Source organism: Marinobacter salarius, assembly GCF_032922745.1.
Classification (GTDB): Bacteria; Pseudomonadota; Gammaproteobacteria; order Pseudomonadales; family Oleiphilaceae; genus Marinobacter.
Map to the genome: position 1 here is coordinate 748,787 of NZ_CP136693.1, position 57,671 is coordinate 806,457.

51 protein-coding genes (2 of these 51 running past the window's edge) are annotated in these 57,671 nt (G+C 58.7%); 20 read left to right on the forward strand and 31 right to left on the reverse strand.

Going from position 1 to position 57,671, the window contains the following annotated elements:
* The 3 genes in view from fdhF to R1T46_RS03485 are tightly spaced (at most 24 nt apart) and all read right to left on the reverse strand, a layout consistent with a single transcriptional unit that may run on beyond the window.
* On the reverse strand, positions 1-1,677 hold the 5' portion of the coding sequence (gene fdhF, locus R1T46_RS03475) for a formate dehydrogenase subunit alpha (RefSeq protein ID WP_317307355.1). 1,254 nt of this gene lie to the left of the window's left edge; 1,677 of the gene's 2,931 nt are visible here — the first part of the coding sequence; it begins with the start codon at positions 1,675-1,677; its stop codon lies off the left edge, out of view.
* Positions 1,678-1,701: 24 nt separating this feature from the next.
* On the reverse strand, positions 1,702-3,240 hold the full coding sequence (locus tag R1T46_RS03480) for a formate dehydrogenase beta subunit (RefSeq protein ID WP_317307356.1): 1,539 nt from the start codon (positions 3,238-3,240) through the stop codon (positions 1,702-1,704).
* Positions 3,241-3,257: 17 nt separating this feature from the next.
* Positions 3,258-3,788: a formate dehydrogenase subunit gamma gene (locus R1T46_RS03485; RefSeq protein WP_317307357.1), complete on the reverse strand. Its 531-nt coding sequence runs from the start codon at positions 3,786-3,788 to the stop codon at positions 3,258-3,260.
* A 93-nt stretch (positions 3,789-3,881) separates the two neighbouring features.
* Between R1T46_RS03485 and R1T46_RS03490 the strand changes: the two genes are divergently transcribed.
* Complete coding sequence (locus R1T46_RS03490; RefSeq protein ID WP_317307358.1) at positions 3,882-4,958, forward strand: substrate-binding domain-containing protein; 1,077 nt, start codon at positions 3,882-3,884, stop codon at positions 4,956-4,958.
* A gap of 11 nt (positions 4,959-4,969) precedes the next feature.
* On the opposite strand, the gene R1T46_RS03495 is transcribed toward R1T46_RS03490, so the two are convergent.
* Positions 4,970-5,599, reverse strand: coding sequence for a YbhB/YbcL family Raf kinase inhibitor-like protein (locus R1T46_RS03495; protein WP_317307359.1), 630 nt, complete (start codon positions 5,597-5,599; stop codon positions 4,970-4,972).
* Between the two features lie 165 nt (positions 5,600-5,764).
* Here R1T46_RS03495 and R1T46_RS03500 point away from each other — a divergent pair, with 165 nt between their 5' ends.
* Positions 5,765-6,295 carry an ankyrin repeat domain-containing protein gene (locus tag R1T46_RS03500; protein WP_317307360.1) on the forward strand — a complete coding sequence of 177 codons (531 nt, stop codon included), beginning with the start codon at positions 5,765-5,767 and terminating at the stop codon, positions 6,293-6,295.
* On the opposite strand, the gene R1T46_RS03505 is transcribed toward R1T46_RS03500, so the two are convergent.
* The gene (locus R1T46_RS03505) at positions 6,273-7,139 is read right to left on the reverse strand and encodes a putative RNA methyltransferase (protein WP_317307361.1); all 867 of its coding nucleotides are present in this window, start codon (positions 7,137-7,139) and stop codon (positions 6,273-6,275) included. The two genes, R1T46_RS03500 and R1T46_RS03505, sit on opposite strands and share 23 nt — an antisense overlap.
* Positions 7,140-7,231: 92 nt before the next feature.
* Between R1T46_RS03505 and R1T46_RS03510 the strand changes: the two genes are divergently transcribed.
* Both R1T46_RS03510 and R1T46_RS03515 read left to right on the forward strand, forming a co-directional pair.
* Positions 7,232-7,969 carry a methyltransferase domain-containing protein gene (locus tag R1T46_RS03510; protein ID WP_036207631.1) on the forward strand — a complete coding sequence of 246 codons (738 nt, stop codon included), beginning with the start codon at positions 7,232-7,234 and terminating at the stop codon, positions 7,967-7,969.
* A gap of 137 nt (positions 7,970-8,106) precedes the next feature.
* Positions 8,107-10,209, forward strand: coding sequence for a 4Fe-4S binding protein (locus R1T46_RS03515; RefSeq protein WP_317307362.1), 2,103 nt, complete (start codon positions 8,107-8,109; stop codon positions 10,207-10,209).
* Positions 10,210-10,240: 31 nt separating this feature from the next.
* Here R1T46_RS03515 and R1T46_RS03520 read toward each other — a convergent pair whose 3' ends face one another.
* The gene (locus R1T46_RS03520) at positions 10,241-10,795 is read right to left on the reverse strand and encodes a carboxymuconolactone decarboxylase family protein (RefSeq protein ID WP_317307363.1); all 555 of its coding nucleotides are present in this window, start codon (positions 10,793-10,795) and stop codon (positions 10,241-10,243) included.
* A 122-nt stretch (positions 10,796-10,917) separates the two neighbouring features.
* Here R1T46_RS03520 and R1T46_RS03525 point away from each other — a divergent pair, with 122 nt between their 5' ends.
* From R1T46_RS03525 to R1T46_RS03545, 5 genes are all read left to right on the forward strand, one after another.
* The gene (locus R1T46_RS03525; protein ID WP_317307364.1) at positions 10,918-11,523 is read left to right on the forward strand and encodes a TetR/AcrR family transcriptional regulator; all 606 of its coding nucleotides are present in this window, start codon (positions 10,918-10,920) and stop codon (positions 11,521-11,523) included.
* Between the two features lie 168 nt (positions 11,524-11,691).
* Positions 11,692-13,002, forward strand: a complete 1,311-nt coding sequence (locus R1T46_RS03530; protein WP_317307365.1) for an NAD(P)/FAD-dependent oxidoreductase — start codon at positions 11,692-11,694, stop codon at positions 13,000-13,002.
* Between the two features lie 51 nt (positions 13,003-13,053).
* Complete coding sequence (locus R1T46_RS03535) at positions 13,054-14,769, forward strand: potassium/proton antiporter (RefSeq protein WP_317307366.1); 1,716 nt, start codon at positions 13,054-13,056, stop codon at positions 14,767-14,769.
* A 217-nt stretch (positions 14,770-14,986) separates the two neighbouring features.
* Positions 14,987-15,433, forward strand: coding sequence for a murein L,D-transpeptidase family protein (locus tag R1T46_RS03540; RefSeq protein WP_317307367.1), 447 nt, complete (start codon positions 14,987-14,989; stop codon positions 15,431-15,433).
* A gap of 223 nt (positions 15,434-15,656) precedes the next feature.
* Positions 15,657-15,938: an Lpp/OprI family alanine-zipper lipoprotein gene (locus R1T46_RS03545; RefSeq protein WP_036207649.1), complete on the forward strand. Its 282-nt coding sequence runs from the start codon at positions 15,657-15,659 to the stop codon at positions 15,936-15,938.
* Between the two features lie 66 nt (positions 15,939-16,004).
* Here the strand turns inward: R1T46_RS03545 and R1T46_RS03550 are convergent, their stop codons facing one another.
* From R1T46_RS03550 to R1T46_RS03580, 7 genes are all read right to left on the reverse strand, one after another.
* Entirely contained in the window at positions 16,005-16,799 is a 795-nt protein-coding gene (locus tag R1T46_RS03550) for a slipin family protein (RefSeq protein WP_036207651.1), read from the reverse strand.
* A gap of 58 nt (positions 16,800-16,857) precedes the next feature.
* On the reverse strand, positions 16,858-18,330 hold the full coding sequence (locus tag R1T46_RS03555; RefSeq protein WP_317307368.1) for a nodulation protein NfeD: 1,473 nt from the start codon (positions 18,328-18,330) through the stop codon (positions 16,858-16,860).
* Between the two features lie 42 nt (positions 18,331-18,372).
* On the reverse strand, positions 18,373-19,440 hold the full coding sequence (locus tag R1T46_RS03560) for a L,D-transpeptidase family protein (RefSeq protein ID WP_317307369.1): 1,068 nt from the start codon (positions 19,438-19,440) through the stop codon (positions 18,373-18,375).
* Between the two features lie 44 nt (positions 19,441-19,484).
* Positions 19,485-20,054, reverse strand: coding sequence for a TMEM165/GDT1 family protein (locus R1T46_RS03565; RefSeq protein WP_127402058.1), 570 nt, complete (start codon positions 20,052-20,054; stop codon positions 19,485-19,487).
* A 230-nt stretch (positions 20,055-20,284) separates the two neighbouring features.
* A complete protein-coding gene (locus R1T46_RS03570) occupies positions 20,285-21,676 on the reverse strand; it encodes a DHA2 family efflux MFS transporter permease subunit (RefSeq protein ID WP_036207660.1) in 1,392 nt (463 codons plus the stop codon).
* 39 nt (positions 21,677-21,715) lie between these two features.
* Positions 21,716-22,141, reverse strand: a complete 426-nt coding sequence (locus tag R1T46_RS03575) for a MarR family transcriptional regulator (RefSeq protein WP_036207661.1) — start codon at positions 22,139-22,141, stop codon at positions 21,716-21,718.
* A 190-nt stretch (positions 22,142-22,331) separates the two neighbouring features.
* Complete coding sequence (locus tag R1T46_RS03580; RefSeq protein ID WP_075196356.1) at positions 22,332-23,615, reverse strand: MFS transporter; 1,284 nt, start codon at positions 23,613-23,615, stop codon at positions 22,332-22,334.
* 307 nt (positions 23,616-23,922) lie between these two features.
* Between R1T46_RS03580 and R1T46_RS03585 the strand changes: the two genes are divergently transcribed.
* From R1T46_RS03585 to R1T46_RS03600, 4 genes are all read left to right on the forward strand, one after another.
* The gene (locus R1T46_RS03585) at positions 23,923-24,828 is read left to right on the forward strand and encodes a WYL domain-containing protein (RefSeq protein WP_036207665.1); all 906 of its coding nucleotides are present in this window, start codon (positions 23,923-23,925) and stop codon (positions 24,826-24,828) included.
* A 9-nt stretch (positions 24,829-24,837) separates the two neighbouring features.
* The gene (locus tag R1T46_RS03590) at positions 24,838-26,604 is read left to right on the forward strand and encodes an ExeM/NucH family extracellular endonuclease (RefSeq protein WP_317307370.1); all 1,767 of its coding nucleotides are present in this window, start codon (positions 24,838-24,840) and stop codon (positions 26,602-26,604) included.
* A 102-nt stretch (positions 26,605-26,706) separates the two neighbouring features.
* Positions 26,707-27,609 (forward strand): alpha/beta fold hydrolase, encoded by a 903-nt coding sequence (locus R1T46_RS03595; RefSeq protein ID WP_036207669.1) that lies wholly within the window; start codon positions 26,707-26,709, stop codon positions 27,607-27,609.
* 121 nt (positions 27,610-27,730) lie between these two features.
* Complete coding sequence (locus R1T46_RS03600; RefSeq protein ID WP_036207671.1) at positions 27,731-28,804, forward strand: AraC family transcriptional regulator; 1,074 nt, start codon at positions 27,731-27,733, stop codon at positions 28,802-28,804.
* A 5-nt stretch (positions 28,805-28,809) separates the two neighbouring features.
* On the opposite strand, the gene queE is transcribed toward R1T46_RS03600, so the two are convergent.
* Positions 28,810-29,466: a 7-carboxy-7-deazaguanine synthase gene (gene queE, locus R1T46_RS03605; RefSeq protein WP_317307371.1), complete on the reverse strand. Its 657-nt coding sequence runs from the start codon at positions 29,464-29,466 to the stop codon at positions 28,810-28,812.
* Positions 29,466-30,131 carry a 7-cyano-7-deazaguanine synthase QueC gene (queC, locus tag R1T46_RS03610; protein ID WP_036207677.1) on the reverse strand — a complete coding sequence of 222 codons (666 nt, stop codon included), beginning with the start codon at positions 30,129-30,131 and terminating at the stop codon, positions 29,466-29,468. The genes queE and queC overlap by 1 nt, the downstream gene beginning before the upstream one ends.
* A gap of 165 nt (positions 30,132-30,296) precedes the next feature.
* On the opposite strand from queC, the gene R1T46_RS03615 reads away from it, so the two are divergent.
* Entirely contained in the window at positions 30,297-30,833 is a 537-nt protein-coding gene (locus R1T46_RS03615; protein WP_036207679.1) for a hypothetical protein, read from the forward strand.
* Between the two features lie 50 nt (positions 30,834-30,883).
* Here the strand turns inward: R1T46_RS03615 and R1T46_RS03620 are convergent, their stop codons facing one another.
* Positions 30,884-31,150 carry a hypothetical protein gene (locus R1T46_RS03620; RefSeq protein WP_288352118.1) on the reverse strand — a complete coding sequence of 89 codons (267 nt, stop codon included), beginning with the start codon at positions 31,148-31,150 and terminating at the stop codon, positions 30,884-30,886.
* Positions 31,151-31,741: 591 nt separating this feature from the next.
* Here R1T46_RS03620 and R1T46_RS03625 point away from each other — a divergent pair.
* On the forward strand, positions 31,742-32,011 hold the full coding sequence (locus tag R1T46_RS03625) for a hypothetical protein (RefSeq protein WP_036207831.1): 270 nt from the start codon (positions 31,742-31,744) through the stop codon (positions 32,009-32,011).
* A 24-nt stretch (positions 32,012-32,035) separates the two neighbouring features.
* Here R1T46_RS03625 and R1T46_RS03630 read toward each other — a convergent pair whose 3' ends face one another.
* The 3 genes from R1T46_RS03630 to R1T46_RS03640 are packed head-to-tail and all read right to left on the reverse strand — an operon-like array spanning position 32,036 to position 36,620.
* On the reverse strand, positions 32,036-32,449 hold the full coding sequence (locus R1T46_RS03630; protein ID WP_036207689.1) for a response regulator: 414 nt from the start codon (positions 32,447-32,449) through the stop codon (positions 32,036-32,038).
* Between the two features lie 45 nt (positions 32,450-32,494).
* The gene (locus R1T46_RS03635; RefSeq protein ID WP_036207692.1) at positions 32,495-33,055 is read right to left on the reverse strand and encodes a hypothetical protein; all 561 of its coding nucleotides are present in this window, start codon (positions 33,053-33,055) and stop codon (positions 32,495-32,497) included.
* 43 nt (positions 33,056-33,098) lie between these two features.
* Positions 33,099-36,620, reverse strand: a complete 3,522-nt coding sequence (locus R1T46_RS03640; protein WP_317307372.1) for a response regulator — start codon at positions 36,618-36,620, stop codon at positions 33,099-33,101.
* A gap of 138 nt (positions 36,621-36,758) precedes the next feature.
* Between R1T46_RS03640 and R1T46_RS03645 the strand changes: the two genes are divergently transcribed.
* Positions 36,759-37,763 carry a hypothetical protein gene (locus R1T46_RS03645; RefSeq protein WP_317307373.1) on the forward strand — a complete coding sequence of 335 codons (1,005 nt, stop codon included), beginning with the start codon at positions 36,759-36,761 and terminating at the stop codon, positions 37,761-37,763.
* Here the strand turns inward: R1T46_RS03645 and R1T46_RS03650 are convergent.
* Positions 37,757-38,011 (reverse strand): hypothetical protein, encoded by a 255-nt coding sequence (locus R1T46_RS03650; RefSeq protein WP_286810531.1) that lies wholly within the window; start codon positions 38,009-38,011, stop codon positions 37,757-37,759. The two genes, R1T46_RS03645 and R1T46_RS03650, sit on opposite strands and share 7 nt — an antisense overlap.
* Before the next feature lie 364 nt (positions 38,012-38,375).
* On the opposite strand from R1T46_RS03650, the gene R1T46_RS03655 reads away from it, so the two are divergent.
* The gene (locus R1T46_RS03655) at positions 38,376-38,720 is read left to right on the forward strand and encodes a hypothetical protein (protein ID WP_292047902.1); all 345 of its coding nucleotides are present in this window, start codon (positions 38,376-38,378) and stop codon (positions 38,718-38,720) included.
* A gap of 8 nt (positions 38,721-38,728) precedes the next feature.
* Here R1T46_RS03655 and R1T46_RS03660 read toward each other — a convergent pair whose 3' ends face one another.
* The 10 genes from R1T46_RS03660 to R1T46_RS03705 all read right to left on the reverse strand — a co-directional run bounded on the left by R1T46_RS03660 (position 38,729) and on the right by R1T46_RS03705 (position 54,499).
* Entirely contained in the window at positions 38,729-40,015 is a 1,287-nt protein-coding gene (locus R1T46_RS03660; protein ID WP_317307374.1) for a serine hydrolase domain-containing protein, read from the reverse strand.
* Positions 40,016-40,130: 115 nt separating this feature from the next.
* Positions 40,131-41,705 (reverse strand): diguanylate cyclase, encoded by a 1,575-nt coding sequence (locus R1T46_RS03665; RefSeq protein WP_317307375.1) that lies wholly within the window; start codon positions 41,703-41,705, stop codon positions 40,131-40,133.
* Between the two features lie 184 nt (positions 41,706-41,889).
* Positions 41,890-44,133, reverse strand: coding sequence for an NADP-dependent isocitrate dehydrogenase (locus R1T46_RS03670; protein ID WP_317307376.1), 2,244 nt, complete (start codon positions 44,131-44,133; stop codon positions 41,890-41,892).
* Between the two features lie 391 nt (positions 44,134-44,524).
* Positions 44,525-46,516 (reverse strand): acetoacetate--CoA ligase, encoded by a 1,992-nt coding sequence (locus R1T46_RS03675; RefSeq protein ID WP_317307377.1) that lies wholly within the window; start codon positions 46,514-46,516, stop codon positions 44,525-44,527.
* 16 nt (positions 46,517-46,532) lie between these two features.
* Complete coding sequence (locus R1T46_RS03680; RefSeq protein ID WP_317307378.1) at positions 46,533-47,312, reverse strand: 3-hydroxybutyrate dehydrogenase; 780 nt, start codon at positions 47,310-47,312, stop codon at positions 46,533-46,535.
* A gap of 13 nt (positions 47,313-47,325) precedes the next feature.
* A complete protein-coding gene (locus R1T46_RS03685; protein WP_317307379.1) occupies positions 47,326-48,690 on the reverse strand; it encodes a TRAP transporter large permease subunit in 1,365 nt (454 codons plus the stop codon).
* A complete protein-coding gene (locus R1T46_RS03690) occupies positions 48,690-49,328 on the reverse strand; it encodes a TRAP transporter small permease subunit (RefSeq protein WP_317307380.1) in 639 nt (212 codons plus the stop codon). Before R1T46_RS03690 ends, R1T46_RS03685 begins: the two co-directional genes overlap by 1 nt.
* 117 nt (positions 49,329-49,445) lie before the next feature.
* Positions 49,446-50,498, reverse strand: coding sequence for a TRAP transporter substrate-binding protein (locus R1T46_RS03695; RefSeq protein ID WP_317307381.1), 1,053 nt, complete (start codon positions 50,496-50,498; stop codon positions 49,446-49,448).
* Positions 50,499-50,824: 326 nt separating this feature from the next.
* Positions 50,825-52,270: a sigma-54 interaction domain-containing protein gene (locus R1T46_RS03700; RefSeq protein ID WP_227662330.1), complete on the reverse strand. Its 1,446-nt coding sequence runs from the start codon at positions 52,268-52,270 to the stop codon at positions 50,825-50,827.
* Positions 52,271-52,384: 114 nt separating this feature from the next.
* The gene (locus tag R1T46_RS03705) at positions 52,385-54,499 is read right to left on the reverse strand and encodes a 3-hydroxybutyrate oligomer hydrolase family protein (protein WP_317307382.1); all 2,115 of its coding nucleotides are present in this window, start codon (positions 54,497-54,499) and stop codon (positions 52,385-52,387) included.
* Positions 54,500-54,843: 344 nt separating this feature from the next.
* Here R1T46_RS03705 and R1T46_RS03710 point away from each other — a divergent pair, with 344 nt between their 5' ends.
* Entirely contained in the window at positions 54,844-55,731 is an 888-nt protein-coding gene (locus R1T46_RS03710) for an alpha/beta hydrolase (RefSeq protein WP_081899282.1), read from the forward strand.
* On the opposite strand, the gene R1T46_RS03715 is transcribed toward R1T46_RS03710, so the two are convergent.
* Complete coding sequence (locus R1T46_RS03715) at positions 55,732-56,091, reverse strand: DUF6164 family protein (protein ID WP_036207734.1); 360 nt, start codon at positions 56,089-56,091, stop codon at positions 55,732-55,734.
* A 99-nt stretch (positions 56,092-56,190) separates the two neighbouring features.
* Between R1T46_RS03715 and R1T46_RS03720 the strand changes: the two genes are divergently transcribed.
* The gene (locus R1T46_RS03720) at positions 56,191-57,597 is read left to right on the forward strand and encodes a DUF2868 domain-containing protein (protein ID WP_036207737.1); all 1,407 of its coding nucleotides are present in this window, start codon (positions 56,191-56,193) and stop codon (positions 57,595-57,597) included.
* On the forward strand, positions 57,594-57,671 hold the beginning of the coding sequence (locus R1T46_RS03725; protein ID WP_156105503.1) for a GTPase/DUF3482 domain-containing protein. It continues 1,353 nt past the right edge of the window; the window shows 78 of its 1,431 coding nt (coding positions 1-78); it begins with the start codon at positions 57,594-57,596; the stop codon falls past the right edge of the window. Before R1T46_RS03720 ends, R1T46_RS03725 begins: the two co-directional genes overlap by 4 nt.

A 57,671-nucleotide genomic window follows, 5' to 3' on the forward strand; every position in this document is an offset into this window, starting at 1 on the left:
GGTGACCCCGAGGCCGTAATAGATGGCGCCATTACCCGCTTCGCCATAGGCCCGAGCGGCCTGGCGTACCAGGTCAGCAGACACCCCCGTGACCGCCTCAAGGGCTTCCGGAGAGTGTCGCTCCTCGGCAATGAATTCCCGCCATTGTTTGTATTGCTTGGGCTCACACCGGCTTTCGATGAACGCTTTGTCTTCCAGGCCCTCGGTCACAATCACATGGGCCAGGGAATTGATCATCGCCACGTTGGTGCCCGGGCGTAGCGGCAGGTGAATGCCTTCGGTGCCGTGGGGTGTTTTTAGCAGGTCGATGCGGCGCGGGTCGATCACAATCAGCTTCGCGCCCTGACGCAGACGCTTGCGCATCAGGGAGGCGAACACCGGGTGGGCGTCGGTGGGGTTGGCACCGATTACGATCATGGTGTCAGCCTTCATCACCGAGTCAAAGGTCTGAGTACCGGCGGACTCGCCCATGGTGGTCTTCAGACCGAAGCCGGTGGGTGAATGACAGACCCGCGCACAGGTATCGGTGTTGTTGTTGCCGAACGCGGCGCGGATCAGCTTCTGCACCAGATAGGTTTCCTCGTTGGTGCAGCGTGAGGAGGTGATACCACCGATGCTTTCCCGGCCATATCTGGCCTGGGTGTCCTTGAGCTTTCTGGCGGAGAACTCGATGGCCTCCTCCCAGGACACCACTTTCCAGGGGTCGTTGATGGAGTCCCGGATCATCGGCTCCTTGATGCGGTCCTTGTGGGTGGCATAGCCAAAGGCAAAGCGGCCTTTCACGCAGGAGTGACCGTGGTTGGCATCGCCGCCCTTGTAGGGAACCATGCGCACCAACTGGTCGCCTTTCATCTCCGCCTTGAACGAGCAGCCCACGCCGCAGTAGGCGCATGTGGTGACCACGCTGTGCTCAGGCTGGCCGGCGTCGATCACGCTCTTTTCCATCAATGTGGAGGTGGGGCAGGCCTGCACACAGGCACCGCAGGACACGCACTCGGAATCCATGAACGGATCGTTCTGGCCCGCGGATACCTTGGAGTCGAAGCCGCGGCCGTCAATGGTCAGGGCAAAGGTGCCCTGCACTTCCTCGCAGGCGCGCACGCAACGAGAGCAGACGATACATTTGCTGGGGTCGAAGCTGAAGTACGGATTGGAGTCGTCCACCTCAGCGTCGAGGTGGTTCTCGCCCTCGAAGCCATAGCGGACTTCCCGCAGGCCCACAGCACCGGCCACGTCCTGCAACTCGCAATCGCCGTTGGCCGGGCAGGTCAGGCAGTCCAGCGGGTGGTCGGAAATGTACAGCTCCATGATGTTGCGCCGCAGCTTCGCCAGCTTGCCGTTCTGGGTGGTGACGGCCATGCCCTCGGAAACCGGCGTGGTACAGGAGGCCGGATAGCCGCGGCGGCCCTCAATCTCCACCGCGCACAGGCGACAGGAACCGAAGGCTTCGAGGTTGTCCGATGCGCACAGCTTGGGAATGTTGATACCCGCCAGGGTGGCTGCCCGCAGCACCGAAGTGCCTTCGGGCACAGCGATATCGGTGCCGTCAATGGACAGGCTAACCAGGGTTTCGGAGGTGCTGGGCGGCGTACCATAGTCGATATCGGGGTTCAGGCCGCCTGTACCTCGATTACCTGAACCTCGGTTAAAATTGCCCGGATCAAAATATTGCAACATGGGTCTTGCCTCCACTCGCGTCGGTCAGGCCGTCAGGTCGTCCGGAAAATGTGTCATCACGCTCTGTACCGGGAACGGGGTCATGCCCCCCATTGCACAAAGGGAACCGTCGACCATGGTCTCGCACAGCTCCTCCAGCAGCACCAGATTGGCCTCACGGTTCTCACCGGCGCGTATCCGGTCAATCACTTTCATACCACGCACCGATCCGATCCGGCAGGGCGTGCATTTGCCGCAGGACTCCACGGTGCAGAACTCCATGGCGAACCGGGCCTGTTCTCCCATGTCCACGGTGTCGTCAAACACCACCACGCCGCCATGGCCGATACCCGCGCCAAGCTGGCCAAAGGCCTCGTAATCCATGGGCGTGTTCCACTGACTTTCCGGCATATACGCCATCAGCGGGCCGCCCACCTGGACCGCTTTCATGGGGCGACCCGAGAAGGTGCCGCCACCGAAATCTTCGAGGATCTCCCGCAAACTGACGCCAAAAGCCAACTCGATCAGGCCGCCCTGGCGGATGTTGCCCGCCAGCTGGATCGGCAGGGTGCCCCGTGACTTCCCCATACCGTAGTCCGCATAAGCCTGACCACCTTGAGCCAGAATGAACGGTGCGGCGGCAAACGACAGTACGTTATTGACCACGGTGGGTTGGCCGAACAGCCCCTTGATCGCGGGCAGGGGCGGCTTTGCCCGAACCAGGCCGCGTTTGCCTTCCAGGCTTTCCAACAGCGAGGTTTCCTCGCCGCAAATGTAGGCGCCCGCCGCCAGCCGCACCTCCAGATCGAAGGCACGACCGCTGCCCCGGACATCCTGGCCCAGATAGCCTTCGGCTTCAGCACGGCGGATCGCTTCATTCAGAATGCGGTGCGCCACCGGGTATTCCGAGCGCAGATAGATGAATCCCTGGGTCGCCCCCACCGCCAGCCCGGCAATAGTCATGCCTTCGATCAGCATGTAGGGGTCGCATTCCATGGCGAGCCGGTCGGCAAAGGTGCCGGAATCGCCCTCATCGGCGTTGCAGACGATGTACTTCTGCTGCTGCCAGGGCTCGTCGTGTACGGTCTGCCACTTGATACCGGTGGGAAAGGCTGCGCCACCCCGACCACGCAAACCGGAAGCTTTGACCTCGTCGACAATACCCTGAGGCTCCCGGCTGATCGCCGTTTCCAGGCCGTCAAAGCCGCCATGGGCCCGGTAATCGGCAATCGACAGTGGATCGGTGATGCCAATACGGGAAAAGGTCAGGCGTTGCTGGCGCTTGAGATAGGGAATATCGGCCACCGGGCCAAGAAACAGAGGATGGTCGGATGCACCATCGAACAACCCGGCCTCCACCAGCCCCTGAACGTCATCCGGTTCCACCGGGCCATAGCCGATCCGGCCGCTGGCCGTCTCGACTTCCACCATTGGTTCAAGCCAGAACAAGCCCCGGGAACCGTTACGAACCAGTTCAATAGCCACACCCTGAACTCCGGCATGGTGTTCTATTCGACTCGCCACGTCATCCGCCCCCATGGACAGAGCGGTAGTATCGCAGGGCACGTAAATTTTGGTTGCCATCATCAATGCTCCCGTGATTACCGGATGTCCAGCGTGGACGTGGTGAATTTGTCCGCCAGGCGATCAAACTTCTTCGGCGTCATCCGACCGTGGATATCGTCATTCACGCGGATGGAGGGGGCACAGGCGCAATTGCCCAGGCAGTAGACGGGCTCGAGGGTAAACTCATTGTCGGCTGAGGTGCCGTGATACTCCACGCCCAGGCAGGCCTTGATGTGCGCTTCAAGCATACGTCCACCCATGGCCTGACAGGCCTCGGCGCGACACACGTGAATCACCTTGCTGCCCACCGGATGGGTGCGGAAATGGTGATAGAAACTGATCACACCATGGACTTCGGCACGGGTCTGCTGCATCGCCTCGGCGATGATGGCCACGGCGCCCTCGGGAATGTAACCGATCCGGTTCTGGACGGCATGCAGGATGGGGAGCAGGGCGCCAGGCTTGTGCTTCAGGGCGCCTACTTCGTCCCGGACCATGTCAGGTGTCCAGTCGCTGGCGTAGGCCATGGCGTCGAGTGGTTGCTGATTCACCTCTGACATATGCATACTTGTTCCTATTATTTTTTGTTCTGTTACAGTACCCGAACAGTGATAGCCATACGCTACCACTCCATCCTCGCCGACGGAATATGAATAGGAATGCATAAGAAAAGGCTGTCTATTTCCCCTGCCTGGGTCTTCCGAACCGATAACGGTGAGCTGTTCGAGCCGGTATTATTCCGCCTGCTCGAATCGATCCGCGACAGCGGCAAGCTGACCGCAGCGGCAGAGGCGGCCGGCGTGTCTTACCGCCACGCCTGGAACCTGCTCAATCGCAGCTCCGATGTTTTCGGAATGCCACTGGTGATCATGCGCAAGGGTCACGGCACCGAGCTGTCCGCCCTGGGAGAGAAGCTGCTGTGGGCAGACCAGCGGGTCAAAGCCCGGCTCGGGCCTCAGATCGACAGCATGGCGTCCGAATTTAACGACCAGATCCAGCAACTGCTGGCCGGTGAGCACCCGGTCCTTCGTCTTCACGCCAGCCATGGGTATGCCGTGGCCCTGCTCCCGGAGTTCTCTGACCGCGTTGAAGTCAACCTCCAATACCGCAATCCCGAAGAGGCACTGACCGCCCTCAATCGCGGCGAATGCGACCTGGCAAGCTTTCACTTTCCCACCTGCCCGGAACGGGCCAGGGAAATCATGGCCTATTACCAGCACCAGTTGGCCGGCAAACGATTCCGGCTGATTCGTTTTGTCACCCGGCGCGAAGGCCTGATGATGCGCAAAGACGCCCCGGTGAAGATCCATAACCTGTCGGAACTGGCCGCTTCCGGGCTCCGATTTATCGGCCGTGACCGCCATTCCGGCACCCGCATTCTGTTCAGCCTTCTGCTCCGGCAGGCGGGACTTACCGAAGAAAGCATCAACCGCTCGCCTCAGCACGAGTTCACTCACACAGCCGTCGCTGCCTTTGTCGCGTCGGGAATGGCGGATGTAGGCTTCGGCGTGGAAGCAGCGGCCAGCCAGTTCAACCTTGATTTCGTGGAAATGACCAGCGAGCACTACCTGCTGCTCTGCCATGAAGAGCGGCTGGGGCAGGACAACCTGTCGCACCTGATTGAGCTGATGCGCTCGCAGGCCTTTATCGATCGAATCGAACACCTTCCCGGCTATGAGCCGGACAGCCCCGGAACCATCACGACCTTTGAACAGTTGCTCTCCGGGGCCGACTGACAGGGGTGGGCTCAGTCCTGACGTAGATCCGGGTTCAGCGTGTAGGTCCCAGTCACCCGGGCGCTGGCCAGAACGTGACCCGCCATCGCTTCACGAACTGCGGCACCATCAAACTCACCATCCAGCCCCAGCGTTTCAACATCCAGAGCATGCACCTCGTAATGGTAATGATGGAGGATTTCATCGTTCCACGGTGGACAAGGACCGTCATGACCGGCATAGGTTCCCGCCATGTCGGGATTGCCAGCCAGGAACTGGGTGTAGTTGTTCACACCCCGGATCCCGATCGGCCCCGGGCCGGGCTCCTTGCCCTTGGGGATCACCCCGTCGCTGTCCTCGCCCTCAGGAATACGTGACACGGAGGCCGGCACGTCCACCAGCAGCCAGTGGAAGAAATCCACCCGCGGAATGTCCTTCGACACAGTCTTGCCTTCCTGATTGACGTCGTCCGCCACGCTGGGCACGTCCGGGTCAAACATCATCACCACGAAACTCTTGGTGCCCTCAGGCGCATCCTCCCAGACCAGTTCCGGGTTGCGGTTGGGCCCAAAGCTCATATGGTCCTGTTCACTGTAGACGCCGAATGCGAATTTTTCCGGCACCGGTTGGCCTTCTTCAATACCTCGAACCTTGATTTTCACAGTCCTGCTCTCCTGTACCCTTGATGGTTTTGCTTACCTGATAGCACGGTTTTAACAGTGGCGTTGTGGGTCTGTCCAGATCCATACCGTACCCAAGTCCAATTCTTGGCTGGCTTCTGGCGTGTTACGGTTGTCCAAGATTCGCTATGAAACCAGAGGAAAACCATGAGCCACGACAAGCCAACCAGGCCCCAGAATCCCGACAACCAGCAGGACGAAGACGCCATTGCTTTCGCCCAGGGGTTGTTCGAACTGGCCCGGAATGGCGGTGCCGGCCCCCTCAGCGTGATGCTCAACGCCGGCGTTCCCGTGGACATCCGCACCAACACCGGAGACAGCCTGCTGATGCTCGCCTGCAGCAACGACCACAAAGACACCGCGCGATTGCTGCTGGAACAGGGTGCCGACCCCAACCTGGCCAACGACCAGCTACAAACACCACTGGCCAGCGCGGTGTATCAGGGCAATACCGACATTGTAGACCTGCTGCTGGCCTCCGGTGCCGACGTCGATCATCGTCCGGCAGGCGCCAAAACACCGCTGATGGTAGCCGCCATGTTCAATCGGGTGGGTATGATTGAGCGTTTACTTGAAGCGGGGGCGGACAAGTTGCTTAAAGATGAGGATGGGCAATCGGCAGAGGATCTGGCCCGGACCATGGAAGCGAACGAGGCTATCGGGGCGTTGTCGTCGTAGCGGCAGAATCACGAACAAAACGCCTCAGCGTGACTTCCACCGTCACCGTCAAGGTTTCAAGTGTCTCGGCACGAGCCCGCCCCTCCGCCGGCGCCCGGTAAAAATGCGGCGTCATCGCCAGCAGGTCGGCAATAGCGTCCTGGCTTTTCAGGGTCAGTGAATAGCGAAGTGTCTCCGTGCCCAGACTCGAAAATCCGTCCGGCGCGTCGATGGCCGACGGTTTTTCCGGTTTGAGCGACGGATAGATAATCTCCCGCAGTTCCCGCAGATGGTCAGTACCAGCGTCGGCCTGGATCAATATGCCGCCGGGTTTGAGCACACGGGCAAACTCACTGTAGACGGGAAAGCCGAACAGGCAGAGTACGCAATCCAGGGTGCCGCTCAACACCGGCAGGTTGGCGTTACTGCCGACCAGCCAACGGGGGCGCTTATCCTGCTTCGCCGCAGCCAGGGTCGCCCACTTGGAGATATCCACCCCCACCAGCGCGAGGGCCATGTCCATGTTCGATGCTGCCAGTTGTCGGAGGTAATAGCCTTCACCACACCCAGCGTCCAGGCAGGCCAGTGGTTTGGTATTGGCGGTGCTGGTCGTCACCGCTTGGCCGACGGCCTCTGCAATGGGCTGATAGAAACCCGCATTCAGAAAGCGCCGGCGCGCCGCCACCATGTCCTTGCTATCACCCGGATCGAGCGAGCGCTTGTTCTGGACCGGCAGCAGGTGCAGATAGCCCTGGCGGGCAACATCAAAACTGTGGCCGGCCGGGCAACGCCAGCAGGTATCGGCCTGGCTCAGGGGCTCACCGTCCAGCGGGCAGGCCAGGGCGTTGAAGGCATCCATAGTCATGAGTCCGCAGCCTCCGACCCTGATGCGTGGCTTGAGAAGCGGCGGATAAATGCCCAGAATAACGGCGCAGCGATCAGACAAGGGACGCCACCGTGAAGGGCGAGATTATCCATTACACCCGGGACGCACTCGGTGGCATTCTCGTGGTCGACTATCGCAAACATCGGGTGATGACCTTTGATTCGGTGTTTGAGCAAAGCAAGATAGATCGCCGCAAGCCCCATCTTCCCGTTCATGAGTACAGCCGCGCCATGCTGTTGCCTGTTGCCTTTGCGCAGCCCGCACACGCCACGGTTCTTGGCCTCGGCGGCGGCGTGATGGCCAGTGCGCTGTTGCACCTCCTGCCTGACTGCCAGGTACACGCGGTGGAACTGCGGCCCCGGGTGCTGGAGGTGGCCCGCGAATACTTCAACCTGCCGCATTCCGCCAACCTGACGATGACCATCGGCGATGCCAGGGACGCTCTCGGCAAAGCGCCGGACGGTAGCAGCGACCTCATCCTGGCCGACATGTACAACTCCGACCGCATGAGCCCGGCCCAGGCTCAGCGGCAGTTTATCAGACAATGCAGCCGGGTACTCGGCGATAGCGGCTGGCTTGCCATCAACTACCACCGCACACCGGACATCAATGGCCCGTTGTTCCACCAGCTTCGCGCAGGGTTTGCAGTCCTCCTGCTGTTCAAGAGTAAAACCAACAACACGGTGATCTTCGCCAGCAAACGTCCCTTTGACGCCCTGCATACCAAAGACCCCACCCTGGTGGATCTGGAGAACCGGCTGCCCATCGACTGGCGGCGTTTGATGGGGCGGGTGATTCGCCTGAACTGAGCGACATCCGCGTTTCTCCTCATCCCGGACTTCTCCTCACAAAGTAGCACCTGCCCGGCCCGGAGGTCGCATTGTGCCCGCATGGCAAATCTCTAGCATGGATCTGACCAACAACAATAAATCGATGGAGAGACACCATGCCCCTGCGGCTGTTGCTGCTGTTGGTCCTAGCCTGTTTCCCTCTGGCGACGTATGGCACTCTGGATGATGAAAAGCACGCGTTAATCCAGGAACTGTTCCCCAAGGCCACGGACATTCGTGATCGGTTGCCGGACTACCCGGTGTATCCGGTGTATCAGCTTCAGGAGCTGATAGGCTACGCCTACGAATCCCGCGATATTAGCCCGCTCCAGGGCTTTGCCGGGAAGCCTGTCAATATGCTGATCGGGCTCGACAGTCGCGGCCGCTTTACCAGCCTTCGTATTCTCAACCATCACGAACCGGTTTTTCTCCATGGGCTGGGCGAGGAGCCTCTGTTCGAGTTCATTGATCAGTACGAGGGCCGCTCACTCACCGAACAGATCATTATCGATACGTCGGGCTCTCGTAGCGGCAAAAACCCGGATGGCAACGTGGTGCATTTCGATGGAGTGAGCAAAGCCACCGTGTCGGTACTGATTATTAACGACACCGTTCTCTCGTCAGCTCTCAAGGTGGCGCGGAAAAAACTGGAGGGGTTTACCCAGGCACCTGCTACCCGGGCGAAAACCGATCTCTATCAGCCACTGTCCTGGGCACAACTGGTTGATCGGGGGTACATCGGCCATTGGCGGATCAATCCAGCGGCGATTGAAGAAAAACTGGGCTCTCCCCTGGTGGATTATCCCGATGCACCGCAACCAGGCCCCGGCGAGCCATTCACCGAGCTGTTTTTCGGCTACATCAACGCGCCGATGGTCGGCCGCAATCTGCTGGGTGATGACGGCTTCGAGCGGCTGATAGAAAGAACGGGACCGGACGCCCAGATACTGGCCGTCATGTCCCGCGGCCTCTACCCGCACCTGCCCGATGACTTTACGCCCGGGAGCTCTCCCGAACGCCTGGGGCTGCAGCAAAACAACCTGTCGCTGGACACTCGTGACATCAACGTATTCGACCAGAACATCCACCTCAGCGCCAACGGCATGCCAGATATGGCCAAGGCAACCCTGTTCCGGGTCGGCGGCAACGCAGGGTTCAATCCTGGAGCCAAATCCACCTTGAAGCTGAGCGTTACACTTCGAAAAAACCACCTTGTAGCTGACCGTACGGAGCTCGACATTCCAGTGGTTTTTGCCGAAGACCTGTTCGAAACCGTCGAGGTTGCTCCAAGGCCAGAAGACAGTCGTCAGCCTGTATGGATCGGGCTTTGGCAGGAACGCTGGCTAACGATTTCCATATTGGTCCTGAGCCTGACGGTTCTGACGGTGTTTTTTGCCCGCCAACGCACCCTGAGCCGATATCCGAAACTGGTGCACCGCTTCCGCTGGGGCTTCCTGTTCTTTACCCTGTTTTTCATTGGCTTCTATGCTCAGGGCCAGTTGTCCGTGGTGAATATTTATACCCTGTTCCTGGCAATCTGGGATGGCTTCTCCCTGAACGTGTTCCTGCTGGACCCGGTGTTGTTTATTCTGTGGACCTACACCTTCATCAGTCTGTTTGTCTGGGGCCGCGGGCTGTTCTGTGGCTGGCTATGTCCCTTTGGTGCACTGCAGGAGATGGCTGCCTGGCTGGGTGATAAATTGAAGTTCCGCGAGGTGAAGGTGCCTGAGACATGGCATCGTCGGCTGATTCTACTGAAATACCCGATACTTCTGGTGCTGGTGGGAACGGCGTTCTATTCACTGGAGCTGGCAGAGAAGCTGGTGGAAGTGGAACCGTTCAAAACCGGCATCACACTGTTCTTCGTCCGCTATTGGCCGTTTGTGGTCTATGCCGTTGGCCTGCTGGTGGTGGGGATGTTCATCCACAAATTCTACTGTCGCTACCTATGTCCGCTGGGGGCCGGGCTGGCGGTTCTGGGCAAGCTGCGCCTGTTCAGTTGGCTCGACCGAGTGGAGCTTTGCGGCAAGCCCTGCCAACACTGCAAAAACAGTTGCGGTATCAATGCGATCCAAAAAGATGGCCGGATTGACTACAACGAATGCATCCAGTGCCTGGAGTGCGTGGTGATTCTTAAAGACGAGAGCCAATGCGTGGACAAGGTACTGGACAGAAAACGCCAGCGGCAGGCACAGATACTGGCTACAGATGCGGGCTGAACCGCACCCGTAGCGTCAGGGAATCGTTCAGTTACTTCTTCTTTTCCCAGGCAAACTTCTGGAACGGCTCATCAACCGGCGTTTCCGCGATGTGGTTGATGTAGTTGCTCATGACTTTCTGGGACAGAACCAGGATCACTTCCAGTACCTGACGGTGCTTATAGCCAGCACCATAAAACGCGTCCAGGTCTTCCTTGCCGACGTTGCCTTTCTTCTGCATGACCGCCAGCGTGAACGTCCTCAAGGCCTCAAGCTTTTCGCTGGGCAAAGGCGTTTCATCCCGCAGCGCGTTGATGATGTCGTCAGACACTTCCATCATTTTGGCGATCCCGGTGTGTGCCGGCACACAGTAATGACAGGCATTTTCTACGTTGATGGTCTGCCAGACTACCGTGGTTTCTTCGTTGTCGAAACTGCTGTCCAGTACCAACTGGTGCAAGGTCTGGTACGCCTCCAGAGTGCCGGGTGCCTCAGCCATAATTCCGTGCAGGCCGGGAATCATGCCAAAACCTTTGATCGAATTTTCCAGAAGTGGTTTCGATTTTTCAGGCGCCGATTCGACATCGTGAATGGTGAAATCCGTCATAACACTCTCCTCTCGGTTAATATTGATCGTTCATTCAACTTCAATATCACCGTAACTGTTTTTGAGCGCTCACTCAAGTTATCATTACCAAGAATTAAATCACCAGTCGTTGGCAGGTACCCATGGCCAGAAACGCTCGTTATGACCGACAAATTGCGCTGGACAAAGCAATGAACCTGTTTTGGGAGCGGGGCTATGCCGGTGCTTCCATGAAGCAGATTGAGCAGGCCCTGGACATGCGCCCGGGCAGCATCTATGCAACCTTTGGAAGCAAGGATGGCCTGTTCGGCGAAGCGCTGGCTGCCTATGCTCAAAGAAGCGGAGTGGAACTACGCGAGCACCTGGCTGGAAATTCGTCGGTGCTGGACGGGCTGCAGGAGCACCTGCGGTGCATCGCACGACAGGCTAGCCCTGGTGGCGAATCGCCGTCCCGTGCCTGCATGGTCGTCAAAACCCTGCTGGAAGCCAGTAACACCAATACCGCCATTGCAAACCAGGCGAACTCGATCCTGAACGCCATCGAGCAGACCCTGACTGAACTTCTGGAGCAGGCGAAAACCCAGGGCGAACTGGCACAGGGAACCCACTGCGCCCGACTGGCAAGATTGCTCCAGGCACAGATCATTGGCCTCCGGTCTTTTGCGCAACGGGAGATCCGGCCGGAACAGGTCGCTGAGCTCGCCGAAGACATGGCAGCCATGCTTGACCACTATCGTGCCCGACACTAGCACACCGCCGGCGCTGGGCTTACCCGGCGCATAGGTACTAACGGCGAATTGTCCCTGCCACAACAGTGCGTTAGCATTACCTGCCTGTGTCGTTTTCTTCCTCAGTGAGGACAGCCAAGGGTTCTTAACGAGAGTTCTTGGCTATCTTCACTTCAGGAACCCCTTGTCATGGATAATCTGCATCACATCGTCGTCGTAGGCGGCGGCGCGGGCGGCCTTGAGCTCGTCACTCGCCTTGGTAACAAACTTGGAAAGAAGCACAAAGCCCGCATTACCCTCATAGACGCTGGCCTGACTCATGTCTGGAAACCCCTGCTACACGAAGTAGCCTCTGGCTCTCTGGATGCCAGCGCTAACGAGATCAACTACCGGGCCCACGCTCGCAAGCACCATTACGAATTTCAGCTCGGACGCATGAACGGACTGGATCGCGGCTCCCGGGAAGTCATCATTGCCCCGTTTCAAGACGATGATGGCAACGAGGTCGTGCCGGAGCGCCGTATTGGCTACGACACCCTGGTGATTGCCGTGGGCAGCACCGCCAATGATTTTGGAACCCCGGGTGCCCAGGAGCACTGCCTGTTTCTGGACAGCCTGAACCAGGCCCGACGCTTCCATAACCTGATGCTCAACGCCTTTTTACGCAAAAACCACGATGCCCGGTCCGGTAATGGCCATGAACTGCCCATCACGATCATTGGCGCAGGTGCCACCGGCGTTGAACTGGCTGCGGAGCTGCGTCTGGCCTCGCGGGAACTGCCGATCTACGGCATGAATCACCTGCGACCGGAAGATGTATCCATCACTGTCGTCGAAGCGGCTGACCGCATCCTTCCGGCACTTCCTGCACGGCTTTCCGAAGCGGCAACGCGGGAACTGGAACACCAGAGCGTCAAGGTCATGACTGGCCAGCCGGTCAACGAAGTGCGTGACGGCATTGTGGTGCTGAAAGACGGTACGGAAATCGGTTCTCAGATGACCATCTGGGCAGCTGGTATCAAGGCTCCAGCCTTCCTCTCCTCACTCGAGGGCGTGGAAACCAACGGCGGCAACCAGATCAAGGTAAAGCAGACCCTCGAGGCCACGACGGCCCCTGACGTTTTCGCCTTCGGCGACTGCGCTGAATGCCCTCAGCCCAAGTCTGACCGGCCGGTACCGCCACGAGCGCAGTCTGCGCATCAACAGGCGGATGTGTTATTCAAAACCCTGTGTAACCGCCTGGAGGGCGGTGATGCGATCCCCTTTGTCTATAAGGACCACGGTTCGCTGATAAACTTCAGTCGCTATACCACGGTGGGAAACCTGATGGGTAACCTTTCCGGACGTAGCATGTACATAGAGGGCAAAGTGGCCCGCCTGTTTTACCTGTCGCTCTACCGTATGCACCAGGTCGCGCTGCACGGCGTCATAAGAACCGGAATCATCTGGTTGATGGACCGGATAAGCCGGGCCATGCACCCACGCCTGAAACTACACTGATCGGCTCGTGACCCTGCTATCATCGAGACATAAACCCAATCCGGAGCAGGAATGGATCCGCTAGTTACTCTGATCGGTGCTCTTATGCTGGTCATCAGCATCATGCTCAGCCCGCTGTCCAGCAGGCTGGGCATGCCGGTACTGCTAATTTTTCTCGTGGTCGGCATGATCATGGGGGAAGACGGTCCTGGTGGCATCCTGTTCGACGACTTCGAGCTGGCGTTCCTGATTGCCAACCTGGCGCTCGGGGTGATCCTGCTGGATGGCGGCATGCGCACCCGGGCGGAAACGTTTCGTGTCGGTCTCCGCCCGGCATTGGTACTCGCCTCCATTGGTGTCTTCCTGACCGCCTCCGGGGCCGGCCTGGTGGCCTGGTGGGTGTTCGACATGCACTGGCTGACCGCGCTGCTCATCGGCGCCATTATCTCCTCCACCGACGCAGCAGCGGTGTTTTCGTTGCTTCAGGGGCGTGGCCTTCATTTGAACGAACGGGTCAGTGCAACCCTGGAAATCGAGTCCGGCAGTAACGACCCGATGGCGATTTTCCTGACCCTGATGCTGGTCACCATGATTGACGCAGGCGGAACATCTGAAGGCTGGATGGCGCTGCTGATGCTGGTGAAGCAGTTCGGCATTGGCGGTGCGGTGGGCGTCGCCGGCGGCTTCATCGTGGTGGAACTGGCCAACCGGGTTCGGCTGACCCCATCGCTGTACCCTTTGCTGGTGGTGGCAGCTGGCATCATGGTGTTCTCCGGCACCAACGCGCTAGGGGGCAGCGGCTTCCTGGCGATCTATCTGGCCGGCGTGGTTGTTGGTAATCGTCCGGTGCGGATGATGCCAATGATTCTCCAGGTTCACGATGGCCTGGCCTGGCTGGCCCAGCTATGCCTGTTCCTGATGCTGGGGTTGCTGGTAACGCCTTCGGAACTATTGCCCCTCGCAGGAGGCGGCCTGGTTCTGGCTCTGGCTCTGATCTTCCTGATCCGGCCGCTGACGGTGTTGGCGACGCTCTGGCCTTTCGGTTTTAATCGACGCGAACTGGGCTTTATCAGTTGGGTTGGTTTGCGAGGCGCCGTGCCCATTGTGCTGGCATTATTCCCGATCATCGCCGGGCTGCCGGAGGCCCAGCTTATCTTCCATGTCGCCTTCTTCATCGTACTGGTGTCGCTGGTGGTTCAGGGTACCACCATGGCCCCGCTGGCCAGGAAACTGCGACTGGAAGTCCCCACCGGTGAAGATCCCTACCGCCGCCTGCCTCTGGATGTCCCGGCCGCCGGAGATCATGAACTGATGCTGTTTCCGCTGCGGGGCGGCGCCTGGGAGTCACCCAGACCCCTGGGTCAGCTCCGGTTGCCGGACAACACCGCCATTGCTGGCGTGTTCCGTGAACGAACGTGTTATCAGCCGAGCCCGGATATGGAAGTAGCCAGCGGCGATGTATTGGCGATGTTTGCAACGCCGGCGATGCTTTCAGAGCTGGGCAAAGCCCTCAGTGGTCGCCATGCCCCCAAATACCTCGCCGAGCGTGCCTTCTTTGGCGATTTCGTGCTCAATGGCGATGCCCTGCTGGGGGATGTAGAGCAGGTCTACGGCATCGAGTTTGATCAGTTGCCCCCAGAGCTTTCCCTGGCCGAATGTTTTGCGCGTCGCACCAAAGGGCATCCCGTGGTGGGCGATAAGGTGGTGCTGGGCCCTGTTACCCTGGTTGCGAGGGCAACCGAGGCCGACCGGGTGACGAAAGTTGGCCTGAAAATGGACAACCAATAAAAATCTTTAACAAAAACACTCAAAACCCTGGTTCGATTCACAAAAATCCTGTGCTATAAAGTGTACAAAGATTAATCATTGACTCGTTATGTTACCGATAATGCCTACTTCACTCTCCAGCACCGGCCGGTCCTCAGTTGCAGCTGCCTGCTTTCTGGCCTTTGTTTTCTCGTTGTTGCTGGCCCCCCTATCCCCGCTATCGGCATCGGAGCTGCCGATGGGCGCCATGGATGAAACGCCGGAAGTCAGCGAGGTTCTGGTTCGTAAGGAAGAGCGCAGGCTTTACCTGTTGTCGGGCGATCAGGTGGTGCGCAGCTACCGTATCGGGCTGGGCGACAACCCCTCCGGCCACAAGCTCTATCAGGGCGATAAGCGTACGCCCGAAGGTAAATACGTGCTGGATTGGCGTAACTCCAACAGCGATTTCTACAAATCCATCCATATCTCCTATCCCAATGCTGAAGACAGAGAGCAGGCTTCGGCCTGGGGGCTCGATCCCGGCGGCAGCATCATGATTCATGGTTTGCCGAACGAGGCTGGTGATATGGCATTCGCTTTCCTGGGACTGGACTGGACCGATGGCTGCATCGCCGTCAGTAACGAGGAAATGGACGAAATCTGGCAATTGGTGGCCGATGGCACACCAATAAGGATCGTACCCTGACACTGATCCAGTCCCCGCTTCATACGTATAGACTTTCTGCAATATTAAGTTGTTGTCATAACCTAGGAACTTTTACGTATCCTTAGTTAACATTTCTGTCCAGACTGATTTACACTGTTTGACGATGTCGTTGGCCAATCGCTAACGGCCCCGTTTTGACAGAATGTCTGCAACAACGACTTCTGGAACGCAGGAAATAAAACGACCAATAAGGGGATATACAATGCGTAAACTGACGATCGCAGGGTTTGCACTGGCCACCGCACTGACCGCAGGTTGTGCGACAACTGACCAGGGCGCTCTCGACGAAGCGAATGCAACCGCTTCTTCCGCCGAGCAAACCGCCGATAATGCACTGAACACCGCTAACAGCGCTTCCAGCGCTGCACGCTCCGCTCAGCGCACCGCTGACGAAGCACTGGCTGCTGCCAAAGCTGCCCAGAAGGCTGCTAACGAAGCCAACGAGCGCGCCAAGCGTATGCTCGAACGTGCCAGCCAGAAGTAAGGCTGTTACGTAGAGAAAAGGCCGGGATTCGTCCCGGCCTTTTTTGTGGGCGCCTGATACAACCCATCAGGATTCGTCGGTATCGCTCTTCGGCTTCTGTGGTGAGGGCGTGTTGCTCATAAAGGCAGACATCATTTCCATCGGCAACGGGAACACAATGGTGGAACTGTTGTTGGTGCTCATATCCGCCAGGGTTTGCATATAACGCAGTTGCATCGCTCCTGAGTTGGCGGACATAACTTCGGCCGCTTCAACCAGCTTCTTCGAGGCCTGCAATTCACCCTCCGCGTGAATTACCTTGGCACGCCGCTCCCGTTCTGCCTCCGCCTGGCGGGCAATGGCACGAATCATCGACTCGTTCAGGTCCACGTGCTTGATCTCAACGTTTGCGACCTTGATGCCCCATTCCTCGGTCTGGGCGTCGATAATACTCTGAATATCCGAATTCAGCTTGTCCCGTTCGGACAGCATTTCGTCCAGATCATGCTTACCCAGTACCGAACGCAACGTCGTCTGAGCCAGTTGACTGGTGGCAGAGCCGAAATCTTCGACGCGTATAATCGCCCGCTCAGGGTCGACCACCCGGAAATACAGCACGGCATTGACCCGCACGGTCACGTTGTCTTTCGAGATAACGTCCTGGCTCGGCACATCCAACGCAATGACACGCAAATCCACGCGGGTTATTTGTTGGATACCGGGGATCACGATGATCAGGCCCGGCCCTTTGACACCCTGAAAGCGCCCCAGGAAGAAAACCACGCCACGCTCGTATTCCGGCAGTATCTTGATGGCCGACCCAAGAATCAGCAGGAGCACCACCGTGGGTGCGATATAGGGAATCAGGTCTGTGATGTTCATAAGGCCTCCTTCGTTGGCTTGATCGCCGGGTAACCTGTCAACACTCTCCAGTCCGGCTTCAGGGTTCCGCCTTGTCGGCTTCGACGTACACCGTCAAACCTTCCAAAGCAGTCACCCTTAGCTTGTCACCGCTGCCTACTGGGGATTTACAGGCGGCATTCCAGCGTTCACCGCTCATGCGCACGTGCCCCCTGAAATACCCGTCGTCTTCCTGAAAGTCATCAAGTGCGGTCACTCTCTCGTGGACAATCTGTTCGCTTCCGCTGACCGGATGCTTCCGGCGCAAGCCGATGAACTTGATGACGGTCCAGAGGATAAAGCCGGCCGCGACCAGTGCCGTGCCACCGATGGTGGGCAGTGAAATCTCCTGATGGCTGCCGTCCATCAGTATGATGGAACCGGCCACAAACGCGACAATCCCCCCTATGCCCAGTATGCCGAAGCTGGGCATAAAGGCCTCGCCGACAATGAAGGCAAGCCCCAACAGAATCAGCGCCAGGCCCGCGTAATTGACGGATAGCACCTGGAAGGCAAACAGCGCGAGAATCAGGCAGATAGCGCCAATGACCCCCGGAAATATAGCCCCGGGGTTGGATAATTCGAAGATGATGCCGTAGAAGCCGATGATCATCAGGAAGTAAGCGACATTCGGATTGGTGATCACCGATAGCAGTCGGGTTCGCCAGTCCGGGTCTGCTCGCGTCAATTCAATGTTCGCGGTGGCCAGCGTTTTCTCGCCATTGGCCATTTTCACGGTGCGCCCGTCGATCTGCTGCATCAGGCTGTCCATGTTGTCAGCCACCACATCGACCACGTTCTGCGCCAGTGCTTCTTCGGCGCCCAGGTTGACGGCTTCGCGCACTGCCTGCTCCGCCCAGTCGGCGTTGCGGCCATGTCGCTCCGCCAGGCCACGGATGTAGCTGACAGCATCTTCCAGAACCTTGCGCTCCATGGCCGTGCCACCTCGACGTTTATCGGAGGCATCATCCTGCGCCGATTCCTCGTCTCCGGCACTTTCCTTTTCATCGGGATTGGCATCCTCGGTGTCTTCTGCAGGCTTCTGTTCCTCGGAGCCGGGCAGCCCCCCCATCTGGACCGGCGTGGCCGAACCCAGGTGGGTGGCCCCCGCCATGGCCGCCACGTGACTGCCATAGAGAATGTAGGTTCCGGCGCTGGCGGCACGCGCTCCCGCCGGCGACACCCAGGTCACCACGGGTACCTCTGAAGAAAGGATTTCCTTGATGATACCGCGCATGGATTCCATCAGACCGCCGGGGGTGTCCATCCGGATAACAAGCAACTCGGCACCTTCGGACTCGGCGCGGCGAATGCCACGCACCAGGTAATCCATGGTGGCGGGGCCGATAGCCCCGTCGACGGTCAACACAAGACCTGTGGGTGATTCGTCCTGCTGGGCGATAACCGTATGGGACAGAGAGGCCAATGCAAGCACCAGGCCCAGCAGGAACATAGCCAGCCACCAGTGCAGGCGGCCGGAGGGATTGGATTGGTTGGGTCGGTTAGCGATCATCACTCCTCCCCGGATCCGTTCAGCGGATCAGAGCCTTCGGTATCAGAACCAGAGGCGTTGCTTCTCACCTTTATTGCCATCTGGGGTACTTCGCATCGGCCCGGCAGACTCATCCGCGACGCGGGTCAGACGTTCACCCACCATCCGCGGCAGGCCGTCCGCCTGGTCCACAGCCAGCTCGATGGCCATGCGCTTCACTTCCACACCGGGCATTTTCTGGCGGAAATCTTCCACCTTTTTCTGCACTTGCTTCCACAATTTTTCACGGTCCTGCTGACTGTAATCTTCTTCAGGGCGATGTACCTCCAGCCAGACCTCATTACCTTTCAGGCCGATCTTCACGGGCTCATGGATAACCTGCACCGGCGTGCCCTTACTGACTTCGTAGACAAACCGCGATATATCCTCGTTGTACATGCGGAAACAGCCGTGACTGACCTGCATGCCCACTCCGAACAACTTGTTGGTACCGTGAATCAGGTACCCTTTCTCACTGAGCATCAGTGCGTGGGACCCCAGAGGATTACCCGGCCCCGGTGGAATCATCCTGGGCAGGTACTCTCCCGCAGCTTCGTATTCGGCGCGGATGCTTGCAGGCGGATACCAGGCCGGCGACTCCAGTGGCATTGTTACTTCGGCGTTGGTCAGTGGCGATGGGTTGTCATCGGTGCCTACCCCCACCGGATAGACCTGTACCTTTCCCTCAGTAAAGTAGTACAAACGGTATTCCGCCAGATTGATGATTATGCCCTCGCGCTTCACATCCGGAAGCACGTAGTGCCGGGGCACGGTTATCCGGGTGCCATCACCGGGCAGCCAGGGATCAACACCGGGGTTGGCCTTAACGAGTTCCAGATAACCAAGACTGTTCTGATTGCCAATGGCCGCAAAGGTGTCTTCATAGCGGGTGGTCATCACCGACAGCTCCCCGGCCAGATCCCCGTCAATGGAAAACCGGGGAACACGGGGCTTCTCGGGGGTGTCGCTTTTTCCTTCGGCTGTAGTCAGTTCCTGACCCCCGGCCTGCGCTTCCGTTTCGGCACCAACCACGTTGGCCGACACCAGGGCCAGCAAAACCAGCAGAAAACCTGTCAACTGCGTTCGATACATAGCGTCTCAATCCGATATCCGGTCTGCGGCGACAACAACGCGCTTCAAACCGACGTCAGGGCTGTCCAAACGGTGGCAACAGCCAGAATCACAAATAGAAGACTGGCTCCAACTCTGGCCGTCGCCAGTGGTAACCGCTCCATCAACCATTTACCAGCCATGATAACCGGTATATTAGCTAGCAGCATACCAACGGTGGTGCCCATAATCACCCAGAAGGTGTCCGTATATCGCGCGGCCAGCACCACGGTCGCGATCTGGGTCTTGTCGCCGATCTCCGCCAGGAAGAACATCACCGTCGTGGCCATGAAGGCGCCCATGCCCAGGAACGCCGAATCACCATTGTCATCCTTGTCCGGAATCAACAACCAGAGTGCAATGGCCACGAAGCTGGTAGCCAGGATCCAGGGCAACCAGGCTTGCGGAATCCACTCTGCGATCCAGGCACCCAACAGCGCTGACAAGGCATGGTTCAGCAGGGTGGCGACAAGTATGCCAAGAATGATGGGCGCACGCTTGGCGTAACGGGCAACCAGGAAGAGAGAGAGTAGTTGGGTCTTGTCGCCGATCTCCGCAATGGCGACCGCAAACGTTGAAGCGAGAAAAGCGTCCATGAAAAACTCCGGGGCGGACATTCAGACATGAGACAGCCCACCTTCCGCCCTGGGAGGTGAAACTGCCTCAGGTCTTGCCAATTTCACCAATGTACCGGTGAAACATGATAGCCACGGAGATTGAGCCCCAAGTATGTTGACTACCATCCGCCCCTGGAAACGGGTTCCGTTGCGGAGGCTACTCCCCTGAAGAGTGCCGAAATGTTAATCAATACCTGGGCGGATGGCAACTATACGCGCATTTTCCACACTGGAATGGCCGCCATCGCCACGAATACAGCCACCAGCCACCAGGCTGAATGAAACGCCCCAATAGTGGGGATGCCGCCACTGTGGTCACCAAATTCAATGGTCAGGGCCACGATATTGACGCCAAAGGCCCCACCCAGCTGGCGGGTAAAGTTAATGGTGCTCGAACCGGCACCGAGTTGCTCCGGCGCCAGTGGATTCAGGGCACCCGTTGAGAGGGCTGGCAGCATGAAGCCGATACCGATTCGCCCCAACACGGTCCATAGCGCCAGCCAGCCGAAGGCGAGCTCAATGTCCGATACCGCAAACAACATGGCCGACATGGCGAACAGGACAATGCCGAATATCACCAGCTTACGGGCACTCAGGCGGTCCGCCAGTCTCCCGGCCAATGGAAAGGTCATGCCCAGCACAATGCCTGCTGGCAACATCAGCAAACCGGCTTCGGTGGCGGTGAATTCCAGGGCCGTCTGCACAAACAGGGGTACCAGGTAGGTGGAGCCAAACAAGGCGAGCCCCAACGCCATGGCGCCCACGTTGGCGTAAACGAAGGCCGGATTGCGTAGAAGCTCTATGTTCACCAATGGGTGTCGGGCGCGCCGCTCACGAATCACAAACAGCACCAGGGCGATGACCGCAACAGCGCCCTCGATGGCAATTCGTGCTTCCTGTCCCGCCAGTTCCTGAAGCCGGTTGAGGGTGTCCAGCGACAGACCGATGGCAGCGCCCAGGAGCACCAAGCCAGGAAAGTCAAAACGGTAGGGAGCCGGGCGGGAGACCGGCAGCGGCAGAAAGCGCCATGCCATAAACACCCCGGTCAGGGTGACGGGCACGGGGGCGAACATCACATAGCGCCAGTCCAACTGATCCACCAGGAAGCCCCCGAGAACCGGGCCCAGGGCTGGAGCGAGAATCACACCCATGCCGTAGATACCCATGGCCTGCCCACGACGGTTGCGGGGGAAAATCCGGAACACCAGATACATACCCATGGGCTGCATGAGCCCCGCCATGGCACCCTGGCCAATGCGGGCGGCAATCAACTGTTCCGGGGAGGTGGCAAAACCACCAAGGAGGGAGATCACCGTGAACAGGAACATGGCCGTCGCCAGGGTCTTGCGCACGCCAAAGTGATCCAGAAGCCACGACGAGGCCAGCATGGTGGTGGTCATGGCCGCGATGAACCCGGTGGCCAGCCAGTGCACCTGGCCCTGCCGAATACCGAATTCCAGCATGATGTCGTGCAGGGCAACATTGACCACGGTTGCGCTGAGCACCGTTGCCATGGTGCCCAGCATGACCGTGGCAACCGCCAGCCAACGCCAGCGTTCGCCGTAACGGGCCCTTAACCCCTCAACCGTGTTATCACTCAGACCAAGACCCCTTCAGGCCGAGATATCGACCGCACACCATTACCGTTGCCGCTCCGCATTCTCCAGGATCCTGTGGAACACCTTGACGGCACCTTCGATGTCCCGGTCGCTAATACCCTCCAGCATCTCTTCACGCAGGCGGGCCGCACGCTCGGTCAGGACGTTCATGAATTCGGTCCCGTCCTTGGTAAGGTGAAGACGGCGGGCACGACGATCATTGGGACAGGGACGGCGCTCAATCAGGCCCTGCTGTTCCAGGCTGTCCAGCAATCGCACCAGCGTCGGATTCTCAATGGCCATCAGGCGGGCGAGCTCACGCTGGGTCAGCCCTTCGCCCCCTTGTTGCAGATAGACCATGGTGGTCCAACGAGCCTGGGTGACACCCAGATCCTTAAGGCGTTCATCCAGCAATTTGCGCCAGCGACGGGTGACCCGGGCTACGGCAAAGGGAAACTGATCTCTCATGATCTGGGACTCCGGTAATGGGGTATCGACTGCTGTACTACCTGTAACGAATACCACTGCCGAAACGGTGCAGTGACGGACAACGTTACCAATAGTAAGCTAACCATTACGATAAAAACAGATATGCAAGGTGAAACAAAATTGGGGAAAACCGAGAGACGCGGCCCGATAGGCGAGAAAGACCGGCCTATCAGCCGGTCCTGTGTAGGTCTTCGTGACGCTCCTGAGCCGCTGGTGACTCGTGAAATTCCTCGTTACGGGGGTCCATTTCCGTCAGCACCGGCGAGGTCTCAGGCATGGCAGGTATGAAGTGTTCCTGCTCCGCCACCGGCACGTCTTCCGTGTGGCTGATGCGATAACTGGTGATAATCGCCAACACCACCAGGAAACCGGCGTTGCCGAAGAACAGCCCCCTGGGGCCCAATATGCCCACCAACTCGGCCATCACGATGGGGCCAATGACACTGCCCACGCCGTAACTCAGCAGCAGTGTTGCGCTGGCGGCCACAATACGATTACTTTCCATCCGGTCGTTGGTGATCGCAACCGCGATTGGATACAGCGTGGCCGAGAGGCCCGTAAACAGGCCAACCAGCAGGGTCAGTAGCCACATCCGTTCAGCCCCGAGGATGCCAACCGACACCGCCGCGGTGCCCGCTGCCACCGCCACCCAGAACATGACGCGACGCCGGTCAAACCGGTCACACACCAGCCCCAGCGGCCAGGCCAGGAGCATGGCCGCCACGATGGCACTGGCCATGAAGGTGGACACCCGGCTGACCTCCAGACCCACCAGGGTGGCGTATACCGGGCCGAGCGCATAAAAAGAACCAATCATGACGCCGCAGATCAGCGCACCGGAAACCCCGGTGAACGACTCACGGGCCAGGGTGAAGAATGACAGTCGCTCGGACTGCTCGATCACCGGGGCATCCATACGTGTCAACGACAATGGAATCAGCGCCAGCGTCAACAGGACAGCGGCGAGCGAAAACGGTATGAACGAAGACGGCTCACCGACGTTGATCAGCAACTGGCCACCGGCGGCGGACAGGTAGAACACAATCTGGTAAACCGCAAAAAGGGCGCCCCGGTTGGCGTTGGTGGCGCGACTGCTGAACCAGCTCTCAATCACCACCAGAACGCCAGCCACACTGAAGCCCGACAAGGCACGCAAAATGGCCCAGAACACCTCGGACACCGCCATGGGGTACAGCAGGGCGCACACCGCCGCCATGGCGGCAAAGACCGCGAAAGCCCGGATATGCCCGACACGACCGATGATGAGATGGACGTAGAGCGTACCCAACACGAAGCCAATGGAGTAACACACCAGGATCCAGCCGATAATGTTCGGCGAGACCGCTTCAATACTCAGTCGCACACCCAACAGAGTCATCAGAAAGGCGTTGCCACTGACCAGCAGGACAATACTGAGGATCAGGGCTGAAAGCGAGGTGACCATTCGGGTCATCGGTCTGGCTCCGGCGTACTTTAAACAGGTTGATACAGGAATGTAATGAAACTAGCAGCAACGCCGGAACATTGCAGAGCACGAATTAGAACAGGGCGTAATTCACAAAACCACTACGCAGTTCCCGAAATCCCCAATACCGCTTGCAGCGCCGTGATGACTGGATTTAACATCATTTTACATTAAGGTGACGTAACACACGCTGGCGGCCTGAAGGGTTAACATGTGGGTAGTTTGATCGCTGCCTATTTGAACCCACGAGAGTCTCTCATCTCATGCAATCCACGCTAACCATGAGCGCCTGGTTATGAAAAAGACGGACTGGCCCATTCGATGGGATCTGTTGCTTCGCTACCGGCTGATTGAAATCATCGCCCTATGGGAAGGACGGCTCACCACCAATCATATCTGCCACAGTTTCGGCATTGGGCGACAGCAGGCTTCCAAGGATATCAACACCTACCTGCGGGAACTGGCACCGGACAATCTGGTTTACGACCGCCACCTTAAAGGCTATGTGCCATCGTCCAGTTTCCGGCCGGTGGTCACCGCTGGCAACGCCAGTGAATACCAGGATCTGCTGGCTCGCCAGGACGCCCTCAGTGACACCTTTGAATCGCTTAATATCAGCCTGCCTGACAGCACCATCGTCCGTGGCCCGGAACGGGTTGTTAAGCCGGAAGTCATGCGTGCCGCAGTTGCAGCAGCTCGCCACGGCCGGGTGATGAAGGCAGAGTATGCCTCCCTAAGCCCTGCTGGCGTTTCCCAGCGCACTCTGGAACCCCACACTCTGGTGTGTGTCGGCCAGAACTGGCACCTCCGTGCCTGGTGCGACGCCAACCGGGAATTTCGGGACTTCGCCCTCAGCCGTTTCCGCGGCAAGCCGGAAACCACCCGGCAACGCAGCCGTCACACCATCCAGCATGATGATGACTGGAACCGTCAAGTCTCACTGGTGATGATGCCTGATAGCCGTTTGAACAAGGCACAGCAGGATATTGTTGCCACCGATTACGGCATGGTCAGCAACCGGCTCGAACTCACCATTCGCGCGGCCCTTGCACCCTACGTACTGTCCCGGCTCGGCCTGGGTTCAGACAGCCAGCACCCGGACCCAATGGTCCAGCAGCTGGAACTGGCCAACGAAGAGCAGCTGGGCATTGCCGAGTCGGCTCGCGAACGGGCTATTAAAGCAGTAGCGGGGCTCTGCTAGACTGAGCGGGTGATCACAACCAACCCTTTCCTGTTCTGGCGCCTTGCCCTCACCCTGCTCATAGCCCTGCCCGCTGTCGCGGCGGGGGATTGTGGTACCGGGGTTATCCCGGTTTCCCGCATTCAGGGCACGGGCGATCATTCCTCTTTCGCCGGCCAGACCGTTTCCGTTGAAGGCATCATAACCATGGATGCTCGCCAACGAGGCGGCTTCCGCGGTTTTTATCTGCAACAAGCCGATGGCGAAACGGACAACGATCCGCAAACCTCCGAGGCCCTGTTTGTTTACACCCATCGCACCGACGGACAGCACGGGGATAGGGTGCATGTCTCGGGGCGGGTGAAAGAGTTCCATGGCCTGACCGAGCTCACCGATATTACCTCCATCACCCGTTGCGGGAATGGCCGTCTGCCTGAGCCTGTCTCCGTCACGCTGCCGTGGCAGGATGGCGAACCTCCGGAACACCTGGAAAACATGCGGATCAACGTCGCCGGCGAGCTAACGGTGATCAATCACTATAACCTGGCCCGTTACGGTGAACTCACCCTCGCGGCAAAGCCTCAGACGATGGCCACGGAAATCCTGGAACCAGGGCCGGGCGCTCAATCGCGCCACAGGTGGCAGGCGATCAACCGACTGTTGCTGGATGACGGCCTGGGGGCGCGCAACCCGCGCCCGATTCCCTGGCCTGGGCCACAACTGTCCGCAAACAACACGGTTCGCACCGGCGACAAGGTCAGCGGGTTAACAGGCATACTGGATTTTCGGTTCGGCGCCTGGCGACTGCAGCCGCAATCAACGCCGGCGTTCAGCCCCGCCAATCCACGCGCACCAGCACCCGAGCGACCGGAGTCGGCCACGCTCAGGGTGGTCACACTCAATCTTGGCAATTTCTTCAATGGCGATGGCCGTGGCGGCGGTTTTCCGGCAGCTCGGGGGGCCCGATCCGCCACTCAGTTTGAGCAACAGAAAGCACGGCTGGTTGCCGCGCTGACGGCGCCGAACCCGGACATCATCGCTGTCACAGAAATGGAAAACGACGGCTATGACGGCGACAGCGCCATTGCCGAATTGGCCGGCGCCTTGGGTTCACACTGGCGCTACGTGGAAACAAGCGACAACACTGGCAGTGATGCCATACGCACCGATCTGCTGTACCGCAGCGACCGTGTGGTCGCGGAAGGCTCTCCCAGCCGCCTGACAACAACACCATTTGATCGTCGTGGCCGGCCACCAGTTACTCAGGTATTCCGCCTCATTCACAGTGATCGAGCCCTGAGGGTTGTCGTTCCTCACTTGAAATCAAAGGCCTGCCGTGACGCCAGTGGTCAGAACCGGGATCAGGACGACGGCCAGGGCTGCTACAATCACAGCCGCGAACAAGCGACCCGGGCCATTATCCGCTGGACCAATGCCCTGCCGCACCCGGATGGCCTGTCCGGCACCCTGATCACCGGGGATATGAACGCCTACGCCCGGGAGACGCCGCTGCAACTGCTGGAAGCGGCAGGCTTTATCAACGCCGTTCGTCACATCCACGGCTGCACCAACACCACCTGTAAGCACACCAGCTATAGCTATCACGGCCGTAGCGGAACCCTGGACTACAGCCTGGTCTCGAAAAGGCTGCTCCCACGGATCGTCGATGCCCGCACCTGGTCGATAAATTCCGATGAACCCCGGGCGCTGGGCTACAAGGGGCCGGTTACCGTACCCACCGGCCAGCCCTGGCGCTCATCGGACCACAACCCGGTCATCACCGACCTGTCACTCTGATTCCACCTTGCCCGCGAGCCGCAGCATCAGGGCAGGCAGGCCAAAGCCCGGCGCGGGATACGCGGTACACTGGCTCCAATCCAGTTGAAACGGAAACCGACCGTGAAAATACCCACTCCAAACTTATGGCCTGCCGCCCGCACCAGTCAGCGATGGCTGGTACAGGCAAAACGTCGTGAAACCGTGATCGATGGCCACCGCATGGTGTATCTGGAAAAAGGGACCCCTGCCGGGGACCAACCCACCGTTATACTGATGCACGGTTTTGCCGCCATGAAAGAGAACTGGGCGCTCTGGCTGCAGCGGCTGCCCGAACACTGGCACATTCTGGTTCCGGACCTGCCAGGGCTTGGAGAAAGCGAGTACCGTTCGGACGCCGATTACGGCTACGAGGCCCAGGCGTCAAGACTGGAAGCCTGGATCGATACTCTGGCCACCAACAACCTTCACCTGGTCGGCAGCTCCATGGGGGGTGCCATTGCCACCGTCCTCGCTCACAAAATGACGCCCGCACCCGCTTCCCTGACGGTGCTGAACAGCGCCGGCATACCCGAACATACAAACGTGGACCTCGATGCCCCCTTCGAGTCCGACCGCGACGCCATTCTGATTCCCCGGGACTGGGCCGGTGTCTACCGGATGTTCAATAGCGTCGGCACTGGCAGGCCAACGGCTATGGGCGTCGCCATGACGGGGCTCCTGGGGCCGGACCTGCTGCAACGAACCGCGTCCTTGCGTCACATTTTCAACGATATGCTCGCCGACGCATTGGCACCAGCACGCTACCTTGGCCCCAACACACCTCCCCTTCAGGTCCAGTGGGGGGACCGGGACGTGATCACGCCCACACGCTGTGTGGACTGGTATCGAAAGGTGACGCCCCAGGCCGATATCCACGTGTTCCGGCGGGTAGGCCATCTTCCCATGCTGGAGAATCCCGGTCGCTCAGCCCGTAAACTGGCAGCCTTCATCGACCGCCACTCAGCGGGCGGCCAGCTCTGTTAATTGGCCTGCATATCCTGTTGACCCGTCAGCGAAGTCATGGGGTGGGAGGAACATTGCGTTCATAATCGTGGAAGAAGTTTCATCCCTGACATAACAACAACAGGAAACACGAGGAAATCCCATGCGCGCCTCAGTATCTACCACTCAGGATCTGGGCATGCCGGCCATTTACCTGCACTTGCTGGCGGAGTTGCTTAGTACCATCGGCGTCGATGAAAAAGCGCTGCTCAAGCGTGTCGGCCTGGACCCGGTGCGCCTGCAGTCAACCGATTTAAGAGTCAGTCAGTCACAGGCCAGCGAGTTCGTGACCCGAGCCATCATCGAAAGCGGCGAGCCCGGGCTCGGCATCATGCTGGCCCGGGAGCTTCGACTGCCACTGCACGGAGCCCTGGGCACCGCGGTCATGAGCAGCCGCACTCTGGCAGAGGCTCTGGACCTGATGACGCGATACCTGACCCTGCGCGCCCCGCACCTGCACGTCAAGCGCCGGCAGCAGGATGGCCAGTCTATCTACGCCATCTCGTGTGGCATTGATCTGGGCCCATTGCAGGGCTTTATCATGGACGCCATGCTGTTCGGCTGCGCGTCCATGGGAGCACAGCTAACAGGCTCACCGGTCGCCGGCTCGTCGATTCAGCGACGCGGACCGGAACCGGCCTACTTCCATCGCTTTCGCCAGCAAATCCCCATCCCCGTGGTGTACGGCGCTGGCGAAGATGCGATTGTTATTCCCGATCCGCAGCTGGCATTGCCCATCCGCTTCTCTGACGATCAGTTGGCCGCCTCCTCGAAAGCCCAGTGTGAGGAAGCCTTACGCCTTCTAACCGAAGATGCCGGCTTTGCCTGTCGGGTCAGGCGGGTGATTGAAACCAGTCACCCGTTCCCGCCGAAACTGGCCAGGGTAGCCACAACGCTGTTTGTGTCGGAGCGCACCCTGAAACGGCGTTTACAGGCGGAAGAAGCCAGTTTTCAGCACCTGGTGGATCAGGTGCGACTGGAAAGAGCGGGGGAGTTGCTGCAGCAAACTGCCATGAACCTGAGCCAGATTGCCGACGCCCTGGGCTACGCCGACGCCGCCAACTTTACCAGGGCGTTCAAGCGCTGGACCGGACAGAGCCCCAGCCAGTACCGAAACCAGGAGTCATTGCCAACAACAACGTCGATCAAGAGAACACCAACCAGTGCGATGGCCTGAAACACTCAGTCGATGCCTATGATCTTGTGCATCTGCAGGGTCAACCGCCACTGCGGGTGGGTCAGGCAGTAATCCGTGGCTTTGCGGGTGTTACTTTGCTTGACGGGGTCAGCCTCACCCTCTGAGACAGTCGGCGACGCCATTGGCGAAAGGAAATAGTGGCTGGCGTTAATGTCGGTGAAACGCTCCGGCATCGCCAGGGGCTGAGGGTACACCACTTTCAGCTCGTCACACTGGCGCAATACCACCGGCGCGTCCGACTTGGGGCTCACACACAACCAATCAATACCGGACGGTGCCGGCAGTGTGCCGTTGGTTTCCACGCCCACTTCAAAGCCGGCCCGGTGAAAGGCATCCACCAGCTTGTCATCCAGTTGCAGTAGTGGCTCACCACCCGTGCACACCACATAGGGTTGCCCAGGCGCATCCGGCCAAAGGCGACGGATATGCGCCGCCAGCGCATCCGCGGTTTCAAACTGGCCGCCGTTCTGACCATCGGTACCTACGAAGTCGGTATCGCAGAAGCTGCATACGGCATTGGCCCGGTCCTTTTCACGGCCAGTCCAGAGATTGCACTTGCTGAAGCGGCAAAACACCGCTGCCCGCCCGGCCTGGGCACCCTCTCCCTGCAATGTATAGAACGCTTCCTTTACCCGATACATCAGGTTTCCACCTCATACCGCAAGGGATCTGAAACGCCGTTGGCGGCAAACGCCTCCAGGCGCTCCACGCAGGAGCCACAAACGCCACAGGCCCGGTCCCGGCCGTTGTAGCAGGTCCAGGTTTTGCCGTAATCGAGCCCCAACTTCAGGCCCTCGGCCAGGATGGCCCCCTTGTCCGAGCCCATGAAGGGCGCTTCTATTTTCACCGGCTCATAGTTCGCCACCTGACAGACGGCGTCCATTTTCTCCACGAACTCCGGTCGACAGTCCGGATAGATCGCGTGATCGCCGCCATGGGCGCCGTACCAAACAGCAACAGCACCGGCGGTAACTGCATAGCCGGTGGCCAGCGACAACAGAATCATGTTGCGGTTGGGCACCACGGTGGCCTTCATGTTGTCTTCTTCGTAGTGCCCCTCGGGCACGTCCACTGCATCCGTCAGGGCCGATCCGGCCATGACTTCACTGAGCGCACGAATATCGATCACCTTGTGCGGCACCGATAATTCTTCGCACACCTGGCGGGCGCATTCCAGTTCGCGAACATGCCGCTGGCCGTAGTCAAACGACAGGGCATGAACCTTATACCCTCGGGCACGGGCAAGGTGGAGCAGGGTGAACGAATCCATTCCCCCAGAGTAGATTACAACGACGGTTTCGGTCATCAGGTCATCCCGGTTTCAGACAGCCAGCAGGGCGTCACTGGATTGTTATAGGGTCGGAGTAACATCCGTGGACACATTGTAACAGTGGAATGCGACGATGGGTTCGCGTCTGCAGTAGCGTGCGGGTAAACTCTGATGACGGCACATCAACAAAAACCAGGCGGAATGAGAACCAGAACCAGCCCAGCCTTTATTGACTTCGAGGCCTCCAGCCTCGATCTGATCGCCAGCTATCCGATCGAGGTGGGCATATGCTTGCCCGACGGCACCTTGCACAGCTGGCTGATACAACCCCATGTACTTTGGCAGGACTGGTCAGAAAGTGCCGAGCAGGTTCACGGAATCACCCGGGAAACCCTGGAAACGGAGGGTACACCGGTGTCGGAGGTTGCGGCACACCTGAACCAGCTGCTCTCGGGGCAGGTATTCTGCGATGCCTGGACGTTTGACAGCTTCTGGCTTCATCGGCTGTTTCGAGCCGCCAACACCCGCGCCGACTTTCAACTGGAATCCATTTCCATGTTGCTGGATGCCAATCAGGTAAGGCACTGGTCGGCATCGCGTCAGCAGGTTATCAAGCGCCTGGGGTTGCCCGTGCACAGGGCGGCAAACGACGCGCTTATCCTCCACAGAACCTGGGAAGAGATCCAACTGTTCGCTGCGGACGACGAACCGCTTCACGGACGCAGCCGGCAGGTCTGAGGTTTCCATCTTGGAGCACAGCGCGCCGGCATGGAACTCAGCGCTGGGAACTATTTACCTTGGGGACGAGGACTTCGAGTCACCTTGAGGGCGAGGACTTCGAGGCCATCACGCAAGGTGTTCAGTGTCCAGTAGGTCACCAGCACCATCAGCGCCGCCCCAATGACGGTAAAGGAAAAATTATCACCCACCATCTGGCTGCGGGCGATGAACAGGTATACGGCGAGCGCGAGGACAAGCAGCACTTCGACTATGGCGTGTGACTGTAACCGGTTTTTTGCAGATCCGTTTTCTTCGGACATCTTACTGGGTTTCAACCTCTCATTTCTGACGATACATTGCATTGATTAGTGTGCAAATTATCGCCAAATATGGTCCGGGCGTCTGTACGAACTAGTGGCTACGAGGTTTCCACGATGCCGTCAGGAACACACTTTTCGGACGGCCAAAAAAAACGCAGCCCCGAGGGCTGCGTATAAAGGAGAGATCCATGCGGTACGCCACAGATAAAAGGTGGGCACCGGAGGATTGCACAACGTAAAACACGTGACAGGACAAATTATGATCGCTTCGAGGAGCCGCGTCTGTAGGGGTTTGCCGAAGCACTCTGCCCCTTGCAAAGCCATGGGCACGCGATACACTGATGACAGTACCGAAACCGATATGCTCGGCAAACGATGCCGGAAAAGGCCCATGACAATGCTTCAGAAATACCAGTATCTGATGATTGACGCGATTGCGCACCGCAAGGGTGAGGCATGTGCGCACTCCATGGTGAACGACATCTAACGGCTTTCGGTCAGTCCCGGGAGCCTTTGGAGCGACCGGGCAAGCTTCTCCGCGAGACCCCGGTTGCCCAGAGCGCCGGGGTTTTGTTTTTGCAGCCGCAAAACGACAAGGAGAAGATCATGAAGAGACATCCGACAAAAGCAGCAAACCAGCCGGCAAGCAGCCGCACGGGGCCTATTCGGCGCCCGGAAAAGCTGCCTCTGCTGGATGCCATCTGCAAAAAACTGAACCAGCGCGTCAACCTGGACGACGAACAACGGGTGCTGGGGCTGTATGAGCGAGGCTGGATATTCAAGGGTGTTCTGGGCAATCTGAACGATGGCGAGGCACGATACGTGCGTGCTCTTGCCACTCGCTACGGTTCCTGGATCGCCCGCCAGGTTGCGTAATGGGAAACCCGATGGGCCGAACCGTCAATGCTGGCGGTTCAGTCCCTGTATCATGGCGGCATCGCCGCCGTGCACCATGGCGTAGTTGTTCACCACGTCGTGAATTTTTTCCTGGGAATAGGGTTTGACCACGTAACCGTTGGCCCCGGCACTGATTGCTTTCTGGATGCTGTCGATGGAGTCATCCGCTGTCACTAAAACAATGTGCTGATCCTTGCGCTTGGCCTTGAACTCCTCCATCAACTGATGACCGTTGCCGTCCGGCAGCCCCAGGTCCAGCAAGATGATCTGGAAGACGTCAGCCTCAAAGGCAGCCCTGGCACCCGCAATGTCCGGACACTCAACCACGCTGCTTGCACCTGCCGTGTAGAGCATGTCTACCAACCGCTCCCTCATGACCGGCTCGTCTTCCACCACCAATATTCTCATATCACTCATACCCCGCCTCCTGATTCTATTTTATACCCGGCCCCACAAGGCACTTCAAAGGGAATCACCGCCGGTTCGCCGGGGAATCGCCAGCGGCTCATGCTGGGCAGTGGCTGGCGCAGGTTCTCCAGTCTCGTCCAGGCGAGCGCCAGCAGTGCGGGACGAACTGGCGTTTACCCCGCCGGACCGGGTCAGAATATTACTGATACTGACGGCCGTGGTGTAGAGGGAAATCGCGATGATCAGCAGGATAGGCTGCACAAACGCCACGAACCCGGGCACTTCGCGATGACCAGCGATACTGAGCATAAGGATGATGGCCGGCCCCAACACTACAAACAGCGTCAATGCGATAAAGAACACAATACGCTCCTTGAAACGGCCCAAGTCGCGGTTACTGACCAGCCCCAGCACAAATTTTCCGATGGCCAGCCCGGCCAGTATCGCAGCCGCAATGCTCAGATCGGGCCTGAGTAGCGTCTCATAAAGCTGGCCATCCCATAACCGTTGCATGCTGATGACCAGGAACGGAAAGAGGACAAACAGAATGTCGGCGTAGGTGCCATACATCATACTCAGCGAGTGCTGTTCGCTTTGCTGGAGGTTTTCACTCATCAATCACGATTCCTGTTTTTATCGGTAGCCGAAATGTCGGTTGTCATAGACGTGCCTCCCGCCCCTGCAATGCCCTGTCGATCATGTCAGCCAGGGCTTGCAGCTGGCTGTGAACGTGGTCCCAGTCACGGTCTTCAACGTTTACGCAAGCCTCCAGTTTCCCTGCCTGCCGTGTCATGTCAGGGTAGCCCATGGCGCCGGCGGTGCCTTTGATCTGATGGGCTTCCGATGCCAATCGCTGCTGATCACGACGCGCGGCTGCGGCTTCCATGGCCACTTTTCGGGACGCCAACCCATCGAGGAAGCGTTCGACCAGGTGACCAATGTCCTCATCCTCCGTCGAGTCTCTGCTCGGGCCATTGGACTCTGGGAGGAAATGGTCCAGCGTGCTCAGCAAATGCCTACTGTCGATGGGTTTGTTCAATACTCCATTGCACCCGGCCGCCATCAACGCATCGGTTTCCGACTGGTCACCGGCGGTGAAGGCAATAACTGGCCGGCGGAAGCCCGTCTGCCGCAGTAACCGGGTAGCCTCCACTCCGTCCAGACCCGGCATATGGCGGTCCATCAGCACCATCTGCACCGATTCGGACAGCGCCGTTCGGACCGCATCATCGCCACTGGCAACGGTGATGACATCCAACCCCTGGGCCCCGAGCATGCGCTCCACCAGACGACGGTTGTCCTCGTTGTCCTCCGCGACCAGTATTGTGCCGCAATAGCGCCGGTGGCCATCGGATTCACTCTCCGGCCGCACCACCAGATATCTGGCCATGACTTCGTAGAAACGCTGTTTGTCGATGGGTTTGGCCAGATGGTCATTACAGCCTGCGAGGCGATAGTCTGCAATATCCTCCGCCATCACGTTGGCCGTCAACGCAATGACCGGGATATTCAGGCCAGCCTCACGAATGGCCGCCGTTGCATCCCGACCGTTCATGATCGGCATCTGTATGTCCATCAGAATCAGATCAAAGGGCTCCCTCAGCGCCAGATCCAGTGCTTCAGCACCATTGCCGACATGGACCAGCTCAGCGCCCGTGCGACCCACCAGCAGGGACACCAGGCGACGATTCACGTCATTGTCCTCCGCCAGCAGGATACGGCCGGAAAGCCTTGGCGCAAGCACCATGGGAATGCTGCGCCGACGTTGCGACAATTCCGACGCGTCGCGCAGAAAGTGGACATCCTCCAATGGGCCGGTGGCGATGGAAAGCTCAAACTCACTGCCTTCGCCATACGTGCTGGAAACGGATATGTTGCCACCCAGCAACTCCGCCAGCCGACGGGAAATGCTCAACCCGAGACCGGTTCCTCCATATTGCCGGGCAATCGCGGCGCTACCCTGGGCGAACGGGTCAAACAGCCGGCCCAACTGTTCGGGTTTCATGCCGATGCCGGTGTCCACCACCCTGGCCGCCAGGGCCTGGCGCTCACGATCACATCGAACATTCAGAGAAATAGAACCATTTTCCGTGAACTTAAGCGCATTTCCGCACAGATTGATGATGATTTGCCGGAAACGAGTTGGGTCCGTTGCAACCTTTTCGGGCAGGGGATACTCACAGATGATATGAAACGCCAGCCCCTTTTCCCGCGCCCTGGGTGCGAAGAAAGCGCGGATCTCATCAAGCAGTTCCGGCAAATTAACCGACACAATATCCACATCCAGTTTGTTGGCGTCGATCTTTGAGTGATCCAGGATATCGTTGATCAGGTCCAGCAGGTGACGGCCACTGCGCACCACCGTTTCCGCACTGGTGTGTTTCTCCCTCTCGGTCAGGTCCGGATCAAGTAGGGTTTCGCCATAACCGATAATCGCCGCCAGCGGTGTGCGGATTTCGTGGCTCATGTTGGCCAGGAACTGGCTCTTGGCTTCGGCCGAATTGCGCGCCAGTTCTTTTTCCAGGCGTTCCTGCTCCCGCTCCCGCTCGATACGCTGGCGTTGGTGGCGCTCGGTGGCATCAATACAGGTGCCCTCAAGATGGGCGGGATCGCCATCGGGGGTATACACGGTATGTAACGAAATGGTGGCCCAGCGCTCTGCACCGGAACGGGTGTAATACCGCGCTTCGATACCCTTGACTGTGCCCCGGGATTCCAACTGCCCAATCACCCAGCGGCGCACGCGCTCATCCGCAAAACAGGTTTCCAGGGCGTCTGGATCAAGATCCAGCAGCTCCCGGCTACTGGTATAGCCCATCAACCTTGCCATGGCGGGGTTGGCGGTGACGAAACGCCGGTTCAGTGACATCTGGAACACGCCCTCTATGGCGTTGTCGAACAGCGACTGGTATCGACGCAGGTTGGCCAGCGCTCTCTGGCTCCAGCCCAGTGCTTCGCCCTGCACCTGTTTGATCCGGTCAGCCAGGGCAAAGGAGAACAGGATAATCTGGGCCGTCAGGCCGAACTGCGGGGCGTAGGAGGTGAACATGTTCAACGGCAGGTAGCCCATCACGGTCAGGCCATAGATACCGAAACCCACCAGCGCCAGGGTCCAGGCAAAAAAGTAGGAGCGCGCAGCCGGGTTGTAATAGCGCCAGGACAGGTAACTGACCACAATCAGGATAATGCAGAGCAGGATCGACGCCAGCACGATCCACTCCATCGCCGTGTGGTAGGGCAGGAACAGGGATAGCACAAAGGTCGCCACAATGGCGTACAGGCAAAGCTGGATCACCTTGTCCAGGTCCGCCGACCGCTCCCGGGTTTCCAGCAGGGACCGGGCCATCAACAGACCCCAGAACCAGGTATTGATGATCTGGTAATGGAGGTATTCTTTGTGCAGTAGAGCGGGGCGATTCTCCAGTAGCTGGATACCGTGCACCTGCTCAGTAGCTATGAATACCGCGGCCGATACCAGGTACAACACGTAGTAAATATTGCTGCGTTCGCGAACGGACACGGCTACAAACAGGTTGTAAGCGAGAATGGCCAGAATGCTGCCAAACAGAATACCCCGCACGGCTTCATCGACTGACACCCTCTCGATATAGGCATCGGGGTGCCACAGGGTGATCGGCAGGCGGAAGGTATTGGTATTGGTAATGCGCAAATAGATGCGAGTTGAACTTCCCGGTTCCAGTGACAATCGGAACGTGGGGTTGGGCACCGCCAGGTCACGCCCGGACCAGTCGCCCTCATAGCCCGCACGGCGCTGCTCTATCAGCTCGCCATCCCGAACCAGGTAGAGCACCACCTCATCCACCAGTGGCAGGGCCAGCTCCAGTATCCAGTCTGTCAGCGCTGCGCCAGCTCCTACCTCGACATCAAATCTGGCCCAATAAGCAGATTCCGTGTAGCCAAAATTCAGCACACCGCCCTCATGACGGGTGAAAGGCGCGGTATCTCCACTCAGGATGTCGTTGAAATCGAGGGTGTGCTCCGGGTCCTCCAGGTACCAGATACAACTACCCAGATCACGCACACTGCTGGTGGCGCTGTTCAGAACAATCTCGCCGTCCTGGCATCGTTCCTGCGCCACGGCGGAGGCCGGAATAACAATAGCCAGAACCGCAAGCGCGATGAAACGGAGCCATCGGACGTGGCATTCCCATTGCTGCAAAATGTGATCTCCGCGAGGGCAGATGCCTTTTTTATGGTTTATTGTCAGCAGTCACGCAGGTGCCGAACGAATTCAGCGGCACCCTGGCTAAACACTTTAGCGTTTTACCAACAACGACGCATCTCAGGGTCACTTGAAATGAGACATTCCTGCATTTTCGCCGCCATTCCTCTGCTTGCCCTGACATTGGCCGGCTGTGAGCCGGACGACTCCTCCGACAGCAATTACATCAATCCGGCGGCCAGTGTGTCGTTGTCTTTCGAGAGTTTTACAGTCGGGGACGAAGATGGCCTGCCACCGGTACTGCCACAGACCACTTTCTACGATGTATATCGGGGCATTGAACCCGCGGATGGCGAGAACGACGAAGGTGTGGTCGCCCAGCTCCGCGATCGCTTCGAACTGCTGATGGGATTGACGCCAAGTGATGATGGGACAACCTACACCCACGCGCGAAATCCGATGGACTTCCTCCACTACGTTATCAGCACGAATCAGGTGAACACCTTCAATGATGGCCGGCGGCTGATGCGCGACAGCATCACTCAGGGCGAGGGTTCCCGTTACAATACTCCTGCCAACGATGCACTGATCCGATTTACCGAAACCGGCAACAACAATGGCGAACCGCCCGAGCCGGATCAGATCTGGGTGTACGTCCTGCTCGACTGGACCAGCAACCCGCAGCTCAACAAGGTTTTCCGGGCGGCCCAGTTTGTCGCCAGGGAACCCGCCGATGACGACACATCTCCCCCGGAGGTGAACAGCGCAGTCTGGAGCGGCCGTTTTCACGGTCCGGATTTTTCCGTCAGCGGTTACAACCAGCCTGAGTATGCCGTCATCAGCCTGACGGGACGGGAATTTGGCAATGCGGAAATGCGGCAGGAGTTTATTGGCAACAAACGCGACACGCTGTCACTGACACAGACCTCGGGGATAACCATTGACGGTGAAGAGCCCGATTGTATACGGGTGGATGTGAACTATGAGAACGCCAGGGTGCGTGTGTTCACATCCTCTGATGAGCCGCCCAGCACCACCAATACCGAGGGCACGACACCCAACCCTGCCCACTGCGGCAACCAGCAGAGCGGTGACGAGGCGATTGTCTACGAGTCCGTGGTCATCAGCGAGCGTCAGTAAATGGCCCGGTCCTGCATGTCCCAGTTCTTGAGGAACCCCTTCTTGCGGTCAATCATGCGCTCATAGGTCGAGATCATGATGGCGGCGTGGGGGGCTTTGGTCAGTCGGAGGGTTTCAATGCGGCGCTCAAGGCGCGCCACTTCAGTACTGACCTGCTGACAGACGTGTGACCGAACACTGTCGTGGTGGTCAAGCTTGACCGGGCGTGGCTGCTCCTGCCCAGACTGTGGCTGCGTGTGCTTATCCATGATCGTCCTCTTCCACTGAGTGTCCAATGATCAATACGCCGAAACCGATGATTCCGCCCACGTTTCAATGGCTCTTTTGGCCGGGCTGGAAGTCCTTTTATCCTTTTGTTTCGTCGGGCTTTTATTAAGCCCCGGTACATACTGTAGCAGGCGTTGTCCACGTTGTATGATTTGACGTAATTCTGCACAACTGTCGGACAAAACTCAATAAAAATGAATAGAGTTTCATATTTGTTGCAGTGAATACGACTCCGCTACCCAAACCACACGCACAAACCCCTGCTATAGTTCCCTTCAGATCACAACACAATGCGCATCCGTTTGCCATAACGCCCCCATTCCATCCGGGCCAGGAAGACCGCTTATGAACCAGACATCCGTTGCCGATACACTAAGGGAATACCTTTCCCTACTGGAGCTGCTTGACGATGCCTACTGGGAAGCGAGCTCCATTCAGCACAAGGACATGCTTTACGACATCATCAGCATCTTCAGTCAGGAAGTGGCCGAGATCAACAAGCTCAGCGTCATGGACCACCATTATCCTTACGAAGTTATCACTGAAGGTATCCGGCGGGTGGTCCCCAAGCTGGAGCGGCTGGATGAAAACCGCGAGGAAGTAATCCAGCGAACCCAGACGCTAACCGATTTCCGGGATATCCTGTCGTCTGTGCTGGGGATACTGGAGGAACAACTCGCGACCCTTTGAGGGGTCAGTCAGGCCTCCACCAACGGCCTGCGGTTCTCAGGCATCAACGGAAAGCGGTCGCACACCGTGTAGACAAACCGTGCCAGCGCCGGCAAGTGGTGACCAACAATGGGGATGCCGGTGTTGAGCAGGCTGACGGAAATATCCCGGGCCGCATCCGCCCAGCACAACTTGTTGATCAAACCAATGTGGCCAAAGGCATGCCTGCTTCGCTGGCCCCATAGCCCTATGGGGTTACCTCCCAGCATCATGCCTGCACTGAAGCGCATGGGGATCATCATGGTGCGGTCAATCTGTAGCGAGCCAAACTGTTGGATCGAGCGCCTGACGGTCATCTCGCTGCAAATACGTTTGCCGTTCCAGACCCCGCCATTGAGCATCATCTGAAAGAAACGCCCCATTTCCTCGGCGGTGCCACACAGGTTGCCCGCGGGGATAACCGCCTCCTGGAAGCGGGGATCATTGGAGACTCGTTCCACGGTGCGTATATCGCCTCCCAGCGCCCGGTTAACGATCCAGGAGACCGGAAAACGCGGCGTTGGGCCGGTGGCATAGTTACCGGCCAGCTTATCCACGTCTGCGGATGCAATCCCGTAGGTAAACCACTTCATCCCCATGGGCTTGCGGAGGTGTCGGTCGATATACGACTCAATGGTATCGCCGGTCACTTTCTCCAGCACCCGCTGCAACACGAAGCCCCCGGTGATGGCGTGGTACGCCACTTTGGCACCATCCACCTCCACCGGCTTCGCCTCACACAACAGGCGCCAGATTTCGTCCCTGTCCCAGAGCACATCAATGGGGGTTTCCCGGGGAATCGCCGGAATGCCGCCACGGTGGGACAACACCTGGTGGATGGTAATGGTGCGCTTGCCACCCCCCGCGAACTCCGGACAGTAATACGACACCGGGTCCATCAGATTGACCAGCCCCTGTTCCGCCAGGATGTGGATCAGCAGGGCTGTGACTGCCTTGGAGGCGGAGAAATAGCAAACAGGCGTCTCCGTAGTCATCGGCACTTTCAGCGCGTCTACGGCGTCATGGGGCCCGTTGCCGCAGGCATGGCCGATGGCCCGATGTAGGATCTGCTCGCCCCGGTGCCTGACCGACAGCTGTATGCCCGGATGCACCCCGGTTCGGTACAACCGCTCAACGCTGTGCCAGATGGCCTCGACAACCTCGGGGCTCACACCAGCCAGCTCCGGTTTCTCGCCGGCCACATCCCGGTGGGTTACTGACGCCAGGTCATAGGGAACGGCAGAGGTGTGGAGTGCACGGCGGGCAATTCGGTTCATCGCTTGACCTTTGATTCCGGAGACTGTCTTTTCGCACATCCTGACGCTGAGTGTTACCCGGCACATTGGCCGGATAGCGGGCCTGGCAGCGTCAACTCATCCAGCACGATCGTCTTCAGGGATTATGGGCTTCCTCGGTCAAGGGTGCCAGCACCACCTGATTGCGGCCATCGGTCTTGGCCTGATACATGGCCCTGTCGGCTGCCGCGCACAGGGTATCGGCGCTTTCACCATGGTCGGGAAATACGGAAACGCCGATACTGACGGTCAGTGCGACCGTGTTGCCACTCCCCAGAGACTGTGGGGCATCACTCACCAGTCGGCGCAGTCGCTCTGCGGTATCCAGAGCCTCGCGATAGTCCATTTCCGGCAACAGGATAACAAACTCTTCGCCGCCAAACCGACCGACACTATCCACACTCCGCACGCTCTCTGCCAGCAATGCGCTAACCGCCTTCAGCACGGAATCGCCAGCGGCGTGCCCATGGTCATCATTGATAGCTTTGAAGTGGTCAAAGTCGATCCACAACAGGGCCAACTCACGGTCGTAACGTTTGGCGCGGGCGATTTCCTCTTCCAATATGCGGGTCATCTCCCGCCGGTTCAGCACCCCGGTCAGCGAGTCACGGGTTGCCAGTTCCGACAGTTCTTCCTCCAGCTCCTTACGATCCGAGATATCGAGAATAATCCCCTCGAGTACCAGTTCGCCCTCACCTTCAACGCCCCGTCCACGCTCCCATACCCATATTTTCCGGCCATCCTTACGGGTTATCGGGTATTCAATGGAAAATGGCTCGGCGTTACCGATGGCGGATTCTACCGTTCGCAGGATGGTTTCATTGCAGGCTTCGTCGATGAGTTTTGCATAGCTGACCAGGCTGTTGTTCACCAGCTCGTGTGGCTCATAACCGGTCAACTCAAGACAACCGTTGGATACGGACAGCATGGTCCAGAACTCATCGTACCGGCAGCGGTAGGCCATTCCGGGCAGGTTGTCCATGATTGTGGATAGCTGGCGTTCACGCCATCGAAGGGTGTTCTCCGCTTCGCGGATATCGGTTATGTCCTGGCCGATAGCAATGGAGCCGGTGATCTCCCCGGCATCGTTCCGAAGGCTGCGTGAGTTCCACGAGAGCTGACGCTCGCGGCCGTTGCGAGTGGTAATCCAGGTTTCATAACCCACCACCTCGCCTTCGTCACGTAGGATCTCATTGGCCCTTTCGCGAATTCGCACCCGATTCTCCTCTTCCGGGTACAACCATTGCCATATTGCATCCGAATCCATGACCTCTTCTCTAGGATAACCGCTGATATCTTCAGCAGCCTTGTTCCAGAGTACGACCCGACCCTCCGGATCCAGCACATTGATCCATACATTGGCACGCTCAATCACGCTTTCGCGGAACTGGTTCAATTCGCGAATCTCTTCCTGCTGACGGACGTTCAGAGACAGCAATGTTCGATCACTCACGAATTGACGGATCAACGACAGGAAAAGCACGAGCGCAGTCACAAGGACGAAGAACGCTCCTTTGTAGGTCTGGACCCGGCTCAGTGTCTCTGGGTCGGGAAACCACTGCTGTACCAGATAATCTGAAAACGTAATCCACAGCCATCCTACCAGCAGATAGATGCCGACAATCCATAGTGATCGCCGCAGTGGCATATGGCGCCCTTGAATCTTCTCCATTAAGTCTTTCCCCGGGTTCCGGCTGCTTCCCTGTCGGTGTGAACACCTCGGGCCAAAATCGAAGGCATTACACCCTGAAAATAGTCACAGACGGCGCTGCCGTCGAGGGAATATTGCAATTGATGAGGCATAAAAAAACCCGGAGGGTGTTTCCACCGTCCGGGTTGTGCCAGGCTTTATAAGCTTACTTCACCTGTGCGCGAGCCTCTTCAAGAATGCGGTTGAAGGTCTCGCTGGGCTGCATGATCTTGCAGACTTTCTCGGCCGGTGGGTGATAGTAACCACCGATATCGGCCGGATGGCCCTGGATCACACTCATTTCTTCCAGGATCTTGTCCTTGTTGTCTTCCAGTTGCTTCGACAGCTTGGCGAAGAAGTCCTTCAGATCCTTGTCGTCATCCTGGTTGGCCAGTTCCTCCGCCCAGTAACGGGCGAGGTGGAAGTGGCTGCCGCGGTTGTCCAACTCACCGGTATTACGCGACGGTGACTGGTTGTTCTCCAGCAGGCGCTCGGTGGCTTTGTCCAGGGTCAGACCTAACAGGCGGGCGCGTTCGTTGCTCTGCTTTTCACCCAGCTCTTCCAGAGAGACCGCCGTCGCCAGGAACTCACCCAGCGAGTCCCAGCGCAGGTGGTTTTCCTGCAGCAACTGCTGAACATGCTTGGGCGCGGAGCCGCCAGCACCGGTCTCGTACAGGCCACCACCGTTAAGCAGCGGCACGATGGACAACATCTTGGCGCTGGTGCCCAGTTCCAGGATGGGGAACAAGTCGGTGAGGTAGTCGCGCAGGACGTTACCGGTCACGGAAATGGTATCCAGGCCACGGATCAGGCGTTCCATGGTCCAGCGGATGGCGCGTACCGGAGACTTGATCAGAATGTCCAGGCCTTCCGTATCGTGCTCCTTAAGGTACATTTCCACTTTCTTGATCAGCTCGGCATCGTGGGGGCGTTCGTCGTCGAGCCAGAACAGGGCCGGCATGCCGGTGGCGCGGGCACGATTGACGGCCAGCTTGACCCAGTCGCGGATCGGCAGGTCCTTGGTCTGGCACGCGCGCCAGATATCGCCCTTCTCGACCTTGTGTTCGGTCAGCACTGTGCCATCCTCGGCGACCACGCGAACAACGCCGTCGTCCTTGATTTCAAAGGTCTTGTCGTGAGAGCCATATTCCTCTGCTTTCTGAGCCATCAGGCCAACGTTGGGCACGGTGCCCATGGTGGTGGGGTCAAAAGCGCCGTGGGTCTTACAGAAGTTAATCACTTCCTGGTAGATGGTGGCGTAAGTGCTCTCCGGCATCACCGCCTTGGTGTCCTTGAGCTTGTTGTCCCGCGCCCACATCTTGCCGGAGTTACGGATCATCGCCGGCATGGAGGCATCAACGATGACGTCACTGGGCACGTGCAGGTTGGTGATGCCCTTCACCGAGTCCACCATGGCAATTTCCGGGCGGTGCTCGTAGCAGGCGTGCAGGTCCTCAAGGATCTGTTCCTGCTTGGACTCCGGCAGTTGCTTGATCTTTTCGGTCACGCTGGACAGGCCGTTGTTGGGGTTCACGCCCAGCTCGTCAAACAGCTCGCCATACTTGTCGAACAGCTCCTTGTAGAAGATCTTTACCGCGTGACCAAAAACGATCGGGTGGGAGATCTTCATCATAGTGGCCTTGACGTGCAGGGAGAACATCACGCCGGTTTTCTCGCAGTCTTCGATACAGTCGTCGAAGAACTTGCGCAGGGCCTTGCAGCTCATGAACATGCCGTCCAGCACTTCGCCTTCCTGCAGTGGCAGCTCGCCTTTCAGCACGGTCTGCTCGCCCTTGGCGTTTTCGAAGACGATGCGGGCGTTGGTGGCCTTGTCCAGGGTCAGTGACTGCTCGTTGGAATAGAAATCACCACCGCGCATGTGCGCCACGTGGGTGCGTGACGCCGGGCTCCACTCGCCCATGGTGTGGGGATGTTTGCGGGCAAAGGCTTTTACAGCCGTCGGAGCGCGACGGTCGGAGTTGCCTTCACGCAGTACCGGGTTAACGGCGCTGCCCAGAACTTTGGAATAGCGGGTGTGGGTCTCTTTCTCTTCATCGGTTTTAGGGTGTTCCAGGTACTCAGGAACCTTGTAACCCTGCTCGTTGAGTTCCTTGATTGCTGCTCGCAATTGGGGAATGGACGCGCTGATGTTGGGAAGCTTGATGATGTTGGCTTCCGGGTCTTTGGTGTAGTCGCCCAGTGCTTTCAGGTCGTCGGGGACTCGCTGGTTTTCTTCCAGGTAGTCGGGGAACAACGCCAGGATACGGGCCGCGAGGGAGATGTCACTGGTGCCGAATTCGATGCCTGCGGGCTTGGCGTAAGTTTCCAGGATGGGAAGAAGTGACCGTGTCGCGAGGGCGGGGGCCTCGTCGGTCAGTGTGTAAATGATCTTGGCTTTGGATGATGTCATTTTCGTCCTCAGGCTAATGGGTGAGTTCAGGACGGTCATGGCAGGGTCAGGTGTCTTGTGAACGCCCGACCTGAGCAATGACTGATTCGGGAACTTTTGATAGACCTACTAAGATAGCATTTTTTTGCCAATTCTGGTTACGATCTTAGTATAAGAACCGACTAAAAGTTCGCTAAAAGCCATTACAGGACGATGAAAAGGCGGGAATTTACGAAACTTTCGGACATTTTGGTTTGGTTGGGTTTGGGAGTGTCGCACTGGAGGAGGGGACAACCAAAACACGCTCAAGCACATCCCTGTGGCGCTTGGGCTCCGCCATCCATGGCTCCGCACAGTTTTGGTTGTCCCCTCCTCCAGCGCTCGACAAGCTCTGTGCATTCCCGCCGCAGGCCTACTCCTTCGGTAACAACCCCGCCTCGTCGAGGCAATCCCGAATCCGGTCCAGTGCCTCCGGATTACCCAGAGCATCCCGGTTGTCGGCTTTGCTGGAACCATTGATCAACCGTGCCACCGCCAGCTCCACCTTTTTGCCACTGCGGGTGTAGGGAATGTCCGGCACCTCAATGATGTGCTTCGGAACGTGGCGGGGGCTGGCGCCCTGGCGGATGCGGGTTTTTAGAGTTTTCTGGAGGTCGTCGGTGAGGGCTTTGCTTTCGGCCGGTACCACCAGCAGAACCACTTCCACGTCGCCTTCGATCTGTCGGCCAACCACGAGGCTGTCTTTCACTTCCGCTATGGTCTCTACCTGACGGTAGATTTCGGCGGTGCCGATTCTTACGCCGCCGGGGTTGAGGGTGGCATCGGAACGGCCGTAGATGACGGCGCCGCCGTGTTCGGTGAATTCGATGAAGTCACCGTGGGCCCAGACACCGGGGAAGGTATTGAAGTAGGCATCTTTGTAGCGTTCGTTGCCGGGGTCGTCCCAGAAGGAGACCGGCATGGAGGGTAGCGGCTGGCGGCAGACGAGTTCGCCACGGCCGCCGCTGACCGGTTGGCCGTCGTCGCCGTAGGCCACGGCGTCGACGCCCAGGAAGCGGCACTGGATTTCGCCACGGCGTACCGGCAGCAACGGCGTGGAGCCAACGAAGCAGCCGCAGATGTCGGTGCCGCCGGCGATGGAGCCGAGCAGCACGTTGGGGGCGCCGTCGCGGTAGACCCAGTCGTAGTCTTCCGGCAGCAGTGGCGAGCCAGTGGAGAAGACGACTCTCAGGGCATCCAGGTCCAGTGTTTTCGCCGGGGCCAGCTCGGCCTTGCGGCAGCCGGCAATGAAGCGGGCACTGGTGCCGTAGTGGGTGACTTTTTCGTCAGCGACTACCTGCCACAGGTAGTTCAGGTCCGGGTAGCCAGGAGAGCCGTCGACGGTGATCACGGCGGCGCCTGTCAGCAGGGCGGAAGCCTGCCAGTTCCACATCATCCAGCCGCAGGTGGTGAAGTAGAGGAAGCGGTCGTCCGGACCCACGTCGCCGTGGAGCATCAACTCCTTGGCGTGGTTGACCAGCAGGCCGGCGTTGCCATGCACGATGCATTTGGGCTTGCCGGTGGTGCCGGAGGAATAGAGGATATACACCGGATGTTCAGGCGGTAACGGAGTGAAGGAGGGCGCCTGTCCCTGTCCTTCGGCAAGGGCATCGTCCCAATGTGTGACTTTGTCGCCGCCGATAGCAGGCTCACCGGGCAGTTGCTCGATACTGACGACGCAACGCAGGGTTGGCAGGCCATCAATCAGGCCGGAGAAATCGGCCTGGCGGTTAAAGACCTTGCCCCCATAGCCATAGCCGTTGACGACGATCAATGCCGCCGGCTCAATCTGGCCGAAGCGGTCGAGAATGGCGCCAACACCAAAATCCGGGGAAGCGGAACTCCAGATAGCACCCAGGCTGGTGGCCGCCAGCATACCTACGAGGGCTTCGTATCCGTTGGTGACGACCCCGGCTACGCGGTCGCCCTGCTGGATACCTTTATTGCGAAGGAAGGCTTCCAGGGCACCAGTGTCTGCCTTCAACTGGGCGTAGGTGCGGCGCAGTACCGGGCGGGTTTCGCAGTAGGCCACCACCGCTTCGCTGTCGGCATGCTTGCCTTCAGCCAACCGCAACAGGTTGGCCGCAAAGTTAAGTCTCATGCCCGGGAACCATTCAGCCCCCGGCATCTCCCGCTTACCCAGCACTTTGTCCGCCGGGGTCTCGCATACCAGCCCGCAATAGTCCCAGACCTTCTGCCAGAAGGTCTCAAGGTTCTCAATCGACCACTGGTGCAGGGAGTGGTAATCGGCAAACGGGCCGAAGCCGTGTTGCTCCAGCCAACCCTGGAACCGACCCATATGGCAATGTTTCAGTGTGTCTTCCGAGGGAGACCAGACCACCGGTGATTGTTCTGTGTTGCTCATCCGTCTCTCCTGTTGCTTACTGCATATGCCAGCCGTGGCTGACCACAATGGATTGGCCGGTCAGTGCCGCCGATGGGAAGGCCGCCAGGTGCACCGCCAGCTCGGCGACATCTTCCAGGGTGGTGAATTTACCATCGACAGTGTTCTTCAGCATCACCTTGCTGATCACCTCCTCCTCGGAAATACCCAACTCCTTTGCCTGTTCCGGGATCTGCTTATCCACCAGTGGCGTCCGGACAAAACCGGGACAAATGATGTTGGTACGCACACCATGTTCGGCGCCTTCCTTCGCCACCGCCCGGCACAAACCCAGCATGCCGTGTTTGGCTGCCACATAGGGCGCCTTGAGCGGAGAGGCTTCAAGAGAGTGAACCGATCCCATATAAAGCATGGTGCCGCCTCCGCCCGCGTACATCTGCTTAAGCGCAGCTCGGGTGACTAGAAACGCACCATCCAGATGGACGCTCATTACCTTGCTCCAGTCAGCAAAGGCGAGCTTATGTACCGGGTCGATATGCTGGATGCCGGCATTGGCAAGCGCAATATCAAGGCCGCCCCATTTGTCCACAACGGCGGCCACCCCGCGGTCAACGGCATGCTCGTCGGTAACATCCATGGCCAAAGCCATGGCCGTGCCGCCCGCTCGTTCGATAGCATCAACGGCTTCCTGGGCACTCTCCAGGGTGAGGTCAGCCACGGCAACCCGGGCGCCTTCGCGGCCATACTGTTCGGCAATGGCCCGGCCGATTCCGCGCCCCGCCCCGGTAATCAGGGCTATCCGGTTTTCTAGACGCATTAGTGTTCTCTCCTTAGTCGTAAGCCACGCTGGGGAGCCAGGTCGCAATTTCGGGAACCAGGAATACGATTGACAGTGCTACCAGCTGAATAATGATGAAGGGTACGACGCCTCTGTAGATGTCCATAACGTCGATTTCAGGCGGGGCAACACCCTTGATATAGAACAGGGCAAAACCCACTGGCGGCGTCAGGAACGACGTCTGCAGGCACATGGCAAAAAGGATGGTGAACCACACCAGGTCGAATCCAAGTGCTTGGACAACGGGCGCCACCAGCGGCAGTATGATCAGGGTGATCTCTACCCAGTCCAGGAAGAAGCCCAGCAGGAAGACCGCAAACAGAATGGTCAACACCACGCCGTAGGGGCCAAATGGCAGCCCCAGTAACGCGTCTTCAATGACCTGATCGCCACCCAGCCCCCGCAGCACTACGGAAAACGCTGTTGCACCCAGGAAAATGGCGAAAATAAACGCCGCCGTGCGCGTTGTCTGCTGCACTGAGGAATTCAGCACTTTCATGTTCAGCCGCCCCGACATCAGGGCCAACAGCAGAGCGCCGAGCGCACCCACACCGGAAGCCTCCGTGGGTGTGGCGATACCGGCAAAAATAGAACCCAGCACCCCAAGAATCAGTGCCGCCGTCGGCACCACTGCCTTGGCCACTTCCCAGACGATGCTCCAGGTTACTTTCACCGTGCCCTCGGGCACTGGCGCAATATGCGGCTGCAACAGGGGGCGTATCATTACATAAGCGACGTACATGGCACCCAGAAGCAGCCCTGGAAGGAACGCGCCCATGAACAGGTCGCCCACGGATGCCTCTGGAACCGCCAGCCGGTCTGCCATCAGCACCAGCATGATCGACGGCGGGATCAGGATCCCCAGGGTACCGGTGGCACAGGCCGTACCCACGGCAAAGCCCTTGTCATACTTGTTCTCCATCATCACCGGTAAGGAGAGCATGCCCAGTAGTACCACGGATGCCCCGATGATACCGGTAGTGGCTGCCAGCAATACGCCGATGACAACCACGGTTACCGCATATCCACCACGAACCGCACCAAAGAGTTTTACCATGCTGTTCATCAGTTTTTCGGCAACGCCGGACTGATCAAGCATGATCCCCATGAATATAAACATGGGCAGAGCAACAAGGGTTTCACTGTTAACGATGTCCCATATTCGCTCGGGGACGAGACCCATGGAAGACTGGTAATCGAACCATAGGTTAGCGCCGAAGTTCTCGACTGCAATGACACCAATCAGGGTCCAGATGACGGCGGTACCACCGAGCACCCAGGCGACAGGGTAGCCGGTCATCAGCAGCGCCCCGAATGTCAGGAACATGCCGATTACAAAAAGCGTTTCAAGCTCCATCAGGATGCGTCCTCTTTCTTGTTATTTCCGGTCCCGATCCGGATGGGCTTCGGAAAGCCAAAAAGCAGTGCGGTTACTTTCAGCAAGCGGGATAGCGCGGCCAGAGCGAGCAGGACAAAGGACACTGCCAGAACGAACTTCAGAGCCCACCGGTATGGAAGACCGGCCGGTGCCTGACTGGTTTCACCCTGCAGCCATGAGCTGTAGGCGTAGGGGAACATTTCCCAGACCGCCAGCGCGAGAAACGGTAGCAACAGGAAGAGCAGACCAAACAGTTCAATCCAGCCCTGACCCCTGAGCGAGAGGCGCTCATGGATTACATCCACTCTCACATGGCCATCGACCACCAGGGTGTAGGCCAACCCCAACAACCATCCCGCGCCGGCCAGGTGCCACTGAACTTCTTCCAGCGTCACAGAGCCGACATCAAAGGCATAACGGCCAACAACGGCGTAAATGATAACCCCGGTTATCACAACCCAGAGCCAGGATGCACTCTTGCCGATCGCGGAAATAACACGGTCCACACCCTGGCTGATCCAGGTTGTGGGTAACTCAGTGTGATGATGGAGAATATCGTCGGTGTCGGACACCGATGGCCGCCCACTCTGCGGTGAGCCTTTACCAGGCACCGTCATACAACAGTTCCTCACTCAGAAAGCCGATTGTGAAACAAGGATGGCCCCGAAGGGCCATCCAGACTTGGTCAGAGAACACCGGACCACCGCCCGGCGTCTCGTGGTCGGCCAGGGACCTTAAAGGTCCGTCGGAACGTAGGCGCGCTCGTCCCAGACCTTGTAGGTTTCAAGGAATTCGTTCTGGCTTTCGTAGACACGCTTGAAGTCAGCATCTTTGGCAGCTTCCTGCTTCATTACCTTGTCAGTAACCGCTTTCAGCTCCTGCAGAACCTCGCGGGGGATCTGGTCAGCTTGGACGCCCTTTTCCTGGAAGCCCGCCAGAACCGCACCATTCTTGTACTCACCTTCGGCCAGTCCGAGGGTAGTTGCAGCAGTACAGGAAGCATCAATCAGCGCCTTCTGGGCCTCAGTGGTCTTGTTCCATTCGTCCTTGTTGATCAGCATGTACTGGGCAGTGAATTGCTGGTGCCAGCCTGGGAACAGGTTGTACTTGACCACCTGGTCGAAGCCAAGAAGCTGGTCAATGGCGGGCATGGAGAATTCGGTAGCATCGATGGTGCCTTTCTCCAGAGCCTGGTAAAGCTCGCCACCAGGCATCATGGTCACGGAGGCACCCAGTTCTTCCAGAACCTTACCACCCAGGCCGGCGAAGCGAATCTTCAAGCCTTTGTAGTCTTCCAGGGTTTCGATGGGTTGCGAATACCAGCCAGCTGTTTCAGGCCCGATAATACCGCACAGCTGTGCGTGCACGTCGAAGCCCTTGTTGGCATAGACTTCCTGCAGCATCTCATGGCCACCACCGTAGTAATACCATGCCGTATAGGCCCAGGGCTTCATGCCGAAGGGTACCGCCGCAAACAGGGGAATAGCAGGTACCTTACCCTGGTCGTAACCGATCCAGGTGTAGCCTGCTTCAACCTTGCCATCGGAAACCGACTGCAGAATATCAAAAGGCGGAACCAGCTTTCCTGGCTCATAAACGCGAACCTGAATGCTGCCATCGGAAGCGGTGGTGAGGTTTTCGGCAACCCAGGCACCAGGGGAACCCAGGCCGGGGAGGTTGGTGGCGAAGGCAACCGGCATTTTCCAGCGCAGGTCATCCGCGAATGCCGATCCCGTAGTCAGGGCGATCGCACCGGCGATACCGGTAAGGGCCTTGAAGAGTTTCATTGGCAAGTCTCCTAGCATTGTTGTTGTAGTCGGCCAAACAGGAGGTTTCCCGGCAGGCCTGATTCAAGCGTAGTCAGACATCGCAGGAAACGAGACGGACAAGATTAATTTTGGGTCCAACGAAAGCGCCAGTCTTGTTTTCTGCGTTGTTCTGACGTCCTGCATCCGGGATATAGCAGGCACTGTGCCAATCACAATATTTTGTTATTTATCAAACAGATAAAAACGAGGAAAGACATCGCACATGACAGACAGTCCGGAAAACCGGACGCATATAGACATCCGTCGTAGGGGTTTGTACGGATAACAGGACAGGTGTCCTGATTTCAGGACATCTTGGCGAGTTTTTCGTAAAGCACCGAACGCGAAATACCCAGCAGTTTGGCTGCCCGGGTACGATTACCACGACTGGCGACCAACGCTTCTTCAATTGCCTGGGCTTCGGCATCGGCCAGGGTTTTAGCCAGTGGACGCACTGGCTGTGGCACCAGCGATGAGGCTGGCCGGTTGCCATTGCGGGGCAACACCTTGAAAATGGCATCGGCGTCCAGCAGACCACCGTCTTCACCCATGGTCAGGGCCCGCTCCAGCACATTGCGCAGCTCACGGATATTACCGGGCCAGTCGTAACCGCCCAAAGCTGCCACACCAGCGTCGGTGATTTCACCCCGCATCTCCAGACCGTCGCAGATTTCACCCAGCAGGGCCTCACACAGCACGCCCAGATCGGCCAGGCGGTCCCGCAACGGAGGAATAGGGATTTCCAGCACGTTCAGCCGGTAATACAGGTCCGACCGGAACTCACCTTCGGCAATCATCGCCTCCAGGTTGCGACTGGTCGCGGCAATGACCCGCACATCCACCGAGGCCACCTTGTTGGAGCCCAGAGGCTCAATCTCACCTTCCTGCAACGCCCGCAGCAGTTTTGCCTGCAACGGCAGTGGCATATCCCCGACTTCATCCAGAAACAGGGTGCCGCCGTTGGCGAGCTGGAACTTGCCTTCCCGGGTGCGGCGATCCGCCCCGGTGTAGGCTCCGGGTGCCACGCCGAAAAATTCAGCTTCCAGCAGGTTGTCTGGAATAGCCGCAACGTTCACGCCCACGAAAGGTTTTTCGGCACGGGTTGAAACGGAATGAATGGCCTGCGCCAGCACCTCCTTGCCTGTGCCGGTTTCTCCCAACAACAACACCGGCATGTCACGACCGGCCGCCAATCGGGCCCGGCGCTTCACCTCCAGCGCTGCGGGACTGGCCCCCACAAAGTCGGCGAGGTTGTAGCGAGTGCCACGCGCTTTCTTCGCCAGCGCCTTGCGGGCTGCGGCCAGATCCTGGTGCAGGCGACGGTACTTGGCCACCAACGGCGTCAGCGGTTGCAGGTCGTCATACAGCACAAACGCCACCGCCCCCATGATGCGCCCTTCGTCGTCATAAAACGGCAGCCGGGTCACCACCAGTTGTTGCTTGCTGTGCTCCATGATATCGAGCAGCAAGGGTTTACCGGTTTCCACCACTTCCGGCATGCGGCTCTGGGGGATCACCTGGCGAACAGGTTTACCGATGACGGCCCTGGGGTCTTCCAACCCGAGCAGATGGGCATAACTGTTGTTGATCCAGGTAATACGGCTTTGATGGTCAACCGCAATCGCGCCGGCACTGGCTTCCTCAAACATGGGAAACAGTGCCTCGATCAGATCCCTGGTCAGGCCACTCTTGTTATTCTCGGTAAACAGCTCTGTCATGTACCCTGTACCACCGGGTTGGATGTTATTCATGGCAATATCCAGAGCACCCGGCGAACCGGGTGCAGAGACGGAAGTATATGGCGCCCCCGGAACAGGGGCAAACAATGCCGGCCCGGAACCTGCCCGGGCCGACCGACAGGTGTGTCAGTCTGGAATCTGTACCTGATCGTCAGCGAACACGATGCGGTCGCCGGCATCCGGGGCAGGATCGATCGGGGTCAGGTTAGCCTCAGACAGAGGGGTGGCCATATCGCCACGCGGTACCGTTCTGACCACCTGACTGGGCGGCAATGCCTGCTTATCGGCAAGGTTCGCCCACACCAGATCCAGGGCCTGGAAGAAGTAGTGATGCAGCGGCACATACCGGTCCGCAATACCCGGAAAGCCGTTGAGGACATCCAGGTGATGGGCATTGAGAATCTCGTAATACCTCAGCTTGCTGTTGCTGCCCTCAACCCGCTGGTTCAGCCCGAAATAGGGCCGCGAGGTGTGGTTGATGGGCAGGATGGCGTCGGCACGACCGGTCACAAAGACCGCTGGCTTGCCCCGCAGGTTGCCAGACGCGCGAATTTGCTCAACGCCATCAGCAATACGCTCTGACCATTCCGCGGCATCACCCGACAGCGGGCTTCCGGTCACGGCATCGGTGCCCAGGGCAAGGCTTCTCAGACACAGCAGAGCATCCAGACCGTAATCCTGCTGACTGGTGCTGGGCGATGCACTGGCACCCAGATTGGTGGGCTGACCTTCGGCACCGTCGTACACCAGATTCACCCCGGCACTGGGGGGAATACCGTTACTCGCGGAGAACAGCGCTGCTTCCTGCGCCGCAGTGATCGGCGTGACCGCTCCGCCAGTCCCCGTAGCCGCCAGGCTGATGTCACACAGCCTGTCCTCAACACCGGCCTGACCGTAGGCGTTGGCATAGGTGGTGGAGATACTCTGGGCAACCGCCAGCCCGAAATGGACCGGTGCCAGCAGGTTCTGCTCCGGCTGGATACCCACTTCCTCTTCCAGGATGCGCAGCGCATCGGAGGCGCGGTCGTCGGTGGTAGCGCCTGTCACCAGGCCCTTGTTGGCCAGTGAGTTACAGATGTTCTCCGCAATCGTGAAGTTGTTGAATGTGGCGTTCAGTGGTGCCACATCACGCACTTCCGGTGCAATGTTCGCGCAACCCTGATACACCGCCAGCGCTGTGGTGTAATCCAGCAGGCTGCGGCTGTGTTCGGCCAGTTCGGGGCCACTGCCCTGGCGGATGGTAAAGCTGGTATCCACCTGCGGATTGACGTTGGGCTCCGACACCGCCACCCCGTCGATCAGCCCCTTATCGTCAAGCTCAGCGGCACGGACCGAAGCCCCACCACCGTTGGAAACGCTGGACGCAATCACCAGGGTATCCTTCGGCTTCACCTTGATCACTTTGCGGCCATTACCGGTTTCCTGCCCGAATTCCTCGTTCAGCACATAGAAGCCGAACTCAATCGACTGCAGTACATGCCGCCCCCAGTCAGCCTCGGGGTTGGCCTTGGAGTGAGCGTGCTTGTAGGCGAAACGGTCCGGCCAGGCGGCATCAAAATCAGCCCGCGCCTGGGCATCCAGATCGGCCCGGAACTGCACCGGCTCATCCGCCTGGGTAAGAGTACCGTCGATACGCTGGGCAGAGTTGGTGGCCAGGTTGTGGGAACCGGTTCCCGTGCCCTTGTCGGTGTAGACCACGGCGCAGCCTTTCTTCAGGCCCCATTCGCCGGCGGTACCGATTGCGCCGTATATGCCGCGGGAGCCGGACGAGGGCGCCGTTACCATACAGGCCTGCTCGGGGTCGAAACTGGCCGGAACCTGGACCATCACGGTCACCGGCACATCACTGCCATTAACCGTCATGTAAGCCAGGTATTCATTACCCGCAATCAGCCCCTCACCACTGCTATCGACCTGGGGACCAAAGAATTCGCCGTAACCACCACCGGGCACGGTGTCCACAAGAGCCCGATAGTTGTTGTAGATGGCCAGCGTCCGGAGTTCTTCAGGCGTGGGGTTGAGCGGATCATCAAAGGCCGGTGCCGTTGCACTGGCCAGGCCGCTGGCGCCAAGTCCACCGGTCAGGAGATCATCGGTGACGCCATCATACTGAGTGGAATGGACCTCTCCCTGGATGAATCCCGGGAGCTGGTTGAACGGTTTCTTGCTGCTGCTGTCGTTGCAGGCGGTACCCGTCAGAGCCACCGCACCAATCAGCGTGTACTGAAATAGCGTTTTCATAGGTTGTTCCCTGTTGTTTTTGTTAGACATGAGAACCCGGCGTACACGAACGAAGCCGGGTACCATGACAGGGGCCATGCGTATCCTGTGCCAATACAGCAGAACGTTGATTTTCATTGCTTTTTCTTGGAATCGCTCTAATTCTCAAGCACTATTTCCGGATTTCCGGACAGTGGTTAGAGGGGGAGGTGGGCGGAAATGCCCTCTACGGGCCGTCTCGCGACATTGTCCTGAAGCCAGGACAGTGTCCCGTTTTCAGGACAGCGCTGAGCACCGCACAATGCATCCGTGGTCATATTCGAGACGTATAAGTCTTCGTTTCCGCCCGGATGAACGGAGAGTCCATGCACATCAACCGCCTGCTGGCATTGGCCGCCAGCACCTTGCTATCTGCCTGCGCCTCACACCTGAACGCGCCAGCGGAAACGGTGTCGGTACCCGATACCGGCTTTCGCACCACAACTGGCATCACCTATTCCCCGGACAACTGGCCTCAGGAGCTCCAGGCGGATCTTTATCTGCCAGACAGCCCCGACCCCGCACCTGCAGTACTCCTGGTGCATGGCGGTGGTTGGGAACGGCGTTCGCGGAAGGACATGACATGGATCGCAGAGCACCTGGCCGGCCGGGGCTTTGCCGTGATGAACATTGATTATCGGTTTGCACCTGAACACACCTTCCCGGCGCAACTCCACGATCTTCAGATAGCCATGAACTGGCTTCATGCCAGGGCGGGAGCCTACAACCTGGACCGGAATGCGATCAGTGCATTTGGCTTTTCTTCCGGCGCTCACCTGGTCAGCTTGTTGGCCGTGATTGCCGAAAGCCAACACCCGTTGAACCAACCACACGGAGGCGCGGACGCGCGGCCGGTGGCTGTTGTTGCCGGTGGCTTGCCAGCCGACCTGCGAACCTTCGGGTCCGGAAAGCTGATCCGTCAGTTCCTGGGCGGTGATCTGCAGGACATTCCGGGTGTTTATGAGGCCGCCTCGCCGATCACCCACATTACCGCCGGCACGCCTCCGTTTTTCCTGTTCCATGGCGCCCAGGATATGCTGGTGCCTGCGGATCAGGCGCGGGATTTTCGGGCACGCCTTGCGGAGCATCACGTTGAGAGTGAGCTTTACCTGATGCACCTGCGAGGCCACATCACCAGTTTCCTGACGGCCGGCAATGCTGTTGAGAAAGCCACAGACTTCCTGATCCGGCACACGGAAAAGCGGCCGGAGTGACTAAAGAGTCACAAACGGAGCAATTGTTAATGCCAGGATGACAACGATGGCCAGGCAAGCCGCCAGGGTTGTCACCGGCTTGCGGCGAAGCCGATGCCAGAATCCGCCGACCCGGCCCGCCGCCAGATCCTCCTCGTAAGCGTCACGCTGACGCTGCAGGCGCTCCTTCTGGTAGGTCTGCAGCAATTCCCGGGCTCGTTGGGCCTCCTCATTGTCGTGGACCCAGAATCCACCCATGCTGATACCCCAGCGACTGGGAGGCGTCTCGTAGTAGGAAACGTTGTGCGTCTCGAACAGCTCGCGTATTTCGTCCGCCTCGTCGTCGGGGACGTGACGAAGGTTCATGAGGTGGTTGGTCATGGTAGGTCCGACACCGGTTTATGGGATACCCTTATCATCCTAGACCCTTATCCTAGCATTCCGCGGCGGCTCTCACCGCCCAGTCGATCAGGATACTCGATGCCAGACAGCGCCATTCGACGATTACTGGAGTTCGACAATCAGGTTCAGCGCGACCGCGACCAGAACCCGGTGTTCCTGCACCGGCGGGATCGCCGTTTTGCCCTGGACTGCCACAACCAGGGCGTCAGCCCGGGTCCGGATCGGTGGCTTGAACATGTCAGGCGCCTGTCCCGCCGTAGACCGACCGATGACCCGTTGAAATTCTGGCGAAGGGTGACCACAGGTTTTGCCCTGGCGGGGCTCGTTGCCGGAACGCTGGCCATGCTGGGGCTACTGTTCTACGACGGTGGCCAGCGAATCAATCTGACGGTGATCCTGGCCTTCGTGCTGCTCCAGTGCATCCTCGCTGTGGTTACCACTGTCCAGGCCTTTGCCGGCTGGCAGCCCTGGCGCTGGCTGCTGAGGAAGTTTGCGGTCGCACGCCCCTCGGGCGCCCTGCGAACACTGCAACCACTGTTAATGGCCCGTGCCGCCCATACCGGCGGACTGGCGTTTGGTGTCGCCGGACTGATAACCCTGCTGGTACTGGTGGTGATCCAGGATCTCGCCTTTGGCTGGAGCACCACCCTGAATACCGGCACCGACAGCTACTACCGCATGCTATCCGCCATCGCCACACCCTGGCAGCATCTGTGGCCTGCGGCGATGCCGGACCGCGAACTGGTGGATGCCACCCGGTTCTTCCGCAGCCAGTCTTCCACAACGACCGATCCGGCCCTCTGGGGGAGTTGGTGGCCGTTCGTGGCAATGGTCTGGATGATCTATGTCGTCCTGCCCCGGCTCGCTCTGCTGGTGGTGGCGATCGTTCATCCCCAAATGCGCGCGCGTAAGGCGCTCCGAGCCCATCATGGCTGGGTCGCCCTCCAGTACCGCATGGAGACACCCACCGTGGACACGGGCAATCGCCACAATGACGCCGCCGACCAACCGGATACGACAACGTCTGCGAAATTGCAGCCTATCCCCAGGGCCCAGGCTATTATTCGCTGGGCGGAAGCCGGCAGGCCAGCGCTGCCGCAAACCATCATCGCAGGAGACCAGGAGCCCCTCGCCGCCGGCGGTAGCGCCTCGCTCGAGCACGACCATCACATCATCGAACTGGCAAACCAACGACTGACCAGTGCTCTCACTCCCGCGGCCATTATCGTCACCCGCAGTTGGGAACCACCCACCGGCGAGCTTGCGGATTTTCTACAACAGGCCCGCGAAACATGGCCAAGGCAGACCACCATTGCGCTGGTACCGATGGCAGCTCAACCAGACCAGTCGCCACCGGACCATCAACTCAGCCAGTGGCTGCGGTTTGCGGAGCGTACGGAGGATGAGAGGATGGTGGTCAGCACGCCGATTACAACACCGCCGGATATCCTTATGCACCGCGCACTGCAGGACCAGGACGAATAATGAAAGCCCCCGTGTTTGCCGTGGTCGGCCACCCCAACAAGGGCAAATCCAGCATTGTGGCCACGCTGTCCCAG

Excerpts from the sequence above, each read along its gene's own strand:
- R1T46_RS03655 (WP_292047902.1), top strand. The coding sequence starts at position 38,376 with ATGAACCAGACATCCGTTGCCGATACACTAAGGGAATACCTTTCCCTA.
- R1T46_RS03505 (WP_317307361.1), bottom strand. The coding sequence starts at position 7,139 with ATGACTATGGATGCCTTCAACGCCCTGGCCTGCCCGCTGGACGGTGAG.
- R1T46_RS03615 (WP_036207679.1), top strand. The coding sequence starts at position 30,297 with ATGAGAACCAGAACCAGCCCAGCCTTTATTGACTTCGAGGCCTCCAGC.
- R1T46_RS03600 (WP_036207671.1), top strand. The coding sequence starts at position 27,731 with ATGCGCGCCTCAGTATCTACCACTCAGGATCTGGGCATGCCGGCCATT.
- R1T46_RS03645 (WP_317307373.1), top strand. The coding sequence starts at position 36,759 with ATGAGACATTCCTGCATTTTCGCCGCCATTCCTCTGCTTGCCCTGACA.
- R1T46_RS03515 (WP_317307362.1), top strand. The coding sequence starts at position 8,107 with ATGCCCCTGCGGCTGTTGCTGCTGTTGGTCCTAGCCTGTTTCCCTCTG.
- R1T46_RS03535 (WP_317307366.1), top strand. The coding sequence starts at position 13,054 with ATGGATCCGCTAGTTACTCTGATCGGTGCTCTTATGCTGGTCATCAGC.
- R1T46_RS03715 (WP_036207734.1), bottom strand. The coding sequence starts at position 56,091 with ATGACCAACCACCTCATGAACCTTCGTCACGTCCCCGACGACGAGGCG.
- R1T46_RS03635 (WP_036207692.1), bottom strand. The coding sequence starts at position 33,055 with ATGAGTGAAAACCTCCAGCAAAGCGAACAGCACTCGCTGAGTATGATG.
- R1T46_RS03500 (WP_317307360.1), top strand. The coding sequence starts at position 5,765 with ATGAGCCACGACAAGCCAACCAGGCCCCAGAATCCCGACAACCAGCAG.
- R1T46_RS03525 (WP_317307364.1), top strand. The coding sequence starts at position 10,918 with ATGGCCAGAAACGCTCGTTATGACCGACAAATTGCGCTGGACAAAGCA.
- R1T46_RS03490 (WP_317307358.1), top strand. The coding sequence starts at position 3,882 with ATGCATAAGAAAAGGCTGTCTATTTCCCCTGCCTGGGTCTTCCGAACC.
- R1T46_RS03565 (WP_127402058.1), bottom strand. The coding sequence starts at position 20,054 with ATGGACGCTTTTCTCGCTTCAACGTTTGCGGTCGCCATTGCGGAGATC.
- R1T46_RS03555 (WP_317307368.1), bottom strand. The coding sequence starts at position 18,330 with ATGATCGCTAACCGACCCAACCAATCCAATCCCTCCGGCCGCCTGCAC.
- queC (WP_036207677.1), bottom strand. The coding sequence starts at position 30,131 with ATGACCGAAACCGTCGTTGTAATCTACTCTGGGGGAATGGATTCGTTC.
- R1T46_RS03680 (WP_317307378.1), bottom strand. The coding sequence starts at position 47,312 with ATGCGTCTAGAAAACCGGATAGCCCTGATTACCGGGGCGGGGCGCGGA.
- R1T46_RS03550 (WP_036207651.1), bottom strand. The coding sequence starts at position 16,799 with ATGAACATCACAGACCTGATTCCCTATATCGCACCCACGGTGGTGCTC.
- R1T46_RS03700 (WP_227662330.1), bottom strand. The coding sequence starts at position 52,270 with ATGAATAACATCCAACCCGGTGGTACAGGGTACATGACAGAGCTGTTT.
- R1T46_RS03650 (WP_286810531.1), bottom strand. The coding sequence starts at position 38,011 with ATGGATAAGCACACGCAGCCACAGTCTGGGCAGGAGCAGCCACGCCCG.
- R1T46_RS03585 (WP_036207665.1), top strand. The coding sequence starts at position 23,923 with ATGAAAAAGACGGACTGGCCCATTCGATGGGATCTGTTGCTTCGCTAC.
- R1T46_RS03665 (WP_317307375.1), bottom strand. The coding sequence starts at position 41,705 with ATGGAGAAGATTCAAGGGCGCCATATGCCACTGCGGCGATCACTATGG.
- R1T46_RS03690 (WP_317307380.1), bottom strand. The coding sequence starts at position 49,328 with ATGACGGTGCCTGGTAAAGGCTCACCGCAGAGTGGGCGGCCATCGGTG.
- R1T46_RS03540 (WP_317307367.1), top strand. The coding sequence starts at position 14,987 with ATGGGCGCCATGGATGAAACGCCGGAAGTCAGCGAGGTTCTGGTTCGT.
- R1T46_RS03705 (WP_317307382.1), bottom strand. The coding sequence starts at position 54,499 with ATGAAAACGCTATTTCAGTACACGCTGATTGGTGCGGTGGCTCTGACG.
- R1T46_RS03710 (WP_081899282.1), top strand. The coding sequence starts at position 54,844 with ATGCACATCAACCGCCTGCTGGCATTGGCCGCCAGCACCTTGCTATCT.
- R1T46_RS03580 (WP_075196356.1), bottom strand. The coding sequence starts at position 23,615 with ATGACCCGAATGGTCACCTCGCTTTCAGCCCTGATCCTCAGTATTGTC.
- R1T46_RS03530 (WP_317307365.1), top strand. The coding sequence starts at position 11,692 with ATGGATAATCTGCATCACATCGTCGTCGTAGGCGGCGGCGCGGGCGGC.
- R1T46_RS03625 (WP_036207831.1), top strand. The coding sequence starts at position 31,742 with ATGAAGAGACATCCGACAAAAGCAGCAAACCAGCCGGCAAGCAGCCGC.
- R1T46_RS03685 (WP_317307379.1), bottom strand. The coding sequence starts at position 48,690 with ATGGAGCTTGAAACGCTTTTTGTAATCGGCATGTTCCTGACATTCGGG.
- R1T46_RS03695 (WP_317307381.1), bottom strand. The coding sequence starts at position 50,498 with ATGAAACTCTTCAAGGCCCTTACCGGTATCGCCGGTGCGATCGCCCTG.
- R1T46_RS03660 (WP_317307374.1), bottom strand. The coding sequence starts at position 40,015 with ATGAACCGAATTGCCCGCCGTGCACTCCACACCTCTGCCGTTCCCTAT.
- R1T46_RS03560 (WP_317307369.1), bottom strand. The coding sequence starts at position 19,440 with ATGTATCGAACGCAGTTGACAGGTTTTCTGCTGGTTTTGCTGGCCCTG.
- R1T46_RS03720 (WP_036207737.1), top strand. The coding sequence starts at position 56,191 with ATGCCAGACAGCGCCATTCGACGATTACTGGAGTTCGACAATCAGGTT.
- R1T46_RS03675 (WP_317307377.1), bottom strand. The coding sequence starts at position 46,516 with ATGAGCAACACAGAACAATCACCGGTGGTCTGGTCTCCCTCGGAAGAC.
- R1T46_RS03480 (WP_317307356.1), bottom strand. The coding sequence starts at position 3,240 with ATGGCAACCAAAATTTACGTGCCCTGCGATACTACCGCTCTGTCCATG.
- R1T46_RS03485 (WP_317307357.1), bottom strand. The coding sequence starts at position 3,788 with ATGCATATGTCAGAGGTGAATCAGCAACCACTCGACGCCATGGCCTAC.
- queE (WP_317307371.1), bottom strand. The coding sequence starts at position 29,466 with ATGTATCGGGTAAAGGAAGCGTTCTATACATTGCAGGGAGAGGGTGCC.
- R1T46_RS03520 (WP_317307363.1), bottom strand. The coding sequence starts at position 10,795 with ATGACGGATTTCACCATTCACGATGTCGAATCGGCGCCTGAAAAATCG.
- R1T46_RS03630 (WP_036207689.1), bottom strand. The coding sequence starts at position 32,449 with ATGAGTGATATGAGAATATTGGTGGTGGAAGACGAGCCGGTCATGAGG.
- R1T46_RS03670 (WP_317307376.1), bottom strand. The coding sequence starts at position 44,133 with ATGACATCATCCAAAGCCAAGATCATTTACACACTGACCGACGAGGCC.
- R1T46_RS03575 (WP_036207661.1), bottom strand. The coding sequence starts at position 22,141 with ATGAGAGATCAGTTTCCCTTTGCCGTAGCCCGGGTCACCCGTCGCTGG.
- R1T46_RS03545 (WP_036207649.1), top strand. The coding sequence starts at position 15,657 with ATGCGTAAACTGACGATCGCAGGGTTTGCACTGGCCACCGCACTGACC.